General features: G+C 67.9%; 67 protein-coding genes (1 of these 67 only partly in view). 14 read left to right on the forward strand and 53 right to left on the reverse strand.

What is annotated here, in order from left to right; translation table 11 throughout:
• Positions 1-1,089: 1,089 nt before the first annotated feature.
• The 10 genes from P0W64_RS15325 to P0W64_RS15370 form a co-directional block, all read right to left on the reverse strand.
• A complete protein-coding gene (locus P0W64_RS15325) occupies positions 1,090-1,938 on the reverse strand; it encodes a phage major capsid protein (RefSeq protein WP_275481020.1) in 849 nt (282 codons plus the stop codon).
• Positions 1,939-2,932: 994 nt separating this feature from the next.
• Complete coding sequence (locus P0W64_RS15330; protein WP_275481021.1) at positions 2,933-3,160, reverse strand: hypothetical protein; 228 nt, start codon at positions 3,158-3,160, stop codon at positions 2,933-2,935.
• A gap of 1,813 nt (positions 3,161-4,973) precedes the next feature.
• A complete protein-coding gene (locus P0W64_RS15335) occupies positions 4,974-5,846 on the reverse strand; it encodes a hypothetical protein (protein ID WP_275481022.1) in 873 nt (290 codons plus the stop codon).
• Positions 5,827-6,000, reverse strand: a complete 174-nt coding sequence (locus tag P0W64_RS15340) for a hypothetical protein (RefSeq protein ID WP_275481023.1) — start codon at positions 5,998-6,000, stop codon at positions 5,827-5,829. The genes P0W64_RS15335 and P0W64_RS15340 overlap by 20 nt, the downstream gene beginning before the upstream one ends.
• A gap of 460 nt (positions 6,001-6,460) precedes the next feature.
• The gene (locus P0W64_RS15345; RefSeq protein WP_343232867.1) at positions 6,461-8,149 is read right to left on the reverse strand and encodes a recombinase family protein; all 1,689 of its coding nucleotides are present in this window, start codon (positions 8,147-8,149) and stop codon (positions 6,461-6,463) included.
• On the reverse strand, positions 8,059-8,340 hold the full coding sequence (locus P0W64_RS15350; RefSeq protein WP_275481025.1) for a hypothetical protein: 282 nt from the start codon (positions 8,338-8,340) through the stop codon (positions 8,059-8,061). The genes P0W64_RS15345 and P0W64_RS15350 overlap by 91 nt, the downstream gene beginning before the upstream one ends.
• 17 nt (positions 8,341-8,357) lie before the next feature.
• Positions 8,358-8,711 (reverse strand): hypothetical protein, encoded by a 354-nt coding sequence (locus tag P0W64_RS15355; protein WP_275481026.1) that lies wholly within the window; start codon positions 8,709-8,711, stop codon positions 8,358-8,360.
• A 4-nt stretch (positions 8,712-8,715) separates the two neighbouring features.
• Complete coding sequence (locus P0W64_RS15360) at positions 8,716-9,024, reverse strand: hypothetical protein (protein ID WP_275481027.1); 309 nt, start codon at positions 9,022-9,024, stop codon at positions 8,716-8,718.
• A gap of 150 nt (positions 9,025-9,174) precedes the next feature.
• Positions 9,175-9,474, reverse strand: a complete 300-nt coding sequence (locus tag P0W64_RS15365; protein WP_275481028.1) for a YbaB/EbfC family nucleoid-associated protein — start codon at positions 9,472-9,474, stop codon at positions 9,175-9,177.
• Positions 9,475-9,478: 4 nt separating this feature from the next.
• Positions 9,479-9,778: a hypothetical protein gene (locus P0W64_RS15370; protein WP_275481029.1), complete on the reverse strand. Its 300-nt coding sequence runs from the start codon at positions 9,776-9,778 to the stop codon at positions 9,479-9,481.
• Between the two features lie 151 nt (positions 9,779-9,929).
• On the opposite strand from P0W64_RS15370, the gene P0W64_RS15375 reads away from it, so the two are divergent.
• Complete coding sequence (locus P0W64_RS15375; protein WP_275481030.1) at positions 9,930-11,495, forward strand: MinD/ParA family protein; 1,566 nt, start codon at positions 9,930-9,932, stop codon at positions 11,493-11,495.
• A 7-nt stretch (positions 11,496-11,502) separates the two neighbouring features.
• On the opposite strand, the gene P0W64_RS15380 is transcribed toward P0W64_RS15375, so the two are convergent.
• Genes P0W64_RS15380 through P0W64_RS15395 form a run of 4 tightly spaced genes read right to left on the reverse strand, consistent with a single transcriptional unit; the run spans position 11,503 to position 15,116 of the window.
• Complete coding sequence (locus P0W64_RS15380) at positions 11,503-12,735, reverse strand: type VII secretion-associated protein (protein ID WP_275481031.1); 1,233 nt, start codon at positions 12,733-12,735, stop codon at positions 11,503-11,505.
• A 10-nt stretch (positions 12,736-12,745) separates the two neighbouring features.
• Positions 12,746-13,351, reverse strand: coding sequence for a DedA family protein (locus P0W64_RS15385; protein ID WP_275481032.1), 606 nt, complete (start codon positions 13,349-13,351; stop codon positions 12,746-12,748).
• A 53-nt stretch (positions 13,352-13,404) separates the two neighbouring features.
• Positions 13,405-14,238, reverse strand: coding sequence for a tRNA pseudouridine(38-40) synthase TruA (gene truA, locus P0W64_RS15390; RefSeq protein ID WP_275481033.1), 834 nt, complete (start codon positions 14,236-14,238; stop codon positions 13,405-13,407).
• Positions 14,235-15,116, reverse strand: a complete 882-nt coding sequence (locus tag P0W64_RS15395) for a GntR family transcriptional regulator (RefSeq protein WP_275481034.1) — start codon at positions 15,114-15,116, stop codon at positions 14,235-14,237. The genes truA and P0W64_RS15395 overlap by 4 nt, the downstream gene beginning before the upstream one ends.
• An 87-nt stretch (positions 15,117-15,203) precedes the next feature.
• Between P0W64_RS15395 and P0W64_RS15400 the strand changes: the two genes are divergently transcribed.
• Positions 15,204-16,400 (forward strand): FAD-dependent monooxygenase, encoded by a 1,197-nt coding sequence (locus P0W64_RS15400; RefSeq protein WP_275481035.1) that lies wholly within the window; start codon positions 15,204-15,206, stop codon positions 16,398-16,400.
• A 110-nt stretch (positions 16,401-16,510) separates the two neighbouring features.
• Here P0W64_RS15400 and rplQ read toward each other — a convergent pair whose 3' ends face one another.
• The 6 genes from rplQ to rpmJ form a co-directional block, all read right to left on the reverse strand.
• Positions 16,511-17,242, reverse strand: coding sequence for a 50S ribosomal protein L17 (rplQ, locus tag P0W64_RS15405; protein WP_275481036.1), 732 nt, complete (start codon positions 17,240-17,242; stop codon positions 16,511-16,513).
• A gap of 29 nt (positions 17,243-17,271) precedes the next feature.
• A complete protein-coding gene (locus P0W64_RS15410) occupies positions 17,272-18,330 on the reverse strand; it encodes a DNA-directed RNA polymerase subunit alpha (protein ID WP_275481037.1) in 1,059 nt (352 codons plus the stop codon).
• 137 nt (positions 18,331-18,467) lie between these two features.
• Positions 18,468-19,073 carry a 30S ribosomal protein S4 gene (rpsD, locus tag P0W64_RS15415; protein ID WP_275481038.1) on the reverse strand — a complete coding sequence of 202 codons (606 nt, stop codon included), beginning with the start codon at positions 19,071-19,073 and terminating at the stop codon, positions 18,468-18,470.
• 21 nt (positions 19,074-19,094) lie between these two features.
• Positions 19,095-19,508: a 30S ribosomal protein S11 gene (gene rpsK, locus P0W64_RS15420; protein ID WP_275481039.1), complete on the reverse strand. Its 414-nt coding sequence runs from the start codon at positions 19,506-19,508 to the stop codon at positions 19,095-19,097.
• Positions 19,508-19,879: a 30S ribosomal protein S13 gene (gene rpsM, locus P0W64_RS15425; protein WP_275481040.1), complete on the reverse strand. Its 372-nt coding sequence runs from the start codon at positions 19,877-19,879 to the stop codon at positions 19,508-19,510. The genes rpsK and rpsM overlap by 1 nt, the downstream gene beginning before the upstream one ends.
• Positions 19,880-20,057: 178 nt before the next feature.
• On the reverse strand, positions 20,058-20,171 hold the full coding sequence (gene rpmJ, locus P0W64_RS15430; protein ID WP_275481041.1) for a 50S ribosomal protein L36: 114 nt from the start codon (positions 20,169-20,171) through the stop codon (positions 20,058-20,060).
• Between the two features lie 264 nt (positions 20,172-20,435).
• Here rpmJ and P0W64_RS15435 point away from each other — a divergent pair, with 264 nt between their 5' ends.
• The gene (locus P0W64_RS15435) at positions 20,436-21,188 is read left to right on the forward strand and encodes a S1 family peptidase (RefSeq protein WP_275481042.1); all 753 of its coding nucleotides are present in this window, start codon (positions 20,436-20,438) and stop codon (positions 21,186-21,188) included.
• Between the two features lie 109 nt (positions 21,189-21,297).
• Here the strand turns inward: P0W64_RS15435 and infA are convergent, their stop codons facing one another.
• On the reverse strand, positions 21,298-21,519 hold the full coding sequence (gene infA, locus P0W64_RS15440; protein WP_005140011.1) for a translation initiation factor IF-1: 222 nt from the start codon (positions 21,517-21,519) through the stop codon (positions 21,298-21,300).
• 97 nt (positions 21,520-21,616) lie between these two features.
• On the reverse strand, positions 21,617-22,150 hold the full coding sequence (locus tag P0W64_RS15445) for an NUDIX domain-containing protein (protein WP_275481043.1): 534 nt from the start codon (positions 22,148-22,150) through the stop codon (positions 21,617-21,619).
• Between the two features lie 105 nt (positions 22,151-22,255).
• On the opposite strand from P0W64_RS15445, the gene P0W64_RS15450 reads away from it, so the two are divergent.
• Positions 22,256-23,578 (forward strand): bifunctional o-acetylhomoserine/o-acetylserine sulfhydrylase, encoded by a 1,323-nt coding sequence (locus P0W64_RS15450; protein WP_275481044.1) that lies wholly within the window; start codon positions 22,256-22,258, stop codon positions 23,576-23,578.
• A gap of 178 nt (positions 23,579-23,756) precedes the next feature.
• On the opposite strand, the gene P0W64_RS15455 is transcribed toward P0W64_RS15450, so the two are convergent.
• From P0W64_RS15455 to P0W64_RS15515, 13 genes are all read right to left on the reverse strand, one after another.
• Positions 23,757-24,965 carry a DUF6596 domain-containing protein gene (locus P0W64_RS15455; RefSeq protein WP_343232871.1) on the reverse strand — a complete coding sequence of 403 codons (1,209 nt, stop codon included), beginning with the start codon at positions 24,963-24,965 and terminating at the stop codon, positions 23,757-23,759.
• On the reverse strand, positions 24,962-25,303 hold the full coding sequence (locus tag P0W64_RS15460; RefSeq protein WP_275481045.1) for a YciI family protein: 342 nt from the start codon (positions 25,301-25,303) through the stop codon (positions 24,962-24,964). Before P0W64_RS15460 ends, P0W64_RS15455 begins: the two co-directional genes overlap by 4 nt.
• A gap of 103 nt (positions 25,304-25,406) precedes the next feature.
• Positions 25,407-26,105, reverse strand: a complete 699-nt coding sequence (locus P0W64_RS15465; RefSeq protein ID WP_275481046.1) for a hypothetical protein — start codon at positions 26,103-26,105, stop codon at positions 25,407-25,409.
• 78 nt (positions 26,106-26,183) lie between these two features.
• Entirely contained in the window at positions 26,184-26,978 is a 795-nt protein-coding gene (map, locus tag P0W64_RS15470) for a type I methionyl aminopeptidase (protein ID WP_275481047.1), read from the reverse strand.
• A gap of 2 nt (positions 26,979-26,980) precedes the next feature.
• Positions 26,981-27,526 (reverse strand): adenylate kinase, encoded by a 546-nt coding sequence (locus P0W64_RS15475; protein ID WP_275481048.1) that lies wholly within the window; start codon positions 27,524-27,526, stop codon positions 26,981-26,983.
• A complete protein-coding gene (gene secY, locus P0W64_RS15480) occupies positions 27,523-28,836 on the reverse strand; it encodes a preprotein translocase subunit SecY (RefSeq protein ID WP_275481049.1) in 1,314 nt (437 codons plus the stop codon). Before secY ends, P0W64_RS15475 begins: the two co-directional genes overlap by 4 nt.
• A gap of 244 nt (positions 28,837-29,080) precedes the next feature.
• Positions 29,081-29,533 (reverse strand): 50S ribosomal protein L15, encoded by a 453-nt coding sequence (rplO, locus tag P0W64_RS15485; protein ID WP_275481050.1) that lies wholly within the window; start codon positions 29,531-29,533, stop codon positions 29,081-29,083.
• Between the two features lie 3 nt (positions 29,534-29,536).
• Entirely contained in the window at positions 29,537-29,716 is a 180-nt protein-coding gene (gene rpmD, locus P0W64_RS15490) for a 50S ribosomal protein L30 (RefSeq protein ID WP_275481051.1), read from the reverse strand.
• A gap of 3 nt (positions 29,717-29,719) precedes the next feature.
• Positions 29,720-30,364: a 30S ribosomal protein S5 gene (rpsE, locus tag P0W64_RS15495; protein WP_275481052.1), complete on the reverse strand. Its 645-nt coding sequence runs from the start codon at positions 30,362-30,364 to the stop codon at positions 29,720-29,722.
• A gap of 31 nt (positions 30,365-30,395) precedes the next feature.
• Positions 30,396-30,803: a 50S ribosomal protein L18 gene (gene rplR / locus P0W64_RS15500; RefSeq protein WP_275481053.1), complete on the reverse strand. Its 408-nt coding sequence runs from the start codon at positions 30,801-30,803 to the stop codon at positions 30,396-30,398.
• 3 nt (positions 30,804-30,806) lie between these two features.
• On the reverse strand, positions 30,807-31,346 hold the full coding sequence (rplF, locus tag P0W64_RS15505; RefSeq protein ID WP_275481054.1) for a 50S ribosomal protein L6: 540 nt from the start codon (positions 31,344-31,346) through the stop codon (positions 30,807-30,809).
• 11 nt (positions 31,347-31,357) lie between these two features.
• On the reverse strand, positions 31,358-31,756 hold the full coding sequence (gene rpsH / locus P0W64_RS15510) for a 30S ribosomal protein S8 (protein ID WP_275481055.1): 399 nt from the start codon (positions 31,754-31,756) through the stop codon (positions 31,358-31,360).
• A 277-nt stretch (positions 31,757-32,033) separates the two neighbouring features.
• Complete coding sequence (locus P0W64_RS15515) at positions 32,034-32,843, reverse strand: SDR family NAD(P)-dependent oxidoreductase (protein ID WP_275481056.1); 810 nt, start codon at positions 32,841-32,843, stop codon at positions 32,034-32,036.
• A 67-nt stretch (positions 32,844-32,910) separates the two neighbouring features.
• Here P0W64_RS15515 and P0W64_RS15520 point away from each other — a divergent pair, with 67 nt between their 5' ends.
• The 3 genes from P0W64_RS15520 (at position 32,911) to P0W64_RS15530 (ending at position 35,846) form a co-directional block, all read left to right on the forward strand.
• Positions 32,911-33,441 carry a MarR family transcriptional regulator gene (locus P0W64_RS15520; protein WP_275481057.1) on the forward strand — a complete coding sequence of 177 codons (531 nt, stop codon included), beginning with the start codon at positions 32,911-32,913 and terminating at the stop codon, positions 33,439-33,441.
• A gap of 75 nt (positions 33,442-33,516) precedes the next feature.
• Positions 33,517-34,956: an amino acid permease gene (locus P0W64_RS15525; RefSeq protein WP_275481058.1), complete on the forward strand. Its 1,440-nt coding sequence runs from the start codon at positions 33,517-33,519 to the stop codon at positions 34,954-34,956.
• Positions 34,957-34,958: 2 nt separating this feature from the next.
• Positions 34,959-35,846 carry a universal stress protein gene (locus P0W64_RS15530; protein WP_275481059.1) on the forward strand — a complete coding sequence of 296 codons (888 nt, stop codon included), beginning with the start codon at positions 34,959-34,961 and terminating at the stop codon, positions 35,844-35,846.
• 10 nt (positions 35,847-35,856) lie between these two features.
• Here P0W64_RS15530 and P0W64_RS15535 read toward each other — a convergent pair whose 3' ends face one another.
• Positions 35,857-36,390, reverse strand: coding sequence for an OsmC family protein (locus P0W64_RS15535; RefSeq protein WP_275481060.1), 534 nt, complete (start codon positions 36,388-36,390; stop codon positions 35,857-35,859).
• 205 nt (positions 36,391-36,595) lie between these two features.
• Here P0W64_RS15535 and argG point away from each other — a divergent pair, with 205 nt between their 5' ends.
• Positions 36,596-38,017 (forward strand): argininosuccinate synthase, encoded by a 1,422-nt coding sequence (gene argG, locus P0W64_RS15540; protein WP_275481061.1) that lies wholly within the window; start codon positions 36,596-36,598, stop codon positions 38,015-38,017.
• Here argG and P0W64_RS15545 read toward each other — a convergent pair.
• The 6 genes from P0W64_RS15545 to P0W64_RS15570 form a co-directional block, all read right to left on the reverse strand.
• Positions 38,014-38,427: an OsmC family protein gene (locus P0W64_RS15545; RefSeq protein ID WP_275481062.1), complete on the reverse strand. Its 414-nt coding sequence runs from the start codon at positions 38,425-38,427 to the stop codon at positions 38,014-38,016. The genes argG and P0W64_RS15545 overlap by 4 nt on opposite strands.
• A 52-nt stretch (positions 38,428-38,479) precedes the next feature.
• Positions 38,480-38,665, reverse strand: a complete 186-nt coding sequence (locus tag P0W64_RS15550) for a type Z 30S ribosomal protein S14 (protein ID WP_275481063.1) — start codon at positions 38,663-38,665, stop codon at positions 38,480-38,482.
• A gap of 2 nt (positions 38,666-38,667) precedes the next feature.
• Positions 38,668-39,264, reverse strand: a complete 597-nt coding sequence (rplE, locus tag P0W64_RS15555; RefSeq protein WP_275481064.1) for a 50S ribosomal protein L5 — start codon at positions 39,262-39,264, stop codon at positions 38,668-38,670.
• Between the two features lies 1 nt (position 39,265).
• On the reverse strand, positions 39,266-39,583 hold the full coding sequence (rplX, locus tag P0W64_RS15560) for a 50S ribosomal protein L24 (RefSeq protein ID WP_275481065.1): 318 nt from the start codon (positions 39,581-39,583) through the stop codon (positions 39,266-39,268).
• The gene (rplN, locus tag P0W64_RS15565; protein ID WP_275481066.1) at positions 39,584-39,952 is read right to left on the reverse strand and encodes a 50S ribosomal protein L14; all 369 of its coding nucleotides are present in this window, start codon (positions 39,950-39,952) and stop codon (positions 39,584-39,586) included.
• 282 nt (positions 39,953-40,234) lie between these two features.
• The gene (locus tag P0W64_RS15570; protein ID WP_275481067.1) at positions 40,235-43,657 is read right to left on the reverse strand and encodes a bifunctional proline dehydrogenase/L-glutamate gamma-semialdehyde dehydrogenase; all 3,423 of its coding nucleotides are present in this window, start codon (positions 43,655-43,657) and stop codon (positions 40,235-40,237) included.
• Between the two features lie 97 nt (positions 43,658-43,754).
• Here P0W64_RS15570 and P0W64_RS15575 point away from each other — a divergent pair, with 97 nt between their 5' ends.
• The 3 genes from P0W64_RS15575 (at position 43,755) to P0W64_RS15585 (ending at position 45,848) form a co-directional block, all read left to right on the forward strand.
• On the forward strand, positions 43,755-44,660 hold the full coding sequence (locus tag P0W64_RS15575) for a LysR family transcriptional regulator (protein ID WP_275481068.1): 906 nt from the start codon (positions 43,755-43,757) through the stop codon (positions 44,658-44,660).
• 67 nt (positions 44,661-44,727) lie between these two features.
• Positions 44,728-45,264, forward strand: a complete 537-nt coding sequence (locus tag P0W64_RS15580; RefSeq protein WP_275481069.1) for a hypothetical protein — start codon at positions 44,728-44,730, stop codon at positions 45,262-45,264.
• Between the two features lie 95 nt (positions 45,265-45,359).
• Positions 45,360-45,848 (forward strand): hypothetical protein, encoded by a 489-nt coding sequence (locus P0W64_RS15585; RefSeq protein ID WP_275481070.1) that lies wholly within the window; start codon positions 45,360-45,362, stop codon positions 45,846-45,848.
• Between the two features lie 237 nt (positions 45,849-46,085).
• Here the strand turns inward: P0W64_RS15585 and rpsQ are convergent, their stop codons facing one another.
• Genes rpsQ through rpsJ form a run of 11 tightly spaced genes read right to left on the reverse strand, consistent with a single transcriptional unit; the run spans position 46,086 to position 51,358 of the window.
• Positions 46,086-46,379, reverse strand: a complete 294-nt coding sequence (gene rpsQ / locus P0W64_RS15590) for a 30S ribosomal protein S17 (protein WP_275481071.1) — start codon at positions 46,377-46,379, stop codon at positions 46,086-46,088.
• Positions 46,376-46,606: a 50S ribosomal protein L29 gene (gene rpmC / locus P0W64_RS15595; RefSeq protein ID WP_275481072.1), complete on the reverse strand. Its 231-nt coding sequence runs from the start codon at positions 46,604-46,606 to the stop codon at positions 46,376-46,378. Before rpmC ends, rpsQ begins: the two co-directional genes overlap by 4 nt.
• On the reverse strand, positions 46,606-47,022 hold the full coding sequence (gene rplP, locus P0W64_RS15600) for a 50S ribosomal protein L16 (RefSeq protein WP_275481073.1): 417 nt from the start codon (positions 47,020-47,022) through the stop codon (positions 46,606-46,608). The genes rpmC and rplP overlap by 1 nt, the downstream gene beginning before the upstream one ends.
• 4 nt (positions 47,023-47,026) lie before the next feature.
• Positions 47,027-47,827, reverse strand: coding sequence for a 30S ribosomal protein S3 (rpsC, locus tag P0W64_RS15605; protein WP_275481074.1), 801 nt, complete (start codon positions 47,825-47,827; stop codon positions 47,027-47,029).
• A 2-nt stretch (positions 47,828-47,829) separates the two neighbouring features.
• Positions 47,830-48,237, reverse strand: coding sequence for a 50S ribosomal protein L22 (gene rplV / locus P0W64_RS15610; RefSeq protein ID WP_275481075.1), 408 nt, complete (start codon positions 48,235-48,237; stop codon positions 47,830-47,832).
• Complete coding sequence (rpsS, locus tag P0W64_RS15615; RefSeq protein WP_019202328.1) at positions 48,237-48,518, reverse strand: 30S ribosomal protein S19; 282 nt, start codon at positions 48,516-48,518, stop codon at positions 48,237-48,239. The genes rplV and rpsS overlap by 1 nt, the downstream gene beginning before the upstream one ends.
• Positions 48,519-48,532: 14 nt before the next feature.
• Complete coding sequence (gene rplB / locus P0W64_RS15620; RefSeq protein WP_275481076.1) at positions 48,533-49,369, reverse strand: 50S ribosomal protein L2; 837 nt, start codon at positions 49,367-49,369, stop codon at positions 48,533-48,535.
• Positions 49,370-49,681: a 50S ribosomal protein L23 gene (gene rplW / locus P0W64_RS15625; RefSeq protein WP_275481077.1), complete on the reverse strand. Its 312-nt coding sequence runs from the start codon at positions 49,679-49,681 to the stop codon at positions 49,370-49,372.
• Positions 49,681-50,361: a 50S ribosomal protein L4 gene (rplD, locus tag P0W64_RS15630; RefSeq protein WP_275481078.1), complete on the reverse strand. Its 681-nt coding sequence runs from the start codon at positions 50,359-50,361 to the stop codon at positions 49,681-49,683. The genes rplW and rplD overlap by 1 nt, the downstream gene beginning before the upstream one ends.
• Positions 50,358-51,020 (reverse strand): 50S ribosomal protein L3, encoded by a 663-nt coding sequence (rplC, locus tag P0W64_RS15635; RefSeq protein WP_275481079.1) that lies wholly within the window; start codon positions 51,018-51,020, stop codon positions 50,358-50,360. The genes rplD and rplC overlap by 4 nt, the downstream gene beginning before the upstream one ends.
• A 32-nt stretch (positions 51,021-51,052) precedes the next feature.
• Positions 51,053-51,358 (reverse strand): 30S ribosomal protein S10, encoded by a 306-nt coding sequence (gene rpsJ, locus P0W64_RS15640; RefSeq protein WP_003938093.1) that lies wholly within the window; start codon positions 51,356-51,358, stop codon positions 51,053-51,055.
• A 565-nt stretch (positions 51,359-51,923) separates the two neighbouring features.
• On the opposite strand from rpsJ, the gene P0W64_RS15645 reads away from it, so the two are divergent.
• The 3 genes from P0W64_RS15645 to P0W64_RS15655 all read left to right on the forward strand — a co-directional run.
• Positions 51,924-52,997: an alpha/beta hydrolase gene (locus P0W64_RS15645; RefSeq protein ID WP_275481080.1), complete on the forward strand. Its 1,074-nt coding sequence runs from the start codon at positions 51,924-51,926 to the stop codon at positions 52,995-52,997.
• A gap of 24 nt (positions 52,998-53,021) precedes the next feature.
• Entirely contained in the window at positions 53,022-53,495 is a 474-nt protein-coding gene (locus P0W64_RS15650; RefSeq protein WP_275481081.1) for a hotdog fold domain-containing protein, read from the forward strand.
• 108 nt (positions 53,496-53,603) lie between these two features.
• Positions 53,604-54,162, forward strand: the 5' portion of a protein-coding gene (locus P0W64_RS15655; RefSeq protein WP_275481082.1) for a peptidase S1. Its footprint extends 152 nt past the window's final position; only the first 559 of its 711 coding nucleotides appear in the window; its start codon is at positions 53,604-53,606; its stop codon lies off the right edge, out of view.

Raw genomic sequence — 54,162 nt, forward strand, 5'->3', positions numbered from 1 at the left:
CTCTCCCCTAAGCCCTAAGCACCTAGCGCTACCCCCGCCTCCCCCTGCGTCTCGGCGCTCGCTCTTGTTCAGCGACACACCTTCTCAGCAAGTGCAGTTCGTACGCGGCTTCATACAGCGCGCTCAACGCGTCTCCCGCTTCCACAACAGCGTCCGCTAACCGACGCGCTTCAACCGGGTGTGAACCGAATCCGTCTTTGGCGATGCTGAGGTAGTAGTCGGCTTGGTGATCCATATGACAGCACGAAGCAGAGCAGTACCTATACGACACACCTTCGTTGGCGACTCTGCGAGTCATAGGTCGCGGACACCCTTCCCGAAAACACTTCGTATGTTCGGTCATGCCGCCTTACTTCCCTTCCGGTTATTGTCCGACGCACACGAGGGTCGAACGTTCTCCAACGAATGCTCCCCGCCTTTAGCCAGAGGCACGTAATGGTCTAGCTCTTGGAACTCTCCCCCGCAATACACGCATCTATCGCCGTACTCGGCTACTACATCCTCACGGGTGAACGGCTCACCTAGTACCGGAGTCACACCTTGCTCGTTGCATCGACGGATGTAGTTGGACCGCCAACGCACATGCGGCCTACCCGCGTAGTTCTCTTGGTAGTACCTCTGTGTACGGTCTAAGACACTCTGCCGGTTCTCCTGGTAATACGCGTGGTTGTACTCACTCCGGTGCTCCCGGTTGTCAGCGCGATAGCTTGCCGCACACGGTTTGCATCGTGGGGCTAGACCGTCACGAGCAGCTCGTTTCTGGCTGTACTCGCCTACAGGCTTCATCTCCCCACAAGCTCCACACGACTTCAACCCGAGTGCGAGCAGTCTGTCTTTCTCTGCTCGTTCTTCTTTGGTGATACTCGGCATTCCTCTTACCCTCTCCCTCTTAAACAGAAAAGGCCGGGAGACCTCTTACAGTCTCCCGGCTCTAATCACTGGTCTTTGCTGCCCCTACCCGAAGGCGACACCGGGAAGGGAGAGAGTTCTCCGAACTTCTCCCGAGGTGTCACCGACCCTTCGGAGCTAAGCTCCTCCGGGGTATAGCTCTCCGGGGTAGAAAGCGCCCGGATAGGGCAGGGCGTCTACCTAAGCAGCGTCGTACAGACGGACGTTAGCCGCTTCGTTCAGGTAACCGAGGCCGTAGCGGAACGTAGCCTTCAGGGCCACGCCATCCGACTGGAAGTGCGAGTCCTTGGACACCTCGACACGCGCACCCTCGCGGACGACGAAGACGTTGGACGCTCGCGAGATACCCCACGCCTTGGTGTTCGTGTCGACCTGATTCGACAGCAGCACCGGGATGCCGGCCAGGAGCATCTGGTTATCCACGAAGTCGACTAGCGCACGGTTCGAGCCGCTGGCCTCCTTGAGCTTGGCGACGGCCTTAGCGGTCGCGGTGGACATGATCCAGTTCGTCAGCTCAGCACCCGCGTCGATAGCGGCGTACTTCGCATCGACGAAGGTGTCGAGGTTGGTGAGCGATGCGCCGGTATCGACCTCCGAGTAGTCGGTCGACAGCAGGCCGTTCGGACCCTTGGCCGTGGTGTTCGCCAGGTAGGCACCATCGACAGCCCGGATAATCTGACGCTTCAGACCCTCAGCGACCATGTTCGCCGTGTCAGGGCTCGAGTCCGCCACCAGCTCGCGAGACTGAAGGTTGAAACCCGCGGTCTTGTAGATGGTGACCGGGACCTCATCGGTGGTCGGGTCGGCGGCTGCGATGGTGTCCAGCTCGAGGTAGTGGGCGGTGCTGGGGTCGGCCAGCAGACGCGGGTACAGAACCTTGTCCCGGTCGGTAGACGCGTGAGTCATCGACTGCGCGGCGATAGAGTCCGCCTTGACAGCGTTGACCACAAGCTCGCCGTACGCCTCCGGGGTGATTGCGGCGGTGGCCTGGGTGAAACCGGCACCGCTCTGGGTATTGACGAAGCTCATTCAAGCTCCCTTCCTGCCTTGGTGGAGGCATGAGAAAGGGACCCTCATCGGAGGGTCCCCAGTTTGTTATTCCTTCGTGTCGTCACGGACGACAACGGGGCGGGTGAGCCACAGACTCACCTACCCCCAGACGTTTCAGATAGAGCCAAGTAGGTCCCCGAACGTCGGGAGCTTATGACCTCCGGACCCTCCGCCTGTCCCTTGCGTCGGGTCGAACGCCGGCGACAGCTTCCCTAGCCGGGGTCGTTCGGAGAGCAAAAGCTCTGCATCCGCCTGGACCTTGGCGGGGTCTACGTTCCCGGAGTCATCGAGATAGTCAGCCGGGGTGTTCTCGGACAGCCAGAGGTCCGAACCATCAGCGAGCCGCGACCCTGCCAGTCGCTCTATCTCCCGACGTTGCATCTGCTCTATCCGTGCGGTAGCGGCCTCGAGTGCGGTACGCGCTTCGTTCCTCTCGGTTCGATATCGAGCCTCTCTACGGCTCGGATTCTCCGTACCCTTATCGTCACCCTCGGAGGTGTCTGTTCGTCCCTCTACGGGGCTCTCAGACCCCTTTACGGGGGTCTCCTGTGAAGTGTCTTCCATTCCTCTGTCTCTCCTAGTGTCCGAGGGGACTCTCGTCCCCGAGGGTCGGTGTCATCTCGGGAGAAGTTCGGAGAACTCTCTCCCTTCCCGATGACGCCTCCGGCTATCGCCGGTATGCGTCATTCCCGTAGCAGTTGCCGTAGCTATCCGCTACAAGCTCGCGGTAGCTGAATGCCGACTGGGGTCGAGGTGTGCGACCTCGGTCCCAGAGCCCGCGACGTTCGTCCTCCGACGACCACCACTCCACTACGGGGTTCTTCCCATGCGGGTTGTTCTCCAAGAAAGCGAGGTAGTCCTCGAACGTCTTAGCGTCTCGGCTAGCCACTAAGCCGCGTCTCCATCCATCTTTCGATGACGTAGCCGGTGAACCAACCGACCGCTACCGCTAGTGGCGCTACAACCACCACGGTCAGTAGCCCATCTGGGAGTCGTCTAGCCAGTCGGTGAACGTCCACGTACCGTCGTAGTCGCGGTACATCCGGGAGCTTCCGACGTTCCACACGGCGTCTGTACCGTGCCGTCTATCCGAGGGAACGGAGTTCCCGAGGGTCGGTGACACCTCCGGTGTCGCCTCCGGGTGAGCCAGCTTGTCATCAGCGACGTTTACCGCGTCTAGATCCATGTCGTTTACGATCATCGTTCCTTCTCTCTCCGGCGTGGCACCGGAGGTGACACACCTTGTGTACGCATGAGTAACCCCCGGCCAGTCGGGACCAGCCGGGGGTTCGCTACTTACATCTTGTGCAGAGCCGCTAACTACACAGTTAGCCCAACAACGAGACTGTCTCGTTGCCAACCGGCAGACGGGGAACTCGTATCCGATTCCACTGCCGGAAGTCTGTTCGGCCAGGCGGCGAGCCGACTGACCTTGTGATCCATTCCCACTTCGGTGGTTCACCCCCCGACCCGCCAGGGAAGACGTGTCGTCTCCGACGCCACGCCGTGCGGGGGGATCACCTCGGCCGGACACCTCCGGCCTGATTCTCGCGGGCACCGGGTAACCAGTCCGGTGCTCCGTCACGAGCACGACGAAAGAACGTGCCCGAGTGTGTCGCCAACCGAAGGTCGGTTGGCACGTCAAGAGGCGGCTAGGCGAGGAATGGGGAACCTAGCCGCCCGGCGTGGGCCGAGAGAGTCGCCCACGCCTACGAGGTCGCACACGACCCGTGGCATGAAGGTCCAGTCGGTGCGGTACCCCGTAGGTACTTGTTCGCCGGGGGCTACCCGGCTAGTAGAGCCTCGAGGGCTTGCAGCTTGCGGTTCGCGTCTCGTAGACGCTGGCGGTACTCTCGTTGGTTCTGTCGTGAGCAGTAGATGCACTTACCGTCGTACGGTCGTACGTCGTCCGGACCGTTAAGGGTGTGACCGCCGGAGCGGCATCGGCGCGGGTAGTTCATGGCGGTAACCTTTCGGGTCGGGGTAGCGTAGAGCTACCGTCTTCGATCAAATAAGAGAAGCCCTCGACCTAGGTGGGTCGAAGGCGTAGCTGGGGAGTTGGTGCTCCCTCTGTGAATAAATAAGATCAACTATTCCGAACACAGCACTGTAGTGTGCCGTAGTTCACAGGGTTGAGGTCTGCCACCTGGGGGTTTTGATCTTCCCCCCTCATACGTAAGTAGGTTAGTAGTTCGGCTGGACACCGGGAGTGTGACGCGTCTCCCTTACCCTCTACGTAGATCAGTACCTCCTACACCGTTGATACCTTCTCATGTAGTGACCTACTTCACGCGTATCGGCAGGCCTACCTTTACCCCCTCATACGTAAGTAGGTGTAATAATCCACCCCCCCCTACCTGATAATGGGACCGACTGCACTGGACCGGGTAGGAGACCGGACTCCGATACAGCGGAGTCGGAAGCGTCATCGGGAAAAGGGAGGTGCTTCCGGGTGCCTAGCGGCCACGTCGTCAAACCAGAGAGGCCCGTAAAGGCCTCTAGCTGCCACGCTGACGGACCGTTGAACGGCACCGGGTGCCCATTCCTGGTATCGCATACGGCCATAGAGCGACTTTTAGACACACCCGAGGGTGAGGGGGCCGGGAGGCCCCTTCGACGCCTTAGAATCCTCGACCTCTACGCGGCCCTGCGGGACGAACGGCTTCCGCCGCACACCAGAGCGTGAGGTCTACGTGTCCCCGGCCGGCTTCCACCGTTACCCGGACCTCCGCTATCCACTCGCCCCCGACCAGGCGAGCCCACCGTAGGACCACTCCGTCCAGCTCCCCGCCGAACCGGAGTCCGTGGCTTCTCAGCCACATCGGCCGCTCCCCCGCTCGGAGTCCCGCTCTGTGGAGACCGGGGAACACCCGGTCCGTACGCACCACGCACGGCGTGGGAGGTACCGGAACCTTCCACACCCTGGCCGCGTAGTCCTCCACCTACGAGATCGTACCTCCGTTCGATGTATAGGCACCTATCCGAACGGATGATGGCGTCGAGGGGCAACGCCCCTAGCCGTCGCGGTACCCACGCCACCACGTGTTCCTGGTCTTCTTCAACCGGTCGTACGGCGTGAAGCCGTTTATCGGCACGTCGTCCCCTTCCAGCGTCCCCGCTAGCGCGTTGTCCAGTAGCTCGCGGGCCGCGCCGGGTGAGCACCCGACTGCCTCCGCTGTGTCGGTGACGGTGACAGGTGTGTTCGGCGGGAGCAACCACACCCACGCCCTGAACAACTCCTCGCGGTCCCACCTGTTAAGGGGGACATACATAATACCGGTACTATGTAAGTCCCCCTTATTAGGGGACTTCCCCACACCGTGCTCCGGTCGCCAGAGCAGGTCCAGCTCGTAGAGGTTGGACTTCCCGTATTCGGTAGAGACCTTCACGGCTAGAGCCGCCGGATGCTTCCACAGTCGGTGGGTAGCTTCGTTCATCTTCTTGAAGCTCATGCTGCCGTCTATCTCTGCCAGCTCGCGGCACGACGCTGTAAACGGATTCTTCCCCACCCTCTGGGCCAGCTTGGCTAGCGCCAGCAGGCACCGCTTGTTCATCCCGCGTCGGTCCTCTGCCGCTTCTAGAGCGGCGATGAACTCTGCGACCTCACGTTGGAACTCCTGGTCAGCTCCCCCGCCCCCGGCTAGGGCCGGGTCGTACGTCTCATCCGCGAACGTGAACGCTCTGCGAGCTTGGTACTCGGTTCGGTCCCTGCCCTTGTCCAGGCTCGGATATGAGTCCCAGAGCGGTGTATCCCGAATCGAATCTACGAACTCATCATCGTCTAGACCGGCCCCGACCGCTTTCAGCGCCAGCTTGCAAGCTGTCCGCCACCACTCGTCGCGGTCGGCGGGGTACTCGTCGGTTAGCTCACTCGGTAGACGATGCACGGTCGGCCCCTGTGGCTCGATTGATCTGGTCCCGGAGAGCTATCAGCTCCTCCCGGTTCAGGTAGAGGACTCCCCGCGTCCCCGTCTTACCTATCCGGTAGACGACCTCGGTTCGGTCCAAGTTCCACTGTTGCTGGATCGCGGTCGAGGTCATCGCTCCCACTCGGTGGGATCGTCGGTCTTGTTGCTCATATTCCTTCTCTCTGTTGAAACGACGGCACAGGAACAGCGTTCCCGGTGCCTAGCGTCGCCGTACAGCGACTTTCTCCCGTCTACCCACCACGGGTAGCCGGTTCATACACCAAGCCCGTAGGAGGCTTGGTTCTCCATTCAGTTGTCGAAGTTCGCGACCCCCGCCGTGGCGGTAAGCCCCTCCGCAGCGGCTAGAACTCCCGTGCGATGACGCTGAACGTACACGAACGTAAGCGGGTGTCAAGTCCGATAGTTGACAACTAACGACGGCACTGCTAAGCGAACCTAGAGGCATCCGAAGGGTGCAGTCTGACCTGCTGCGTTGATCTTAGGTGTCGTTACCTATGCTCTAGGAATCGGTAGAGCCTCACTGTGACATCGACTGTTAGCCAGAGCCGACAGACCAGCCCTTGCAAGAGCGACTAAGGCTGTAGCTCCCAACCGCTGGTCCCGTACGTAGCACCAGAGACGCCTAGCGCCTTCATCTGCTCTAGCGCATCCGACCATGCCGCAGCAGCACCTTTAGGGGTCAACTGCTCGGTCAACTGGTAGATGTCTCCTAGGTCCAGCTCGAACGACGGCGGCCGGCGCCCTCCGCGCCCTGGCCGGTTCTCCCGCGTGTAGGTCATGGTCACGTTGTTCTCGCGGAGCCAGACGTTCCGCTGTTCCACCGTCTGGCGACCCCACCAATCGGAGAACCGCTCCCCGGTACCCCGATAAGTCCATCCGGACGGGGCTACGCCTTCCGCCGCTAGTTGTTCGTGCCGTTCTGCCAGCCCGGCTATCCGCTGGTCTAGTTGAGCCCGCAGAGGCGTACCGGCTTTGTACGGTCCTGTTCCGATGATCCCGGTTAGGTCCGCTAGTTGAGCCTCTATCTCGGACAACTCCTCCGAGTTGTCTACGCCTTCGTCCCACACCCGCTCTAGCCGCTCCGAGTCACCCAACAGAGCCAGCACAGCGGCCTCTACCGTGTCGTCTGCCGACTCTTTGATAAGCGATGAGTTGCCGCACGGGTCGTTCTCCTGCGCCGAATAGCAGAGGTACCGGTCCTTACGGGTGCTACCCGACGCCCGTTTCTGATAGACCGGCCTACCGCAGCGACCGCACTTGATAACCCCGAGCAGTAGGGACTCGTTCGGCTTACGGTACTTCTCACGCCGCTTGCTACGCGCTTCCAGCTCCCGGACTACGCGGTCGTACACCTCCCGGGAGAGCACCGGTTCCGTACGCATCATCGGTGAGCCGTCGGGGTTTCTGATAACCCCGTCGCCGGCGGTCGCGTACCCGAGCATCGCTTCCGACTTGAGACACCGCGATAGCTGTATGTGATTCCACTTCGTACCTTTGACAGGCTTCCCCTGTAGCTCCCGGTACCGGTCCATCGGAGTACGCACACCGCGTTGGTCCAAGTCTCTGACGATAGTCCTAAGGGGTTCGCCGTCTAAGACGCGTTGTGCGACCTCTCGGATAACCCTCCGGTGCTCATGGTCCGGGACGTACACGTACCCGTCGTCTACCCGGTCGGTGGTGTACCCCCACGGCGGTGTGCCGCCGATGTACTTACCGGCTTTGCGGTTGTGGTCGTAAGCGGACTTGACCCGCTCTCGCGTAGCGTCGCTCTCCATCTCTGCGATAGACGCGACCAGCATCGCTACGACCTTGCCCATCTTAGAGCTGAGGTCGAAATGCGATTCCGTCGCTGAGACGATGGCTATGTTCCGTTCCTGTGACCAGTCGATCATCTCAGCTAGGTGAGAGACCGACCGGACCAACCTGTCGATCCGGTACACGACGATTACGTCGAACTCCGGGAACCTGTTGGTGAGCCAATCCCCTAGTTCGGGTCTCTCAAACGGGCGCGTCTTGCTGGCCGATACGTCTCCGTCGTAGACGTTCCCCACCTCGGTCCATCCTCGGCTGGCGATCAGGTCACGGCACGCTTGAAGCTGACGCTCCGGTGAGGTGGTCGTATCGGTCACACGGGACAGACGGGTGACGATCAGGGCTCGCAGAGGCTCGCTCACAGGTCGCCCGTCTCGATGATGTCGGGGTGAGGCGCAGCCTCCCAGGTGCAATCGCACAGCATCACGTGCTGCCTCAACCACCGACACATGATGTCGCAGCTATCCGACTGCGGGTGTTCACGGCAGACCATCTGCCAGCATCGAGGGTCTACGTCGCACTCGATCAGCAGCCCGTCGCAGACCATCTGCGACATCAGCTCCGGGAGGGTGATCCCCAGCTCTAGGCAGGCGTCGTACAGAGACATGTCATCGGGCATATCGGTATCGTAGCTGGTCACGAACGAATCTCCTGTGTCTAGTCGGTGATTCTCGGTGGATCGACGCCGCCTGCTCCGAGATCGCCGCTGCCGAACGTCGACAGCAGGTCGGTCATCGGTTTCACCAGCGCGCCCACGTCGAGGCCCGGAACGACCGGCGCATCGGATACACCGCGCGGGACGGACGGCAGGCGCTGGTCGGGTGCGACCGCGGGCGCGACCGGAACCGGCGGCAGGCCGAGATCCTTCAAGACCTGGTCTACGGGCCGCGCGAGCAACTCGGCGATCGACGGATCGAGCCCGTCCGCCCCAGCGCCTACGCGGGACCCCGCACCGTCGCTCGCACCCCCGTCGCCGGCCCGGCCGAGACGATCCCCACCTCCGCCCGGCACAGCGTCAGACCGCGGCGGAGAGCAGCCCGGCCACGCCCGCGGACTCGGACGCGGAATAGGCCACGACGGTACCTGCGGCCGATGCCGCCATCGCGCCGTGCAGCACACCGAGTTCCGCAACCGACGAGAGGTAGCTCGCCTGCGCGCCGGTGAACGCGGCTATGAAATCCTGCCCGATCAGACCTAGTGCCGGGTTGAGTGCGGCGGTGTTCGCCGCGGCGTCTATCGAACCCGCTGCCGTGACCGCCGCGCCGATGGCCGCATTCGCTGCGCCGAACGCCCCGATCGCCGAATTGATCGCCAGGAATGTCATGGTAGTGCTCCCCTTTTCTCGACCCTTGTCTCGACCCTTGTCTCGACGGAGCGCCGCGGATGCGCGACCTCTCCCATGAATTGGACGCACCGGCCCGGCATTCGGATCCCTTGCCCGGTGCCACCTGCCGGAACGGGCGCCGGGCATGGTTCAGGCGGAGAACTCTTCGTGGAAGTCCGTCAGAATCGCTGCTCGGCGAGCCATGACCTCCCGAGCGGCCACCCCGCAGGTCGCGACGATCAGCCGTCCCAGCGCGGCCGGGTCCGAGCGCATGGCTGCGGGCGCTACGACCAGGCCCGTGAGGGCGCAGACGCCGTCGAGCCGCACCCGTACACGGCGGTCCGGGCTGCTCACCGCCACGTCGATCGCCTCCAGCCGCGAACGCACCGCGCGCAGCGTCTCCAGCTGCGCCGCGGCGCGCCCCTGGATCCGGTCCATCTCGGCACTCACGGCCCTACCCCCGCAGCCAGGTGTCGACGACCGGCGCCTCGGCGCCTGCACCCGGATCGGCACCGTCGGGATCGGGCAATCCCATGTAGGCGAGCACCCGCGCGCCGACGCCCTCGCGCTCCAGCTCGGCCCTCCGGGCGAGCCCGGCACTGCGCGACGCCTCCCTGCACAGCCGCAGGATGTCAGCGGCGAGGGCGTCGGCGCCGCGGCGCAGCTCCCCCGGTTCGATCCCGATCCGCAGCGGCGTACCCTGCTCGTTCGCCTCCACGCGCAGCCCTCCACTGCGCGACGATGCCATAGCCATACGAACCCCCCGTTGGTCTTTCGCTTCCGTCGTGTCCCCCACGCCCGACGCGCCCCAGGGCAATACCGAGAGCCCGACAGAGCGCGCTTGTAGGCTACGACCACGGACCGGAGTTTGATACGCAGAACGAGTGAATCCGCGGGGAGAAGAAGTGACGGACGAGAAGAACTCGACCACGGAAGATCAGGACGACCAGCCCGAGCCCTCGTTCGAGCAGACATCGTCGTTCACGCCGGTACCGCGCCGCTCCGAGGGCTGGGATCCCGATGCCAAGTCCGATCAGCCCGTCGCCGCTCCGTGGGAGCGAGCCGCGGGTGCCGACACACCGCACGTCGCCGGCGACGACGGCTCCGTTCCCGCCGAGACGAGCACGCCGTCTCCGAGCACGCCGCCGCCGACCACACCCGCGGCCGAGGCGCCGCCCGGTGGTGCCCAGTCCGGCGGGGCCCACGCACGCAAGGAGCCGGAGTCACCGAACGCGGCCAGCACATCGACCCCGAGCGGGCCGTCGTCGGGCGGCCCCTCGCCGACGGGCCCGAACCTGGACCAGCCGACCGAGAACATCGTGCTACCCCCCGGCGGGCTTCCGGGCCCGGCTGCCGGCGAGCACCCCGATTTCCTCGCCACCTCGCAGTTCGCTCCCGTCCAGCGCCCACAAGCACCGCAAGCGCAGTACGGCTACCCGCCACAGACCGGCGACGCGGTTCCGCCCTGGCACCAGGCCGGATACGACTACCAGCAGCCCGATGGACTCGCCGCCGCGCCGCCGCAGCCGCCGGCCGCGCCACCCACCATCGACGAGGTGGGGCTCGCGCGCGACACCCGTAAGCCCCCGACGAAGGGCTGGCGCAAGCTCGTCTACCGGATGACGGGTGGCTCGATCACGCCCACCGAGTCGGCCGACGAGATCGCACTCAAGGCGCTCACCGAACGAGTGCAGCACCCGGTCAACGGCGACTACCGCGTCGCCGTCCTGTCCCTGAAGGGCGGTGTGGGGAAGACGACGACCACCGTCGGGCTCGGGGCGACGTTCGCATCCCTGCGCGGTGATCGCGTGATCGCCGTCGACGCCAACCCCGACTTCGGCACCCTGGCGCAGCGCGGACCCCAACAGACGCGGTCGACCGTGCGCGATCTTCTCCACGACGAGGCGATCCACCGCTACAGCGACGTCCGCGCCTACACGTCGCAGGCCCCGAGCCGGCTCGAGATCATCGCGTCCGAGCGCGATCCGGCAGTGTCCGAGGCGTTCTCCGCCGATGACTACACCGGCGTCATGAAGGTGCTGCAGCGCTTCTACAACATCATCCTCACAGACTGCGGCACGGGCCTGATGCACTCGGCCATGAAGTCGGTCCTCGACGAGGCCAACGCGATCGTCCTGGTCAGCTCGCCTGCCATCGACGCCGCCCGCTCGGCGTCGGCGACGCTGGACTGGCTGGACCTGCACGGCTACGGCCGGCTCGTGCAGCGCGCCGTGGTCGTGCTCTCCAGCTCACGCCCCGGTGCCCCGACCGTCGACGTCGACCAGCTCACCCAGCACTTCCTCGGCCGCACCCGCGCTGTGCATCGCATCCCGTTCGACGATCACCTCGCCGAGGGCGCCGAGGTCGACCTCGACCTCCTCTCACCGAAGACGCGGCGTGCGTTCGTAGAGCTCGCGGCTACTGTCGCCGACGACTTCGGTGTCCCACACGTCCTGCACGAGACGCCGTAGCAGGATCTCAGCCCGCCCGGACCGACCCGACTGCGCGCATGCAGTGCGGCTCGACCGACTCCGCTCCCCTGCCCGGCTCGCAGCCCACGCTGACCTGGTGCGTGCCGTCGACGACGACGTACCAGAGCACGAACCTGTCCGGTGCGAGCTGCTCGCGATACCCGACGACGTCCCGGCCCGCGTAGTTCGTCCGGGGCTCCAGCCCGACGATGCGCGCGTCCACCCTGCCGGGCAGCGCGGCCAGCAGGTCGGCGGCGACGGCGTCGCGCGTCGCCGGCCTCGCCAACCGGTGGTGCACGACGCTGACCCGCCGGCCGTCGTCGGCACGTGCAACCCGTCGTCCTTCCGCCTCGGCGACGGCCCAGCCCGCGGGCAGCGCGACCGTGACGCCGTCGAGCGCGACGTCCACCGTCGTGGCCGGCCGGCCGGACGAAGACGGTGCCGCCCCGGCCGCGCCCACCGCCGGCGAACCCGGGCCCCGGACGGCGAGCACCGCAGCCGAGGAGACCACGACCAGGCACAGCAATGCGGCAGCCGCCAGCGCCGGTCCCGATCTCCGGCGCCGCGGGACGTCCGCCGATTGGGGCTCCTCCGGTTCCGGCTGCGGCACGAGCGCCGCCACCAGGGCTTCGCGGTCGATCCGCACGACCCGCCATTGCCGCGGCTCGGCAGCGGCGAGCGCGTCCCGCACGCGTCGGTACGCGGTCTCGTCCGCATCGACCAGAACCTGGTCCACCCCCTCGTCGATCAGCCCGCGCGCCAGCTCGACGAGATCCGTCCCGGTGCCGCCGCGCACCGCGGCCCAGTCGTCGTCGGCGAAGTCGAGGACGTGACCCACGGCGCCGTCCGCGACCGTCTCGAGGACGAGCGCGCGCCGGCAGTACAGCAGGCCCTGAGAGCGGACGATGGCCTCCGCACGCGGCACCACCACCGGGTCGTACCCGCACGCGGTGGCGGCGGCTGCGACCAGCGAGCGCCGCGGCCCACCGAACAGACTCGGTACCGCGAGTACGGCGCGCACGGGCCGCGGGCCCAGGGCGCCCGCGAGCGCCGCGCGCCACCCGGCGACGATGTCCGCGGGCGGCGCCATCGATGTCGGCCCCTCGGGCCCCACGCGCACACAGCCGTCCCCGTCCGGCCGCGCCCCGGAGCAACCCGTCGATATCGTCCAGTGATCGTCCGCGCAGTCGACCGCGGCCCAGGCCGCGCCCCCACCGGACCGGTCCCCCACCCCGTCCATGGGTCGGACTCTATATGCGCGCCCTGCGCCGGCAGGCCAGGATGGACGCCGCGATCGGGACCACTATCGTCAGCGCCGACCCGACGAAAAGCAGCTCGAGGTGATCGCGCAGCAGGGGGATGCCGCCGAGGTAGTAGCCGAGCACCACGATCCCGTCGCACCACACGATCGAACCGGCCAACGAGAACGCCGTGAACCGGCGGTGCGACATGCCGGTGAAACCCGCGAGCACGGGCACCAACGTCCGCACGATGCCGATGAACCTGGCGAACAGCACGGTGGCCGCGCCGTACCGGCCGAAGAACCGGTACGTGCGCTCCACGGGCTCGTCACCAATCCAGCGCATCACGCGACCACGCAGCGCACGCGGGCCGAGTACCCGGCCGATGGCGTAACCGGACTGGTCGCCGAGGGCAGCTGCGATCGGCAGGAACACCAGCAGTTGCCAGGGTTCCGCGAAGGGGTGCGGCTGCGCCGCGAAGACCCCCGCGGTGAACAGCAGGGAGTCGCCCGGGAAGATGAAGCCGACCAGCAGGCCCGTCTCGACGAAGATCAGCACCAGGATGCCGACGAAGCCCGCCGTCGACAGGAACTGGGACACATCGAACGGGTTCACACCCCATTGATACGCACATCGCCTGACCGCCGTGTGAACTGGCGGCGAACACCTCAGCCTCCACAGCACCCCGCGCCGGGGAGACCCCGCCGCTCGCGCGTGACGAGGTTGCGCGCGGCGAACTCGCCGTCGGCCGGATAGTCGACGCGCACGAGCGTGAGCCCGCACGCGGGTGCGACGTTGATCGCGCTCGACCGCTCCCGCTCGGCCAGCAGGCCTGCGCACCATTCGGCGGTCCGACGCCCCTCCCCGACGGCGGCGACCGCTCCCACCAGGGAACGGACCATCGACCAGCAGAAGGCGTCGGCGGACACCTCGGCGACGAGCACGCGCCCCCCGACGCCGTCGGGCTCGGCCGACCAAGCGAAACGCTGCAGCTCACGCACAGTGGTCGCGCCGTCGCGGCGCCGGCAGAACGCGGCGAAATCGTGCAGGCCGAGCAGTGCGTCCGCGGCCTCGCGCATCCCACCGAGGTCGATCGGCCGCCGCCACGCCGCGGTGTCGCGTGCGCGCACGGGCGGGGCACCGTATTCGGCGTCGGCGAGGCGGTAGACGTAGTGGCGGCGCAGGGCGGAGAACCGGGCGTCGAAGGCCTGTGGCGCGGGCGTCATCGCGGTGACGCGCACGTCGCCTGGCAGCAGCCGCGCGAGGCGGCGCACGATCCCGTCCGGCACTACGACATCGTCCGGGACGTCGACGTGCGCGACCTGCCCGCTCGCGTGCACGCCCGCGTCGGTGCGCCCGGCGACGGTGAGCGTCGCCTCGGTCCGCAGGATCGTCCCGAGGTCCCGCTCGAGTACGCCGCACACGGTGCGGCGCCCGGGCTGGCGCGCCCAGCCCGAGAAGTCGGTGCCGTCGTAGGCGATGTCGAGGCGGTAGCGAGTCATGGCCGCAGCGATGATACCGACGCCGCCAGCCCGTCCAGGTACCGAGTGACCGCGTTCTCGTAGAGCACGCCGACGTCGTACGGATACGGAGTGCGCATGATCGCAGCCATCGCCGGGAACCTCTCCGGCGGTGCCGCCGCCTTCAGCTCCTCGAGGCGGGTATCCATCCACTCGTCCTCCGTGACACCGGTCTCGGCGCGATCCGCCAGCTCGGGTTCGATGGTTGCGCCCAGCCCCCGGACCATCGTGATCAGGCACAGGTACTCGGTGAACGCCGCACCCTCCGCAAGGCCTGCGCCCATCAGTGCGCCGACCAGGCGCTCCGACATCGGCATGGCGTTCGGCAGCACGTCGGGCCGAGTCATCGACAGCGCGCCGGCCAACCACGGGTGCGTGAGCATCGCCGTCCACAGAGCGCGCAGCGCGAGCTCGATATCGGTGCGCCAGTGCCCGGATCGTGCGGGCAGGTCTAGCTCACCGTATACGGCGTCGAGCATCGCGCTCTGCAGCTCCCCGGTGCTGCGGACGTAGCGGTACACCGCCATCGTGGGGATCTCGAGGGCGGTGGCCAGCCGGCGCACGGACACCGCCTGCAGCGATTCGGCGTCGGCGATGGCGATCGCCCTGGCCACGACGTCGCCGGCCGTGAGGTCGGCCGGCCGTGGCCGGTCCGGCGCCGACACGATGCTGCAGCGTCCGGGGGCGGACTCGATGAGCCCGTCCGCCTGGAGGAGCGCGAGCACCCGGGTGGCGGTGCCCATCGCGACACCGTGGTCCCGCACGATCGCCCGCGTCGACGGCGCCCGATCGCCCGGACGGAGCCGCCCCGACGCGATGCGGTCACGCAGTACTGCCGCGATCTCCTCCGCGCGATTCACGACGCACCCGGTGCACTAGTGCACTTCTTGGTTCTATCCACGTGAACACTGTAGCCTGATGCACTCGATACGTTGTACGTTCGCACCATGACTCAGCTACGAATCCTCATCAGCGGCGCATCGATCGCCGGCCCCGCCGCCGCACTCCTACTCGCGCGGCAGGGGCACGACGTCACGATCGTCGAGCGCGCGTCGTCGCTCCGCGGCGGCGGGCAGACCGTGGACCTGCGCGGTGCGGGGCGCACCGTCGTCGAGCGCATGGGACTGACCGCCGCGACCGACGCGAGGCTCCTGGATCAGCGCGGCATCGCCAAGGTGGATGCACGCGGTAGGCGCGGCGCCGCGATCCCCGTCGAAGCGTTCGGCGGGAACGGCATCGTCTCGACGCACGAGATCCTGCGCGGCGATCTGGCGGAGGTACTCGTCGACGCCCTGCACGACGAGGCACCCGACGTCCGGTACCTGTGGGACGACACGGTGACCGCGATCCGCCAGCGCGACGGCGGCGCCGACGTCGAGTTCTTCAGCGCCGCGGACGACACGTTCGACCTGGTGATCGGCGCCGACGGCCTCACCTCGGCGGTGCGGCGGGCGGCGTTCGGCCCGGACTCGGAGACGCTCCGACCGATCGGCCTGCGATACGCGTGGTTCACGGCCGACGTCGACGAGGACCTGGACGGCTGGTACCTGATGCACAACGCGCTCGGCGGCCGGGTGGTCTCGGCCCGTCCGTCACGCACCGGCGCCGGAGTGAAGGCCGGGCTGTCGATACGCGGGAGCGACGCCACCCGCCGCAGCCGCGAGGAGCAGTACCGGCTGTTCGAGGAGACGTTCGGCGACCTCGGGTGGATCACGCCCCAGCTGCTGACCGCGATGCGTAAAGCCGACGACTGGGCTTACAACGACCTCGCGCAGGTCAGGCTGGACGGCTGGACGCGTGGCAGGGTGGCACTCGTGGGCGACGCAGGCTACTGTCCCACGCCGCTCACCGGGCTCGGGACCACACTGGCGCTGGTGGGTGCGTACGTCCTCGCCGGCGAGCTCGGCGGGGCCGCCGGCGACGTCGCGACCGCGCTACAGCGTTACGACGCGGTGATGCGGCCGTTCGTCGCGAGGACTCAGGCGCTGCCGCCCTCCGGGGTATCCGGCTACGCACCCAAGAGCCGAATCGGTCTCGCGCTGGGCGAGCTGAGCTACCGCACCATGAACCACTTCCCCGCCAAGCAGATCTTCGCCTCGCAGTTCGAGAAGGCCGACGGGATCGACCTACCGTCGTACGCCTGAACTCCGGCGACCGCGATTCGGGCGGGAGCGGACACGCCGAAGGCCCGTCACCCCGGCGGGTGACGGGCCTTCGCTGCGTGCTCCTGCGCTGCGGGCCGGGCCCGGTCGTGCTACTCGGCCTCGTCGGCCTTAGGCTGCTGCGACTTCGGCAGCGAGTAGCCGGCCGCCTCGGCGTCGGCGTCGGTCGCGAACCAGATCTCGGCCACCGTCGAATCGAAGAACCGGGTACCCGGCTTGTGGTACAGCTTCGAATCGGCGTTGCCCTTGATCGGGAAGCCCTCGGGCGCCTCGTTCGGGTCCTCGAGCGGCGCGTGCGCACCGGCGGGGAGATCCGAAGCGACCTCGTCGGTCTTCGCGTCGGCCGGAGCCGCGGCGTCCGCGACGGCGTCCTCGGCCTCGACGGCCGCGGACTTGGCGGCCGCGGACTTGGCGGCCTGCTGCGACGCGGCGACGCGAGCGGCGCGAGCGCCCTCGGTCGACGCGAGCTGCTCGGTCACCAGCTCGATGACCGCCATGGGCGCGTTGTCGCCCTTGCGGTTCTCGGTCTTGATGATCCGGGTGTAGCCGCCGCTGCGATCGGCCATCTTGGGCGCGATCTCCTCGAACAGGACGTGCACGACGTCCTTGTCGCGGATGTCCTTGAGGACCTCGCGACGGTTGGCCAGCTTGCCGTGCTTGGCGTGGCTGATCAGCTTCTCCGCGTAGGGGCGGAGTCGCTTGGCGCGAGACTCGGTGGTCTGGATGCGGCCGTGCTCGAAAAGCGCAGTGGCGAGGTTCGCCAGGATGTGCTTCTGGTGCGAGGCCGAGCCGCCCATACGGGCGCCCTTGACGGGCCTAGGCATTGTTTACTCCCTGTGGTGAAAAGTTGGCTTTAGAGCTGCTCGGTCTCGGCATAGTCCTGGTCGCCGCCGTCCTCGTTCGAGAACGAAGGCTCATCGCTCCAGGTGCCCGTGGCCGGGTCGTACCCGTCGACCTGCGACGGATCGAACGACGCCGGGCTGTCCTTGAGCGCCAGGCCGAGCGAGTGCAGCTTGACCTTGACCTCGTCGATGGACTTCTGCCCGAAGTTGCGGATGTCGAGCAGATCCGACTCGGTGCGGGCCACCAGCTCGCCCACGGTGTGCACACCCTCGCGCTTGAGGCAGTTGTACGAACGCACCGTCAGATCGAGGTCCTCGATCGGCAGCGAGAACGACGCGATGTGGTCGGCCTCGGCCGGCGACGGCCCGATCTCGATTCCCTCGGCCTCGACGTTGAGCTCCCGGGCGAGCCCGAACAGCTCGACCAGCGTCTTGCCCGCCGATGCCAGCGCGTCGCGCGCAGTCATCGAGTTCTTGGTCTCGACGTCCAGGACCAGGCGGTCGAAGTCGGTGCGCTGCTCGACGCGGGTGGCCTCGACCTTGTAGGTCACCTTGAGCACCGGCGAGTAGATCGAGTCGACGGGGATGCGGCCGATCTCGGCCCCCGTCGCCTTGTTCTGCACGGCCGGCACGTAGCCGCGGCCACGCTCGACGACCAGCTCGATCTCGAGCTTGCCCTTGTCGTTCAGCGTCGCGATGTGCATGTCGGGGTTGTGCACGGTGACCGACGCCGGCGGGACGATGTCCCCCGCGGTGACGGTGCCCGGGCCCTGCTTCCGCACGTACATCGTGACCGGCTCGTCGTCCTCCGACGACACGACCAGGCCCTTGAGGTTCAGGATGATGTCGGTGACATCCTCCTTCACACCGGGAACGGTGGTGAACTCGTGCAGCACACCGTCGATGCGGATGCTGGTGACGGCCGCGCCGGGGATCGACGACAGCAGCGTGCGCCGGAGCGAGTTGCCGAGGGTGTACCCGAAACCGGGCTCCAGTGGCTCGATGACGAACTTCGAACGCGCCTCGGAGATGACCTCTTCGCTCAGGGTGGGTCGCTGCGAGATGAGCATTTGTGAACTTCCTTCGTGTCGGGGCGTCCGCTATATGACGCCCAACGAGGCCGTCGACGGTGCTGTCGGCGGGCTGGAGGTCGCGCCCGCGCGCTGGTAGGGCTGGGCCCTGCCGTCCGCGCGGACGCTCCGCTCCCTTACTTCGAGTAGTACTCGACGATGAGCTGCTCCTGGAATGGGACGTCGATCTGTTCCCGCTCCGGGACGCGGTGCACCAGGATCCGCAGGGTCGAGGGCACGACCTGGAGCCAGCCCGGGACCGGACGATCGCCGACGAGCTCCTTGGCGATCTGGAACGGTGTGGTGCCCAGCGACTTCGGGCGGACGTCGATGATGTCGTACTGCGAGACGCGGTACGACGGCACGTCGACGCGCACGCCGTTGACCAGGAAGTGACCGTGCGTCACCAGCTGGCGAGCCTGACGGCGCGTGCGCGCCAGGCCGGCGCGGTACACGACGTTGTCGAGCCGGGTCTCAAGGATCTGCAGCAGCGCGTCGCCGGTCTTACCGGTGGCACGGTTGGCCTCCTGGTAGTAGCGGGAGAACTGCTTCTCCATGACGCCGTACAGGAAGCGCGCCTTCTGCTTCTCCTGCAGCTGGAGCAGGTACTCGCTCTCCTTGATCCGCGCGCGGCCGTGCTGGCCGGGCGGGTAGGGGCGACGCTCGAACGCCTGATCTCCGCCGACGAGGTCGACGCGCAGACGACGGGACTTACGGGTTACAGGGCCGGTATAACGAGCCATTGTTCTTCTCTCCTACCTTCCCTAGACCCGACGCCGCTTGGGCGGACGGCAGCCGTTGTGCGGCTGCGGCGTGACGTCGGAGATCGTGCCGACCTCCAGGCCGGCGGCCTGCAGCGAGCGGATCGCGGTCTCGCGGCCCGAGCCCGGGCCCTTGACGAAGACGTCGACCTTCTTGACGCCGTGCTCCTGCGCCTTGCGGGCGGCACTCTCGGCGGCCAGCTGGGCGGCGAACGGGGTCGACTTGCGCGAGCCCTTGAAACCGACGTGCCCCGAGGAGGCCCAGGAGATCACGTTGCCGTTGGGATCGGTGATGGACACGATCGTGTTGTTGAACGTGCTCTTGATGTGTGCGTTGCCGTGCGGGACGTTCTTCTTCTCGCGACGCCGCGAGGCGCCCTTCTTCGCACCGGTCGCGGCGCGGGACTTCGGAGGCATTACTTCTTCTTTCCGGCGATGGTCTTCTTCGGACCCTTACGGGTGCGAGCGTTGGTCTTGGTGCGCTGGCCACGCACGGGCAGGCCACGGCGGTGGCGGATGCCCTGGTAGCACTGGATCTCGATCTTGCGACGGATGTCGGCCTGCACCTCACGGCGCAGGTCGCCCTCGACCTTGAACTCGGTCGACTCGATGTAGTCGCGGAGCTTGGTCAGATCCTCGTCACTCAGGTCCTTGCTGCGCAGGTCCGGGCTGACGCCGGTTGCGTCCAGAATCTCGTGTGAGCGGGTACGGCCGATGCCGTAGATGTAGGTCAGCGCGATCTCCATACGCTTCTCACGCGGGAGATCGACACCCATGAGGCGTGCCATATCAGGCGGTTTCCTTCTTCTATGCGGAGGTGTTCTCCCCGTCCGTCCTCGGTGGGCCCGGTGCTTTCACACCGGCCGAGGCCCCGGCCTCCGTGCCGAGGGTGGGCGAGGGCCGTATGCCCTCGCTGAGGCGGAGAGGTCTTCTGTCAGTCCAAGCGGAGTCCGCTCGAAGTGGTTGCTACCCCTGACGCTGCTTGTGGCGCAGGTTGGAGCAGATCACCATGACCCGGCCGTTGCGGCGGATCACCTTGCACTTCTCGCAGATCGGCTTGACGCTGGGGTTGACCTTCACGTCAGTCCAATCGATCTGTTCGGTTTTCCCGTCGACCCGGGCGGGCCTACGGGGCTACGATGCGGACACGGGAGAACCCGCGCACGCACGCGACGATCCAGTCTACGCGCGCGCCGTCGTATACCCAAATCCACGCCCGTCGACCAGTCGCGCACGACTTCCGGGGATGCTAGGTTCCTCAGTCGAGACACACAGTATTCTCGTTCGTGTTAACAACGAGACGCCGCACCGGCGCCGGAGCCACCACGACAGACAGGGTCGTTCATGCCTTCTCATCTGAAGAACACGACGCGACGCGCCGCGGTTCTCGGCGCGGTCACCATCGGCGTCACGGCGGCGGCCGTGAGCACCGTCGCCGCCCCGGCCTCGGCCGCCAAGGTCTCCGTCGGCCCCGGGGCCGAGATCGCCGTCGTCGCCCAGAAGCTCGGCCCGCACAGCGCCAACGTCAACCAGTGCACGCTGGGCTTCGTAGCGACGAAGCCGGGCGGCCAGAAGGTCGGCGTCACCGCGGGGCACTGCGGTAAGGCCGGCCAGCAGGTGGCCGTGAAGGACCTCTCCGGGCAGGCGCAGCTGGTCGTCGTCGGCAAGGTCTCGCGCTCTACCAACCCGCCCACGAAGAAGGGCGCCGACGGCCGTCTCATGGCCGGCAACCCCAACATCCCCGACTGGGCGACCATCGACTTCGTCAAGGGTGTTCCGCTGAGCAGTTCCCTCGGACCCGTGCATCCGACGAAGGTGGCCAAGGCCGCCGTCGGCGACCAGGTCTGCCATCAGGGCATCACCACCGGATGGCGCTGCGGGAAGGTCGTGGCCGTGTCCGGCCACCGCGTCCTGACCGACGTCATCCTGCGCCCGGGCGACAGCGGCGGACCGTTCGTCCGCAAGTCCGACGGTGCGGCGGTCGGCATCGCGAGCACCGCGGATAAGCCGGACACCAGCCGCGGCAAGGAGTACTCCGAGTTCATCGACCTCGGCTTCGTGTTCGGCCAGGCCGGAGGCCTCACGCTGGCGAGCTGATCCCGGCCTGGGCGGCTACCCGGTCCACGGGTGCGCCGCACAGGCCCAGACACCACGAATAGGGCCACCCCGTGCGGGGTGGCCCTCGGTGCTCTTGCGAGCGGTCCGCCTACTTGTAGCGGTAGACGATCCGGCCGCGGGTCAGATCGTAGGGCGAGAGTTCGACCACGACGCGATCCTCCGGCAGGATTCGGATGTAGTGCTGGCGCATCTTTCCACTGATGTGCGCGAGCACCTTGTGACCGTTCTCCAGCTCGATGCGGAACATGGCGTTCGGCAACGGCTCGACGACCCGGCCCTCGACCTCGATGGCTCCGTCCTTCTTGGCCATACCCTCCACGATTCTTCTCGTCGGCCCCGCCCGGCGCGGGACCACATTCCCTGCTGCGCAGGGGCGGCATCAACTGCTGCCGTACCGTTGGCCGATCTTACGCGTCGGGAGGGTCCTCGCCAAAAGCAGCACGAGCCGTGACCAGGCCCAGCGCCATCTCCACCGAATCGGGTACGAAGTCGGACGGGTCGGCACGGATCGCCTCCACCAGGCCGTCGACGGTCATCCACCCACCCGACTCGACCTCCTCCGGCTGCCACACGATGTCGCCGCCATAGACACACTCGTACTGGAAGCACACGAACCTGGTCGTGGGGTCCTCGTACTGCCGGACGCCGAGGCGACGCAACGGTACCCCGTGCACGCCCAGCTCCTCGAACGCCTCGCGCGCGGCACCGTCGTCGGGCTCCTCGCCCGCGAGCAGCACTCCCCCGCAACAGAAGTCGCGCAGCCCCGGGTAGACGTCCTTGGTCGCGGTACGGCGGTGCACGTAGACCCGGCCGGAAGGGTGGTACACGAGGACACCCGTCGCCCCGTGCCGCAGGTTCTCCGCGCGCACTCGCACCCGCCGGGCCGAGCCGCACACCGCGCCGCCGGAGTCGAACAGCGCCACCACCTCGTCGTCCGCCACCCCTCGATGACACCACAGACGGCGTCACGACACGGCACGCCCGGCCGGGAGTCGTATTGACGCAAACCCTTCCCAACGCCCGCTACTCGAGGTTTCATGTCGGCCATGACGAATCCGGACGGTCCCACCTGGCACTTCGAGACGACGCAGGTCCACGCGGGCCAAGCGCCCGACGCTGCGACCAACGCGCGCGCACTGCCGATATACCAGACCACCTCGTACACCTTCGACAGCACCGACCACGCGGCGGCCCTGTTCGGCCTCGCCGAGCCGGGCAACATCTACACCCGCATCATGAACCCCACGCAGGACGCGGTCGAGCAGCGGATCGCAGCGCTCGAGGGCGGTGTAGCCGCGCTGCTCCTCGCATCCGGCCAGTCGGCGACCACGCTCGCACTGCTGAACGTCGCGGAGGCTGGAGACCACGTCGTCTCCAGCCCCTACCTGTACGGCGGCACGTACAACCTGCTGCACTACACGTTCGCCAAGCTCGGCGTGGAGATCACGTTCGTCGACGACCCCGACGACCTCGAGCAGTGGCGCGCCGCGATCCGCCCCAACACCCGCGCATTCTTCGGTGAGACCATCGCCAACCCACGCGGCCACATCCTCGACCTCGAAGGGATCTCCGGCGTCGCGCACGAGGCCGGCATCCCGCTCATCGTCGACAACACCGTGGCGACGCCGTACCTGCTGCGGCCGCTCGAACACGGTGCGGACATCGTGGTCCACTCCGCGACCAAGTACCTCGGCGGGCACGGCTCGGCGATCGCGGGCGTCATCGTCGACGGCGGCACCTTCGACTGGACCCAGGGGCGCCACGCGAACTTCACGACCCCCGATCCCTCGTACCACGGCGTCGTGTTCGCCGAGCTGGGCCCGCCCGCATACGCGCTCAAGGCACGCGTGCAGTTGCTGCGCGACCTCGGGCCCGCGGTCGCGCCGTTCAACGCGTTCCTCATCGCCCAGGGCCTCGAGACCCTGAGCCTTCGGGTCGAGCGGCATGTCGAGAACGCCGCCAAGGTCGCCGAATTCGTGCAGGCCACCGACGGCGTCACCGAGGTCTACTACCCCGGTCTGGCGTCGTCGCCGTTCAACGGCCGCGCGCAGCAGTTGCTACCGAAGGGCACGGGCGCGATCGTCAGCTTCGAGCTCGCTGGAGGCGTCCCCGCAGGCAAGGCCTTTGTCGACGCCCTCCAGCTGCACAGCCACGTCGCCAATATCGGGGACGTGCGCTCGCTGGTCATCCACCCGGCGTCGACCACGCATCAGCAGCTGTCCGAGCAGGAGCAGCTCGAATCGGGCGTCACGCCCGGCCTGGTGCGCCTCGCGGTAGGCATCGAGCACATCGACGACATCATCGCCGACCTGAGGCTCGGCTTCGAGGCCGCCGCCAAGGCGGGCGCGACCGCGGGCGCCGCGAGCTGACATGAGCGCACGCTCGCGCCGAGTGGCGCCGCCCGCACCGGCGGCGCCACTCCGCCCGGCGACTCCGCGGTCGCCGGCACCTGATCGCCGGCCCGCACCCGACGGCGCCTCACGCGCGTTCTGGGCGGTCATCCTCCAGCGCGTGGTGCTGTAGGTACTGTCACCGCTCCAGGTACTGTCACCGCTCCCGCGCCGCCCGGCGCGCCAGGTAAGCGCGCTCGGCGGGGTTGCGGGCCAGCGCGGCCGCGCGCGCGAACTCGTCGGCGGCCGCGCTGTCGCCGAGGCGGAAGAGCAACTCGCCGCGCACCGCGTGGTACACCTCGTAGCCGGTCAGTTCGATCCCGTCGACGATCGCCAGCGCTGCCTCCGGGCCGCGCAGCTCCGCGACCGCGACCGCACGATTCAACGCGACAACCGGAGTCGGGTGCACCAGCCACAGCTGGTCGTACAGCTCCAGCACCTGGTCCCAGCCGGTGTCCTCGGCGCACGCAGCGTCGGTATGCACCGCGCCTATCGCCGCCTCGATCTGGTAACGGCCCGGCCGATTCTCGGCGAGCAGCACCCGGACCAGCGCATGCCCCTCCGCGATCTGCCCCGCGTCCCACAGCGTCCGGTCCTGCTGCGGTAGCGGCACCACCTCACCGCTCGACACCCGCGCCGCCCGCCTTGCATGCGTCAGCAGCATGAGTGCCAGCAGCCCGCGCAGCTCGGGCTCGTCCGGCAACAACGCGACCAACAGGCGCCCCAACCGGATCGCCTGCTCGCACAGGTCGACGCGCACCGCCCGGTCGCCCGCGGCCAGGTACCCGGCGTTGAAAACCAGGTAGACCACGCCTGCGACATCCGCGACCCTGTCCGGGAGCTCGTCCACGTCCGGCACGCGATACGGGATGCGAGCCTGCGTGATCTTCCGCTTGGCCCGCGTGATCCGCTGTGCCATGGTGCGCTCCGGTACCAGGTACGCGGACGCGATCTCCGCGACCGTGAGACCGCCCAGGAGCCGCAGGCTCAGCGCTACCCGCGCGTCCGGCGCGAGTGCCGGATGGCAGCAGGTGAAGACGAGCCTGAGCTGGTCGTCCGCCACGACGGGGGGCGGCTCACCGTCGGGCTCGGAACACGCCGCGGCCGCCTCGGCGTGTAGCTCGGCGCCCCGCTTCGCCCGTCGCCGTCGGTCGATCGCGCCTCGGTGCGCGGTCGTGGTGAGCCATCCCGCAGGGTTCGGCGGCGTGCCGGTCTCCGGCCAGACCGCGAGCGCCTTCACGAGCGCCTCCGCGGCGGCCTCCTCTGCGACGTCGAGACTGCCGAACCGGCGGGCGAGCGCCGCGACGATGCGGTGATACTCCTCGCGGAACACGGCCTCGACCGCCTCCGCCGGTGCTGCGATCACTCCGCCTGGAAGGGCCGCACCTCGACCGGGCCCTCGCACGCCGTCGACGCCTCGCGAGCCAGCGCAAGCGCCTCGTCGAGATCGGCCGCCGTGAGAACCCAGAAGCCTCCGATGTGCTCCTTGCCTTCGAGGTACGGGCCGTCGGTGGTCGAGTTCTTCGCCGCGTCCACCACTGCCGCCGTGTCCGCAGGAAGCAGGCCACCGCCGAACACCCAGCGCCCCTGCTCGGTGACCTTCTTGTTGAACGCGTCCACCTGGGCGAACATGCGCTCCATGATCTCGGGTGAGGGCACCTCGTCGTCGGTGCTGCCGTGGACGGTGAACAGGTACTGGGTCATGATGACTCCTTCGTCGAAGAACGGCGGTGTGTTCCGCCGTCACAGTTACCACGCACGGGCCACACCCTTCTGCGACATCACCTACGAGATAATCCCCAGCGCTTCACTCGGCCCGATTCAGTGCGGCCTGCACCTGGCGTTCGAGCGCTATGGTGGCGGGCCTCGGCAGATCGATCAGACCGTCGAGTTCCTTCCGCGCGCGCCCGTACGCCTGCTGGCGTTCGGCGGGCGTGGCCCCCGAGTCCATCGCGACAGCGAGCAGGCGCTGCGCCCGCGAAAGCCGCTCCTGCTCCATCGGATCGAAGTCGCCTCGTCGACGGCGGCGCGCCTCCTGCTCGGCGACATCGAACGCCGCGGCGTAGGCGTGCACGGCGTCGCGGTACTCCTCGACGGTCGGCGCCGCCGACGTCTCTACGTCCGCCGAGTCGGGGCGGAGCAGGTCCGCGCGCCGCTTCGCCTTATGGAAGTCGACGGTGAGCGGCTCCCGCATATCGATCATCATCGGGTAGTCGAGGATCGTCGACAGGTCGGTCTCGTAGCCGAACCAGCGCTCGTCGACGGAGTCGTGCTGCGCGGATGCGCGGTGCAACTCCCGGTTCAGCGCTGCGCGATCCACCCGGCCCAGTCCCTCGGCTCGGGCGAGCGCGGCCTTGGTCTCCTGCTTGATCCGGAACCGCTCCAGCCGCCGGTTCGCTCGCCGTTCGTTCCACGCGGTGACACCGCGCACCGCGCCGCCGATCGACCCGCCGAAGACGAAGATCAACCACCAGTAGGAGCCGATGTGTTGGAGGAGTTGGTCCACACACTCCAGAATGCCACCTAATCCGCAGCGAGCCCGCCGGCCTCGAAGAAAGGCGGGCGGGCTCCGAAGCGCAGGCCCCTAGGGGCGCGGGGTGAGGATGCGTGGGCCGTCGGCGGTCACCGCGACGGTGTGTTCCCAGTGCGCGGCGCGCGAACCGTCGTCGGTCACGACGGTCCAGTCGTCGTCGAGCACCGTCGTGTCGGCCGTACCGAGCGTCAGCATCGGCTCGATCGCCAGGGTCGAGCCGACGACGAGGGACGGCCCGCGCCCGGGCTTGCCCTCGTTCGGCAGGAACGGGTCCAGGTGCATCTCGCGCCCGATGCCGTGCCCGCCGTAACCGTCGACGATGGCGAACTCGCGGCCCATGCGCGCAGACGCGGCCCGGGTCTCGGTCTCGATGGCATGCGAGACGTCCGTGAGGTGGCCGCCGTCGAGCATCGCCGCGATGCCGGCATCCATCGCGAGGCGCGTGGCCTCGGACAGGTCCGAGTCGGCCGCCGACAGCTCGCCGACACCGAACGACCAGGCCGAGTCGCCGTGCCAGCCGTCCAGGATGGCTCCGCAGTCGATCGAGACCAGGTCGCCCTCTCGCAGCACGGTCTGCCGATCCGGGATGCCGTGCACGACGACCTCGTTGACGGACGCACAGATCGATCCGGGGAAGCCGTGGTAACCCTTGAACGACGGCACTGCCCCCGCGTCCCGGATGACGGCCTCCGCCACCTCGTCGAGTTCGAGCGTGGTGACCCCCACCCGAGCCGCGTCGCGCACGGCGACCAGCGCCGAGCCGACCACCGCGCCCGCGGCGGTCATGGCGTCGAGTTCACCCGCGCTGCGGAACGGAACCGTCTTCTTCGGGCGAAACCGGACCAAGGTCAGTCGCCGAGTTCGTCGACGACGCGCTTGAACACCACGTCGACGTCGCCGACGGCGTCCACGTGGATCACGGATTCGCCGTAGTAGTCGAGCAGTGGCGCCGTCTCGCGCTCGTAGACGTGCATCCGGTTCCGGATGACGTCCTCGGTGTCGTCGGCCCGGCCGCGGGCCAGCATGCGCTCCACGACGGCGTCCTCGGGCACGTCGAACGACACGACCGCGTCCAGCTTCTCCGAGCGGTCGTCGAGGATCTGCGCGAGCGCGTCGCCCTGCTCCGTCGACCGCGGGAAGCCGTCGAGGATGAAGCCGTTCACCGCGTCGGGTTCCTTCAGCCGTGAGCGCACCATGTCGACGGTGACCGACGAGGGCACCAGGTCGCCCGCGTCCATGTACTTCTTGGCCTCGACGCCTAGCGGCGTGCCGGCGCTGATGTTGGCCCGGAAGAGGTCACCCGTGGAGATGTGGGGGATGCCGTACTTCTCGGACAGGCGCTCCGCCTGCGTACCCTTCCCCGCTCCGGGTGGGCCAAGAATCACCAGTCTCACTTCAGGAACCCTTCGTAGTTGCGTTGCATCAGTTGGCTCTCGATCTGCTTAACGGTATCGAGGCCGACGCCGACGAGGATGAGAATCGACGTACCGCCGAACGTGGCGGCGATGCCGCTGAAGTTGGCGCCCGATAGGAAGATGTTCGGGAGGATCGCGATGATGCCCAGGTACAGGGAGCCCGGGAAGGTGATCCGCTGCAGAACGTAGTTCAGGTAGTCGGCGGTCGGCTGACCCGGCCGGATCCCCGGGATGAATCCGCCGAACTTCTTCATCTCGTCGGCGCGCTCCTCCGGTTTGAAGGTGATCGCCACGTAGAAGTACGTGAAGAACACGATCAGGCCGAAGTACACCACGATGTGCACCCAGTTCTTCGGGTCCACGAGGCGGGTCTGGATCCACTGCTGCCAACCGGACAGTTCGCCGCCACCGGACATCAGCTGAATGACCAGCTGCGGGAGGTACAGCAACGAGGACGCGAAGATCACCGGGATGACGCCGGCGGTGTTGACCTTGATCGGCAGGTAGGTCGAGGATCCGCCATACATGCGGCGGCCGACCATGCGCTTGGCGTACTGCACCGGGATACGGCGCTGGCCCTGCTCGATGAACACGACCGCGGCGATCAGCACGAGCACGGCGATGATGACCGCTGTGAACACGAGGCTGCCGCTGCTGTCGAGGATGTTCTTACCCTCGGCCGGGAGACGCGCGGCGATACCGGAGAAGATGAGCAGCGACATGCCGTTGCCGACGCCGCGCTCGGTGATCAGCTCGCCCATCCACATGACCAGGATGGCGCCCGCCGTCATGACCAGCACGATGACCACCAGCTGGAAGATCGACTTGCTCGCGAGGATCTCCTGCTGGCAACCCTGCAGCAGCTGGCCGCGTGCGGCCAGGGCCACGATGGCGGTGGCCTGCAGCAGCGCGAGGGCCACCGTCAGGTAGCGCGTGTACTGCGTGATCTTGGCCTGCCCGGCCTGCCCCTCCTTGCTGAGGGTCTCGAACCGCGGGATCACGACGTTCAGCAACTGGATGATGATCGATGCCGTGATGTAGGGCATGATCCCGATCGCGAACACCGACAGCTGCAGCAACGCGCCGCCGGAGAACATGTTGATCAGCGAGTAGATGTCGGCGTTGGAGCCCTTACTCAACTGATCCAGGCACTGACTGACGGCTTTGTAGTCGACCCCGGGAGACGGGATCGTGGCGCCGAGCCGATACAGCACGAGGAGGCCCAGAACTACGAGGATCTTCCGCCTCAGATCGGGCGTTCGGAAGATCGGGACTAGGGCGGAAAGCACACATCCTCCTGCGACGGGTCCAGTGGTCTGTAGCTACAGGCCTACGCGACCCGAAGTTGCTTGGTCTCTTGCAAACGTCTGAACTCTAACAGCCGACGACGAAGCGGCTGCTCACGGAGCGTCGTCGCCCAGCCAACCGGCAGGTGACGCGCGCCGCCCGAGGCGAGGCCGCTACGAGCGACCCCACATGCGGCGAAGCCGCGGCGGGCGCGGGGCCCGCCGCGGCTCACGCTGCGACGCGATATCAGGCCTTGACGGACTGCTCGGTGACCGAGCCGCCGGCCGCGGAGATCTTCTCCTTGGCGGAGCCGGACACCTTGTCGGCCGTCACGGTGACCGCGACGCTGATGTCGCCGTCGCCGAGGACCTTCACGAGACGGTTCTTGCGGACCGCGCCGGCCTTGACGAGATCGTCGACGCCGATCGTGCCCCCCTCGGGGAACAGCCGGGCGATGTCGCCCACGTTGACGACCTGGTACTCGACACGGTTGCGGTTCTTGAAGCCCTTGAGCTTCGGCAGCCGCATGTGCAGGGGCATCTGTCCGCCCTCGAACGTCACGGGGACGTTCTTGCGCGCCTTGGTGCCCTTGGTACCGCGGCCCGCGGTCTTGCCCTTCGAGCCCTCACCGCGACCGACTCGGGTCTTCTCGGTCTTAGCGCCCTTCGCGGGGCGCAGATCGTGCAGCTTGATAGCCATTGGTTACACCTCCTCCACTTCCACGAGGTGCGAGACGACCTTGATGAGGCCCCGGTTGACGGGGTTGTCCTCGCGGACCACCGTCTTCCGGATGCCCCGCAGACCCAGGGTCCGCAGGCTCTCACGCTGATTCTTCTTGGTGCCGATGGTTCCGCGCACCTGGGTGACCTTGAGCTGTGCCATGTCCTACGCTCCCTGTCCCGCGCGGGCGCGGAGCATGCCGGCCGGGGCCACGTCCTCGATGGGCAGGCCGCGGCGGGCCGCGACCTCCTCCGGACGCTGCAGGCCCTTGAGGGCGGCGACGGTCGCGTGCACCACGTTGATCGCGTTGTCGCTGCCGAGGCTCTTGGCGATGACGTCGTGGACGCCCGCAGCCTCGAGCACGGGGCGCACCGCACCGCCGGCGATCACACCGGTACCGGGGCTGGCCGGGCGCAGCAGGACGACGCCTGCGGCGGCCTCACCCTGGATGGGGTGCGTGATGGTGCTGCCGATGAGCGGCACGCGGAAGAAGTTCTTCCGGGCCTCCTCGACACCCTTCTGGATGGCCGCGGGAACTTCCTTGGCCTTGCCGTAGCCGACGCCGACCATGCCCTGGCCGTCGCCCACGATCACCAGGGCGGTGAAGCTGAAGCGACGACCGCCCTTCACGACCTTGGAGACGCGGTTGATGGTGACGACGCGCTCGATGTAGTTGCTCTTCTCGGCCTCGCGGCCACCGCGCTGGTCGCGGTCGCGGCCACCGCGGCCGCCGCCGCGGCGCTCGTTGTTCTCGGGACCGTTGTTACCGGCGGGGCCGTTGCCGCCGTCACGACGCTGACGTCCGGGCATCAGGCTGCCTTTCCTTGAGTGGACTTGATCATCAGAACTTCAGCCCGCCTTCGCGAGCCGCGTCCGCGAGGGCCGCGATCCGGCCGTGGTACTTGTTGCCACCACGGTCGAAGACGACGGCCTCGATGCCCGCTGCCTTGGCGCGGGCAGCGATGAGCTCGCCGACCTTCTTGCTCTGTGCGGTCTTGTCGCCACCGGCGGCCTTGACGTCCGCCTCGATGGTCGACGCGGAGGCCAGCGTGTGGCCCTTCGAATCGTCCACGAGCTGGACGTGGATGTGCCGGCTGCTGCGCTTCACCACGAGGCGCGGACGGACGGGCGTACCCTCCACCTTCTTGCGAAGGCGGAAGTGGCGGCGCGCCTTGGAGATGCGCCGACGCGTCGAGACGTCCTTGCCGACGGGAACGCGCTTGCTGTTCTCGGTCTGTGCAGTTGCCATGGTTTACTTACCCGTCTTTCCGACCTTGCGACGGATCTGCTCACCCTCGTAGCGGATGCCCTTGCCCTTATAGGGGTCGGGACGACGGAGCTTGCGGATCACGGCCGACACCTGGCCGACTTGCTGCTTGTCGATGCCGGACACCGAGAATTTGGTGGGGCTCTCGACGGCGAACGTGATGCCCTCCGGGGCCTCGATCGGGACCGGGTGGCTGAAGCCCAGGGAGAACTCGAGGTCCCTACCCTTGAGAGCCACGCGGTAGCCGACGCCGTAGATCTCCATCTTCTTGGTGTAGCCCTCGGTCACACCCGTGACGAGGTTCTGCACCAGGGTGCGGGAGAGGCCGTGCAGGGCCTTGCTCTTGCGCTCGTCGTCGGGGCGGGCCACCACGACGGCGCCCTCCTCGTTCTTCGTGATGGTGATCGGCTCGGCGATCGTCAGCGCCAGCTGGCCCTTGGGCCCCTTGACGGTGACGTCCTGGCCGGCGATCTGCACGTCGACGCCCGATGGGACGACGACGGGGTGCTTGCCAATACGCGACATGTCTTTCCCCCTTACCAGACGTAGGCGAGGACTTCGCCGCCCACGCCCTGCTTGGCTGCCTGGCGGTCGGTGAGGAGGCCCGAGGACGTGGAGATGATCGCCACGCCCAGGCCGCCCAGGACCTTCGGCAGGTTGGTGGACTTCGCGTACACCCGCAGACCCGGCTTCGAGACGCGGCGGAGGCCCGCGATGGAACGCTCCCGGCTCGGGCCGTACTTCAGCGACACGACGAGGCTCTTGCCCACGGTCGCGTCCTCGGTGCGGTAATCGGTGATGTAGCCCTCCGACTTGAGGATCTCGGCGATGTTCGCCTTGATCTTCGAGTGCGGCAGCTTCACCTCGTCGTGGTACGCCGAGTTGGCGTTGCGCAGACGGGTCAAGAAGTCTGCGATCGGATCGGTCATGGTCATGACAGCGTCCGTCTACCTTTCTCGCAGCGGTTCCCATACAGCCCGCACACACCGGTACCCACGCTCACCATGCAAGGTTCACGCTTGGGCCTGGCGCATCACGAAGTGGGCCTACCACGAAGCGATTTCGTGTCCTGACCGGCTGTTGCCGACCAGGTCCCGGACCGTCTGGGGGACACCGCCAGGCGTCCCCTGGGGTTCGGGGAGGTGCGCCGGAAGTGCTCGCGCACTCCAGGCAACCGTTCTAGTGTAGGGAAACTGCTGGCCGGAGGCAAAATCACGCGTAGCGCGTATCCATGGCGAGCGCCTCCCACGCGTCGATCTCGTCGAGCTGTGTCCGCAGCTTCGCCCGGATCCGGTCCACCGATTCGGGTCCGAGCGGCAGCCGGAGCGGCGGGTCCGGGTGGTCGACGACGGCGAGGATCGCGGCCGCCGCGCGGACCGGATCGTTCGGCTGCCTACCGTGCTGTAGCGGGAACCGACGGCGCAGCTCGCCCGCGGGGCTGTCGGCGTAGGCGGCGAGCGGCTCCGCGGCCGCGATCGAACGCCCGGCGAAGTCGGTGCGGAACGGCCCCGGTTCGACGACGGTGACCCGCACACCCCATCCCGCGACCTCGCCGGCGAGTGCCTCGGACATGCCCTCGAGCGCGAACTTGGTCGTGGCATACGCCGCGTGGCCCGGGTTGCCGACGACGCCGCCGACCGACGAGAGCTGCACGATGTGGCCGGTCCCCTGCCTACGCAGGTGCGGCAGCACCGCTCGCGTGACACGCCAGGCACCCAGCAGGTTCACATCCAGCAGGCCGCGGAGATCGGCGTCCGACACCTCCTCGACCGCGCCGAGCAGCCCGTGTCCGGCATTGTTCACGACGACGTCGATGCGACCGAACTCGGTCATCGCCGCGTCGACCGCCTGCCGCACCTGCTCGGGATCGGTGACGTCGAGGCGACAGCCGTGGGTGAACGCGGCGACCGACGCCCCGTCACGTGCCGTCGCGAAGACAGCGTCCCCGCGCGCCGCAGCGGCCTCCGCGATCTCCCGGCCGAATCCGGAGCCGGCGCCGGTGACGAACCAGACCTTGGACATGGAACCTCCCAGAAGTCTTGAGTATCAAGACAAATGATACCTTGATACTCAAGACGAAGGAGGCGGGATGGATTCGGTGGGACGCGGGCTCGCGGGCTGGCTGGCGACGATGTCCGCAGAGGACACCGATCCGCTGGTCGAGGCGGTACGTCAACGGATCGGCCGGCTGGCCCGGCAGTTCGACCGGATCCTCGACGACGTCGCAAACGACCAGGACATCAGCCGGGGCGACTGGACCGCCCTCTCGGTGCTGGTCCGCGCGGGCCGGCCGTGCACGCCGTCCGACCTGGGACGAGAACTCGGCCTCACGTCGGGCACGGTCAGCACGCGGATTCGCCGCCTCGCCGCGGCCGGCTTCGCAGCGCCCGCGCCGGGCGGCGGGGACGCGCGTAGCCGCCCCATCACCGTGACACGGAGGGGACGACAGCGGTGGCGCGCGGCCACGGCCGAACGCACGCGCCGCGAGCGCGAACTGCTGCGGAGCGCTTTGGACCCGCAACAACTCGCGGCCGTCGACGACGGGCTGGCGGCTCTGCTCGGGGCGCTCGAACAACGGCTCGGAGCGGGCGGCACACACGACCTGCCCCGCCACGGCTGAGCGCACTGCGCCTGTCGGTGCGCTGTGATTGGATACCCCGAAACCCGTCTCGGATCCGCTCCAGGAGGACAGGCCTTGGCCCAGTCGAACGGCGCGCTACGCGCGCAGCTGCTGCGGCGCAAGCCGATCGCGCCCGAGGGCGCCGTGACCACGTCGGGCCCGGCCCTCAAGCGCTCCATCGGGGGTGTTCAGCTCGCCTGTTTCGGCATCGGTTCGACCATCGGCACCGGCATCTTCTTCGTCATGAGTGAGGCCGTACCCGAGGCCGGTCCCTCCGTCGTCGTCTCGTTCGTACTCGCCGGAATCGCAGCCGGTCTCGCGGTGATCTGCTACGCGGAACTCGCCTCGGCGGTACCGGTATCCGGGTCGACCTACTCGTACGCATACGCGACGCTCGGCGAATTGCCGGCGATGGCCGTCGCCGCGTGCCTGCTGCTCGAGTACGGCGTGGCGACCGCGGCCGTCGCGGTCGGCTGGAGCGAATACCTCAACCAACTGCTGTCGAACCTGCACCTGCCGGAGATACCCCAGGTCCTCGCCGCCGGCCCGCTCGACTCGACGCCAGGCGTGATCAACCTGCCGTCCGTGATCCTGGTGGCGCTGTGCGCGGTGTTGCTCATCCGCGGCGCGAGCGAGTCGGCGGTGGCCAATGCCATCATGGTCGGCATCAAACTGCTGGTGCTGGCGTTCTTCGTGGTACTCGCGTTCACTGCTTTCGATGCGCACAACCTGGCGCCGTTCGCGCCCCTGGGGATCGACGGTGTGCGCGTCGCGTCGGCCACCATCTTCTTCTCGTTCATCGGCCTGGATCTCATCTCCACGGCCGGCGAGGAGGTGAAGAACCCGCAGCGAACCCTGCCGCTCGCACTGATGGGCGCACTGGTCACAGTCATCGTCATGTACGTGCTCGTCGCGTTCGCGGCGGTCGGCGCGCAGCCCGCGGGTGAGTTCGAGCACCAGAAGGCGGGCCTCGCGGCGATCCTCACGCGGGCCACGGGCTCGGACTGGCCGTCGCTCGTCCTGTCCGCGGGCGCGGTCATCTCGATCTTCTCGGTCACCCTGGTCACGCTGTACGGCCAGACCCGAATCCTGTTCACCATGTCCCGAGACGGCATGATCCCATCGCTGTTCGCGCGAGTGAACCCACGCACGCTCACGCCAGTGCGGGGCACGATCGTCGCGGCGGTCGCCGTCGCGCTCATGGCGGGCTTCGTGCCGCTGGACAAGCTCGCGGACATGGTCTCGATCGGCACGCTCGTCGCGTTCATCGTCGTGTCCGCAGGTGTGATCATCCTGCGCGTGCGCCAGCCCGAGTTGAGGCGCGGATTCCGCGTGCCCGGCTATCCGGTCACACCGCTCCTCGCGATCGGCGCCTGCCTGTACATCCTGTACGGCCTGCACTGGTTCACCTGGATCTTCTTCGGCGCGTGGGTGGCCGTGGTCCTCGTCTTCTACCTGGTCTGGGGCCGCCACAACTCGGCCCTGGAGAAGCGACCGAGACTCGCGAAGGAGTAGCCATGTCGATCCTCGTCGGATACAAGGGCGGTGCCCCGGGCGCGGACGCATTGCTGCTCGGCGCGCGCCTCGCCGCTGCGGCCGCGCTGCCCCTGCACGTCATGGCGGTCGCGGTCCGACCCCGCAACCTGGTACCGGGTCGCGCATCGGACGCGTTCGGCGACTACACCCGGCGGATGTTCTCGGGCGTCGAGGACGAGGTCCGCACGACCCTCGACGGTTTCGGCGCGCCGGGCCTGGATGTGCGTTTCGCACACCGCATCTCGCGGTCGACGGGGCTCGCCCTCGTCGACGGGGTGGCTGAGGTCGACGCGTCCGCGGTGGTCATGGCAAGCGCGCCCGGGCGGGAGGGGCGGATCACCGTCGGCCCCGTGGCGAACCGGCTGATCCACTCGAGCACCGTGCCCGTCGCGATCGCGCCGTTGGGCTGGTCCGCCGTCGCCGCGGCTGCTCCGGACGCGCCTACCGCACTCGTGGCCGCGTTCGACGGCAGCACCGAGAACGAGCACGTGCTCGGTGAGACGCTGACTTTCGGCGAGCGGCTCGGCGCGCCCGTGCGCGTCGCGACGTTCGGCGTGCGTGGGGCCACCATGTATCCGCCCGAGGGTGGCGTCGGCGCCGAGGACGAGATCCTCGCGGAATGGTCGGATCAGGCCCAGCGCGCCATCGATTCCCTGCGCGCACCCGGCGGCATGCTCGCGGGCGTCACCAACGAGATCGTCACCGGCGACGATTGGGACACCGCGCTATCGGCTCTCGACTGGCGGCCCGGCGACCTCCTGTGCGTGGGCACCACGCCGCACGGCGGCCTGGCGCGCGTCTTCATGGGAACACGCGGCACGCGGATCCTCACCCACTCCCCCGTACCGGTTGTCGCCCTGCCCGCATGAGCGCTCGGTCTCAGGCGACCTGCAGCGTCGTGGTGACCGGCGTGGGATTGGCGGTCAGGTCGAGGACCGGGCAGTGGGCGTCGACGGTGGTCGTAAGCTCCTGGTAGCGCTCAGCCGAGTCGGGCCCGACGATGCGCACGTTCACCCGGACCGCGGAGAAACCGGGGCGTACCACCTCGTCGCCGGTGAGATCGTCGGCGAGCCCGAAGAACCCGCGGACGTCGAGGTCGCCCTCGGCCGAGAGGTCGAGCTCGTCGATGGTGACGCCGAGGCGCTCGGCGTAGAAGCGGTAGGTGACCACCTGACACGACAGCAACGCGGCCAGGTACGTCTCGACGGGGTTGATCGCGGTGTCCTCGCCGCCGAGTGTCGGGGGCTCGTCGACCGCGACGGTGTGCTGCCGCGCTCGGACCGTGCTGCCGACTGCGCCTTGCGGCAGCGCGTCCGCACGGAAGGTCACGTGCGCTGCGGCGGTGGAGCGTTCGACCGCCTGCCTCGTGACGTCGACGATGGCGTTCAGCGCCCCTGTGGTGGATGCGGTCATGAGGACTCCTCGAGTCGGTGCGTGGTCGGGTATGCGGTGCCTGGTATGTGTCCAGCCCGCCACGGACGTTAGGCGGGGCCACGACCCGAGCCCACGATTGCGCTCACCATGATCGCGGCAGCGGCCGCCCGAGGATCCCGGTGACAGTCCCTCGACATCGGATGCGTTTTCGGGGCGCATCCGCGAGCCGATAGGCTGTTGTCCCATGTCCAAGGTCCTCTCCACGCTCCCTGTCGGCGAACGCGTCGGCATCGCCTTCTCCGGTGGCCTCGACACCTCGGTCGCCGTCGCCTGGATGCGCGACAAGGGCGCCATCCCCTGCACCTACACGGCCGATATCGGCCAGCCGGACGAGCCGGACATCGATGCCGTACCCGGCCGCGCCAAGGACTACGGCGCCGAGATCGCGCGCCTCATCGACGTGCAGCAGCTGCTGGTGCAGGAGGGCATCGCGGCGCTCCAGACCGGCGCGTTCCACATCCGCTCCGGCGGGAAGACGTACTTCAACACCACCCCCATCGGCCGCGCCGTCACCGGCACGATGCTGGTGCGCGCCATGAAGGAGGACGGTGTCGAGATCTGGGGAGACGGCTCCACCTACAAGGGCAACGACATCGAGCGGTTCTACCGCTACGGCCTGATGGCGAACCCGAACCTGCGGATCTACAAGCCCTGGCTGGACGCACAGTTCGTCACCGAGTTGGGCGGTCGCAAGGAGATGAGCGAATGGCTCGTCGCGCACGGCTTCCCGTACCGTGACTCCACCGAGAAGGCGTACTCGACCGATGCCAACATCTGGGGCGCGACGCACGAGGCCAAGGATCTCGAATTCCTGTCCAACGGTGTGACGATCGTCGAACCCATCATGGGCGTGGCTCCCTGGGACGAGTCGGTCGACATCACCTCCGAGGACGTGACGGTGACCTTCGACGCCGGCGTTCCCGTCGCGATCAACGGCACCGAGTACTCCGACCAGGTCGAGCTGGTGCGCGAGGCCAATCGCATAGGCGGGCGACACGGCTTGGGCATCTCCGATCAGATCGAGAACCGGATCATCGAGGCCAAATCGCGCGGCATCTACGAGGCGCCGGGCATGGCGCTGCTGCACGCGGCGTACGAGCGGCTGGTCAACGCGATCCACAACGAGGACACGATCGCGACGTACCACAATGAGGGCCGGCGCCTGGGTCGTCTCATGTACGAGGGCCGCTGGCTGGACCCGCAGTCGCTCATGCAGCGCGAAGCCATCGTGCGCTGGGTGGCGTCCGCGGTCACCGGTTCGGTGACGCTGCGGCTACGCCGTGGCGACGACTACTCGATCATCGACACCACCGGTCCCAACCTCTCCTACCACCCGGAGAAGCTGTCGATGGAGCGCGTCGGCGATGCCGCGTTCGGCCCCGACGAGCGCATCGGCCAGCTGACGATGCGCAACCTCGACATCGCCGACTCGCGTTCACGGCTCGAGCAGTACGCGACCGCGGGCATCGTCACCGGCGAGACCGCGGCTCTGGTCGGCGACCTCGAGGAGGGCGGCGCCAAGGCGATCGTCTCCGGCGGCGAGCGGGCACCCGAGAACTTCGACCAGGTCGGCAACCACGCCGCGTTCGATCTGGGCGTCGACTAGCGGTACTCGAGCCTGATCGCCACGTCGTGGTGGATAGGCGTGTTGATCGACCGCGCGATGAAGCAGTAGTCCGCGACGCGGTGATGCAGTTCCTCCGCAAGACGCACGTCACCGTCGGCGGCGATGGTCACGACCGGATGCAGAGTGACGGACTCGAACTGGCCGGCGCCGGTCCTGTCCTCGACCATCACCGCTGTGGGCACGTCCGTGTAGGCGGTCACGCGGATGCCGTTTCCAGCCGCGAGGCCGAGATACCAGAGCATGTGGCACTGTGCGATCGAGGCCACGTAGAGCTGCTCGGGGTTCCAGCGCGTCGGATCTCCCCGGAAGGCCGGATCGGAGGACGCGGCGATCGGCGGCAGCCCCTGCGCGGAGACCTCGCAGACGGCGAACGGCCCCGGCCGGTACACGAGAGGTACCGGCCGGGGCCGTTCTACTGCTGCGCGCCCTAGGGCGCGGGAGTCACCAGCTGCTCTTGTGCACGCCGGGGAGCTCGCCGCGGTGCGCCATCTCGCGGAGGCACACGCGGCACAGGCCGAACTTGCGGAACACGGAGTGCGGACGACCGCACCGGTTGCAGCGCGTGTACGCGCGGACCGCGAACTTCGGCTTCTTGGCGGCCTTGTTGACCAGCGCCTTCTTTGCCATTCTCAGTTCTCCTTGAAGGGGAAGCCGAGGTGCTTGAGCAGTGCGCGGCCTTCCTCGTTGTTGGTGGCGGACGTGACGACCGTGATGTCCATACCGCGCGGGCGGTCGATCTTGTCCACATCGATCTCGTGGAACATCGACTGCTCGTTCAGGCCGAACGTGTAGTTGCCGTTGCCGTCGAACTGATTGCCGTTGAGGCCGCGGAAGTCGCGGATACGCGGCAGGGCGATGGAGGTCAGGCGATCCAGGAACTCCCACATGCGGTCGCCGCGCAGCGTGACGCGCGCGCCGATGGGCATACCCTCACGCAGCTTGAACTGCGCGATGGACTTGCGAGCGGTGCGGATCTCAGGCTTCTGGCCCGTGATCAGCGCGAGGTCACTGACGGCGCCGTTGATCAGCTTCGCGTCGCGAGCGGCGTCGCCGACGCCCATGTTGACGACGACCTTGACGACACCCGGGATCTGCATGACGTTCTCGTACTTGAACTCGGTGTTGAGCGCGTCACGGATCTCGCTGCGGTACTTGGTCTTCAGACGGGGCGCGGGAGCGGAGCCTGCGGAGCGACCCGACTGATCAGTCTGCTCGGTCGATGTCATCTCAGATGTCCTTCCCGTTCTTGCGGGAGATGCGCACGCGCTTGCCCGTCTCCTCGTCGGTGCGGTAACCCACGCGAGTGGGGTTGCCGTCCGAGTCGAGCACCATCACGTTGGACACGTGGATGGGGGCCTCCTGGACGACGATGCCGCCCTGGTTCGCGCCGCGCTCGGTGGTGTTGGCGCTGGTGTGCTTCTTGATCCGGTTGACGCCCTCGACCAGGACCTTCTCGGTCTTCGGGAAGGCCTGCACGACCTTGCCCTTGGCACCCTTGTCCGGGCCCGAGATCACGAGGACGGTGTCACCCTTGTGCACCTTCATCTAGAGCACCTCCGGCGCCAGCGAAACGATCTTCATGAACTTCTTCTCGCGCAACTCGCGGCCGACCGGGCCGAAGATGCGGGTACCGCGGGGATCGTTGTCGTTCTTGATGATCACTGCCGCGTTCTCGTCGAACCGGATGTACGACCCGTCCGGGCGGCGACGCTCCTTGGCGGTGCGCACGATGACGGCCTTGACGACCTCGCCGCGCTTGATGTTGCCGCCGGGGATCGCGTCCTTGACGGTGGCGACGATGACGTCGCCGATCCCGGCGTAGCGGCGCGAGCTACCACCGAGAACGCGGATGCAAAGGATCTCCTTCGCGCCCGTGTTGTCGGCGACGCGCAGCCGCGACTCCTGCTGAATCACTGCATTCTCCTCATAGACCTGGAGTTGTATGCGCGCCGGATTTCCGACCCGGGCGCGCGCGGTCTGCCACCTGGCGGGCACGCGCGAGCACGCCACCCGTCGGGCAACCGGACCATCGTACGTGAACCCGCAGATCGGAACCAAATCGCGATCGGCGGGTACCACGACCAGGCGGCCTCAGCCCCACGAAGCCGGCACGCCCACGTCCCCACCTGCGCCCGCGCCTCGAGACCCCGCGCCCGCGCCTCGAGTACGCCGTCGTCGAGTACGCACAGATCCGGGTCACACGGCAGGTGGGATGTGGTGCCGGTGGACCGTGCCGAAGCGATGAGCCGTGAGGGATACCGCCTGCTCGCGGAGGAACGGCAGGAGCTCCACGCGTCCGGCGGCGACGACGGGACCGTCGTACACGGCCACGGCGGGCGAGCCGCCCGTGGCCTCGGCGACGACCCCGCGCGCCGCGCCGACGAGCCGGATCCGGCCGCCGCCCCGCGCGAGCGCGGCCGCCCGCGTACGCCAGGCGCCTTCGTCCTCGTATGCGACCGGGACCCCGGCGGCGGACAGCCAGCGCGCGACCTCGCCGGGCAGCGCGGACGGTACGGACAGCGTGACCGCCGAGCCCGCGCGGATGCCCGCTGCGCACACGCGCACGAGCTCCGGCACCGTTCCCTCGCAGCGCACCGTGACCGGGATGCTGTGGTAACGCAGGACGTTCTGCTCGCAGGTGAGCCCTGTCCGGTCGTGGACCACACCGAATTCATCTGCCCACGCAGCCTGGTCCGATGCCAGGGCGCCGCCGAGCCAGGCATCGCCCGGAACACATGCGGCGGCGGCTGCACGCAGCGGATCCGGTTCGGCCGCAACGGTTCCGGCAGCAACTCCAGCGTCCGACCAGGTTCCGAAGCCGTACAGGTAACTCGGGCCGCCCGCTTTCGTGCCCGCCCCGACCGCCGAACGGCGCCACCCGCCGAACGGCTGACGCTGCACGATCGCACCCGTGATGCCGCGGTTGACGTAGAGGTTCCCGGCTTCGACTCCGGCGAGCCATTCGTCGATCTCGGCGGGGTCCAGCGCGTGTAGGCCGGACGTGAGCCCGTAGTCGATGCTGTTGACCAGACCGATGGCCTCGTCGAGGGTTTCGGCGGTCATGATCCCCAGCACCGGCCCGAAATACTCGGTGCGGTGGAATTCGCTGCCTGGAGCGACGCCCTCGCGGATGCCGGGCCGCCACAGGTCGTCGGCGAGCCGCTCCGGCTCGAGCACCCACGTCTGCCCGTCCTCCAGAGTCGTCAACGCGCGCAACAGCTTCCCGGAGGGGGGCTCGATGAGCGGCCCCACCTGCGTCGCAGCTTCCCATGGGCGCCCGACCCGGTACGAGCGCACGGCGTCGAGCAGCTGTCGCCGGAAGCGCGGCGACCGCGCCACCGATCCGACGAGGATGACCAACGAAGCGGCGGAACACTTCTGGCCCGCGTGGCCGAACGCAGAGTAGGCGACGTCCTTCGCGGCCAGGTCCAGGTCGGCGCTGGGTGTCACGATGATGGCGTTCTTACCGGAGGTCTCCGCGAGCAGCGGCAGATCGGGCCGGAACGAGCGGAACAGCTCGGCAGTCTCATAGGCACCGGTGAGCACGACGCGATCCACGCGCCCGTCGGAGATCAGCTCCGACCCCAGGGTGCGGTCGTCCAGCTGCACGTAATGCAGTGCCTCGCGCGGAATGCCGGCCTCCCAAAGCGCCTCGACCATCACCGCAGCACAGCGGCGCGCCTGCTTCGCCGGCTTGATGACCACGGACGAGCCGGCCGCCAACGCGGCCAACGTGGACCCCGCCGGGATCGCGACGGGGAAGTTCCAGGGCGGGGTGACGACGGTGACCCGCACGGGCGAGAACTCGGCACCGTCGACGGCGGCCAGCGCTCTGGCGGATTCGCCATAGAAGTGCGCGAAGTCGATGGCCTCGCTCACCTCCGGGTCGGACTGGTCGAGCGTCTTCCCACACTCGGAACCCATGACCTCGCACAGCAGGGCACGCCGGGACTCGAGCAGATCCCCTGCTCGGTGCAGGATCTCGGCGCGCTCGTCGGCCCCACGGTCAGCCCACGCCACCGCCGCCGACGAGGCCGCGGCGAGCACCGCGTCGAGCGCGGCAGGATCCTCGATCAGGCCACCGTCGACAGTGTCCACGCCGAGTACGGACTCCTGCATGCGCGCGCGGATCCCGTCGGCCCACTTCTGATTCGCGGCGACCGACGGATCGGTGTCCGGGGTGTTGACGAATTCGGTACGCGGCCCCGGCACCGCCGGACGGGTGCGGTCGCCCGCACGATGAGGCGCAGGAACCGTCGTCGGGACGGCTGCTACGGACGCCAGGAAGCGGTCCCGCTCACGCTCGAAAAGCGCACGGTGACTGGATATGTCGAATACCGCCGACATGAAGTTCTCCTGGGAGGCGCCCTCCTCGAGGCGGCGGATCAAGTACGCGATCGCGACGTCGAAGTGCTGCGGGTGCACCACAGGCGTGTAGAGCAGCAAGCCGCCCACGTCCCGCTTCACAACCGCAGCCTGTGCAGCGGCCATGCCGAGCAGCATCTCGAAGTCGACGGCGTCCGCGACGCCACGCTGCCGCGCAAGGAGCCATGCGAGAGCGATGTCGAAGAGGTTGTGGCCGGCGACGCCGATGCGCACGTTGCCGGTGTGCTCAGGCCGAAGGGCGTAGTCGAGCACCGCCTTGTACGACGCATCCGACTCCTGCTTGGTGTGCCACGTGGCGAGCGGCCATCCGTGCACCTCGGCGTCGACGTGCTCCATGGGAAGGTTGGCCCCCTTGACGACTCGCACCTTGATGGGCGCTCCGCCCGCGGCCACGCGCTCGGTCGCGAACGCCTGCAGATCCATCATCGCAGCGAGCGCGTCGGGCAGGTACGCCTGCAGCACGATGCCTGCCTCGAGGCCACGGAACTCCTCCTCCGACAGCAGTGTCGTGAACACCGCGATCGTGAGTTCGAGGTCCTTGTACTCCTCCATATCCAGATTGATGAACTTCCCACGCGCAGAAGCGATCCGGTACAGGGGTCGAAGCGCGTCGACGGCGTGGCCGACGGCCGCGTCGAAGCCGAACGGATTGTGCGGTGCGACCGTGGACGACACCTTGATCGACACGTAGTCGACGTCGTCGCGCAGGAGCAGCGTCCGCGTCCCTGCGATGCGCGCGGCGGCCTCCTCGTCGCCGAGGATCGCCTCGCCGAGCAGGTTGATGTTGAGGCGTACACCGTCGGTGCGCAGGCGGGCGATCGACTTGCCCAGGCGGTGATCGGTGGCGTCGACTACGAGGTGACGAACCATGCGCCGCAATACCTTCCGGGCCGTCGGCACCACGAGTCCGGGTGCCATGCGACCGGCCCCCGCCCCGACCCGGACGGCCGCGCGCAGCGGCGCGGGCAGGAACTCCGGCGTGAGCGGCACGATATCGGCGAGTTTGCGCGCCGCGACGTGGACGTCTTCGGGACGCACGACTCCGTCGACGAACCCCACCGTGAAGTCCAGCCCGTGTGGGTCGTTCAGGACGCCTGCGAGGCGCTGGGCGGCCGCGTCTACCGGCTCGCCGCGACTCGCTTCGAGCCAGCGCTCCACCTGCGCCACGGCTCGCTCCGCGAGCTCCGTCGTGATCCCCTGTTCCACCGCCGTCACCTCGATCGTCCTTTCCACATCAAACGCCTGGTGAATCCAGTGTGAGCCCGACGTATGATGAGGAAAAGCGAAAAGAATCGCACCATACCCTTCATATTTTTCGAAAGGTCACTCGATGTGGGACCTGCACCGTCTCCACCTGCTACGCGAGCTCCAGCTGCGCGGGACCGTGTCGGCCGTGGCGGCACACCTCAACTACAGCCCGTCGACGGTGTCGCACCAACTCGCGCAGCTCGAACGGGAAGTCGGCTGCGCACTGCTCGAGCCGGACGGCCGCCGTGTCCGGCTGACCCCGCACGGGGTCGCGGTCGCGGAACACGCCGCGCGCGTGATGGATCTGGAGGAGCGCGTTCGAGGTGAACTTGGCGATCTTGCAACAGATTTCGAGGTGGTCCGCGTCGCGGCTCTGCAGAGCGCTGCCCGCGAGCTCGTGCCTCGCGCCCTCACGACGCTCGCCACGACGCACCCCGGGCTGCGCATGCTGGTCACCGTCGTCCCGCCGGAGCAGGGCCTCTTCGAACTCGAGGCGCGCGGCTTCGACCTCGCGATCGCGGAGCAGTACCCCGGCCACACGCGCCGCCGCACCGCCGGGCTCGAGCGGGAGTTGCTCGCAGACGACCCCATCCATCTCGCGGTGCCCGAAGACGACGATGCTGTGTCGCTGGCCGACGTCGCCGGGCGACCGTGGGTACTGGAGCCCGCCGGAACCGCCGCGCGCACCTGGGCGGAACAGCAATGCCGCGCAGCCGGTTTCGAACCCGACGTGCGCTACGAGGCCTCGGACCTGCACGTGCACGTCAATCTCGTGGGTGCGGGGCACGCCGTCGGGATGCTTCCCGCCCTGGTCCGCGCCGAACGGTATGCGAGCGTGCGCCTGCTGGCCCTGCCGGGATCCCCGCACCGCGAGGTGTTCACGGTGGCCAGGGCAGCGTCGGGCGGGAGCGCACCGGTACGAGCGGTGCGGGACGCCTTGGTGGCGGCTGCCGTATGGCAGGCCACGGAACGCCCGGGCGGCGAGTGAGTGACAAGCCCTGCGCAAGCGGGCAGGGCTAGGCTCGACTCGGACGATACGAACAAGGGGGTCCGAGATGGTCGAAAAGGGTCGGGGTGCGAGGCGTCTGTCGACGAGCGCAGCGCTCGCCGTCGGTCTCCTAGGCCTCGCGGGGTGCGCGACCGCGGTGCCCGGCACCGGCGGCGCCGACGTCAGCCAGGTGGCCTCCTACAAGTCGGCGGTCGCGGCGAAGGCTGCGGCTCAGGTCAAGGCCGCGTGCGCCGACTGGGATGCAGGCGTCACCACTCGGAGGACAGCGAGCAAGGCGACCGCCGCTTACACCAAGAACCCGACGTGGACGTGGCCCGGGATCATGCCGCTCGTCCGCTCGGAGCTCACCGCGGTCGAGAACGAGTCCCGGACGGTGCCGTCACTGATCACGCGCGCGACCTCGGATCCCGAGGTGGTCTCCTCCTTGCGCGATTACCAGACGAAACTCGACGCATACTCGTCCGCGCTCCGTGCCGACAGCAACGCAAAGGGCTCGGGCGCCTCGACATGGCCGACCGCTAATACGGCGCGAGACAAGCTGTTGCTGTCGCAGATCGCGGTGGAGGCCGCCTGCAAGTCGTGACCCGTGCGCCGGAGTGACCCGGCGCATACCTGCCGCGCGCTTGACCTAGCATCAGCGGGGAAGAGCTTCACCCCGTCCAGTAGAAGGATCCCGCTGTGAAGATGCCCCGGCCGAGCCGTCGCGCCGTTGCCACCGTTCTCGCCGCCGCCGCCGTGCTGACGGTCTCCCCCGCCGTCGCGACGGCCGCGCCCGCAGGCTCGTCCGGTGGTTCGCCGCAGGACCGACAGGCGATCTGCTGGAACTGGAGCGCGAATCGCGGCGCCGCCTATACGTCCGGGGACAAGCTGTCGAAGTACCTCAAGGGCAAGAAGCCCACGTGGGACGGCGCGGCGCCGCTGGCCGACGCGGCGGCGCGCGCCCTGCGCTCCGAGTCCTCGCAGACGTCGGCGCTCATCGACCGCGCCGCGGGAACGCCGGATCTGCAGGGCGCCCTGCGGGATTACAAGACGCGGCTCGACACGTATGCGTCGGCGCTCACCGCGGACGTGCACGCCCAGCCGCCGCGCAGCTGGAAGCGGACCAACCCGGCGGGTAAGGCGTACAACGCGGCGTACCAGCGTGTGGTCGCGGCCTGTAAGGCCTGAGTACAGCTGACTGCAAGCCCTGAGGACGGCTCGAACGCCGCTCGCCGATCATGCCGGCCGTGCTCGGCGTCGCGGTGTGCGGGTTGATGCCGGAAGCGCGCGCTCGCGTTCTCGCGCACTGATCCGGCGCCGCATACCGGGCAATCCCCGAGGACACCGCCCCCGGCGAACACGCCACACACGCGAGAACCCCCGAATCCGCATCGGATTCGGGGGTTCTCGCGCTGGAGAGGAGGCCTACTTGGCCGCCTCCAGGACCTCGACCAGGCGCCAGCGCTTGGTAGCGCTGAGCGGGCGGGTCTCCATGATGCGGACACGGTCGCCGACTCCGGCGGTGCCCTTCTCGTCATGCGCCTTCACCTTGGAGGTGGTGCGGATGATCTTGCCGTAGAGGGGGTGCTTCACGCGGTCCTCGAGCTCGACGACGATGGTCTTGTCCATCTTGTCGGACACGACGTAGCCCACGCGAACCTTGCGGCTGGCGCGCTCTTCGGTCACAGGGGAATCCTTCACTGCATCTTTCTCGGTCATGCGGCGTCACCCTCCGGGCCCGAGGCCAGGCCGAGCTCGCGCTCGCGCAGGATCGTGTAGATCCGCGCGATCTCCTGGCGGACGGTGCGCAGGCGCCGGTTGTTGTCCATCTGGCCGGTGGCCATCTGGAAACGGAGGTTGAACAGCTCCTCCTTGGACTCGCGCAGCTTCTCGACGAGATCGTCCTGAGTCAGGCCGCGCAGGTCAGCGGCAGCGGTGTTCGCCATCAGAACTGCTCCTCTCGGGTCACGATGCGGGTCTTGCAGGGGAGCTTGTGCTGCGCGCGGCGCAGGGCCTCGCGAGCGATCTGCTCGTTGGGGTAGGTCATCTCGAACATCACGCGGCCGGGCTTGACGTTCGCGACCCACCACTCGGGCGAACCCTTGCCGGAACCCATGCGGGTCTCGGCAGGCTTCTTGGTCAGCGGGCGGTCCGGGAAGATGTTGATCCAGACCTTGCCGCCACGCTTGATGTGGCGGTTGATCGCGATACGAGCCGACTCGATCTGCCGGTTGGTGATGTAGGCGGGCTCGAGGGCCTGGATACCGTAGTCACCGAACGCGACCTTGGTGCCACCGGAGGCGGCGCCGGAGCGCTTGGGATGGTGCTGCTTGCGGTGCCTCACCCGACGGGGGATCAACATGGCGTCAGCCCTCCTGATTCTGCGTAGCGGGGACCGCCTCCGCCGGAGCGGTTGCGGCCCGACCGGCCTCGGTGCTGGTGGCGGTCGTGCCCGACGAGCCGCTACGGCGCGGACGCGAGGGACGCTCGCGACGCTGACGGCGGTCGTCGGCGGCCGGAGCGGCGAGCTCGCGCTTGCCACCCACGATGTCGCCCTTGTAGATCCACACCTTCACGCCGATGCGGCCGAACGTGGTCTTGGCCTCGTACAGGCCGTAATCGATGTCGGCGCGCAGCGTGTGCAGGGGCACGCGGCCCTCGCGGTAGAACTCGCTGCGGCTCATCTCCGCGCCACCGAGGCGACCGGAGCACTGCACGCGGATGCCCTTGACGTTGGGCTGCCGCATGGCCGACTGGATCGCCTTGCGCATCGCGCGGCGGAACGCCACGCGGTTGCTGAGCTGCTCGGCGACACCCTGGGCGACGAGCTGCGCATCGGCCTCGGAGTTCTTCACCTCGAGGATGTTCAGCTGCACCTGCTTGCCCGTGAGCTTCTCGAGCTCCGAGCGGATGCGGTCGGCCTCGGCGCCGCGGCGGCCGATGACGATGCCGGGACGCGCCGTGTGGATGTCCACGCGAACACGGTCACGGGTGCGCTCGATCTCGATCTTGCTGATGCCGGCGCGCTCGAGGCCGCTGGTCAGCTTGCGCCGGATCGCGACGTCTTCCTTGACGTACTCGGCGTAGTTCTTGTCGGCGTACCAGCGGGACTTCCAGTCCGTGGTGATGCCGAGGCGGAAGCCGTGCGGGTTGATCTTCTGCCCCATGCTTACGCTCCCTTCCGGCGGTTACGGCTGGCGGCGGGCTTCTTCGACTCCAGCGACTCCACGACGATCGTGATGTGGCTGGTGCGCTTGCGGATCCGGTACGCGCGGCCCTGGGCGCGCGGCTGGATGCGCTTCATGGTCGGGCCCTCGTCGGCGAAGGCCTCCGAGACGACCAGGGTGCGCGGGTCGAGACCCAGATTGTTCTCCGCGTTGGCGATCGCCGACGCGAGGACCTTGGCGACCGGCTCGCTCGCGTACTGCGGGGCGAACCGCAGGATGGCGAGAGCCTCCTGTGCGTCCTTGCCACGGACCAGGTCGATAACGCGACGCGCCTTCATCGGCGTGACACGCACGAACCGGGCGGTGGCGCGGGCGGTGGTCGGGGTGACGGTATCGGTGTTCTCGCTCATTACCGGCGCTTACCCTTCCGGTCGTCCTTGATGTGACCCTTGAAGGTCCTCGTGGGCGCGAACTCGCCCAGCTTGTGACCGACCATGTTCTCCGAGACGAACACCGGGACATGCTTGCGACCGTCGTGGACGGCGAAGGTGTGACCGATGAAGTCGGGGATGATGGTCGAACGGCGCGACCAGGTCTTGATGACCTGCTTGGTGCCCTTCTCGTTCTGGACGTCGACCTTCGCGAGGAGGTGGTCGTCGACGAACGGGCCCTTCTTGAGGCTGCGTGGCATTCTCTAACTCCCTCCTAGCGCTTGTTCTTGCCAGTACGACGCCGGCGAACGATCAGCTTGTCGCTCGGCTTGTTCTTGCGGGTACGGCCCTCGGGCTTGCCCCACGGGCTGACGGGGTGGCGGCCACCCGACGTCTTGCCCTCGCCGCCACCGTGCGGGTGGTCGACCGGGTTCATGACGACACCGCGGACGGTCGGGCGCTTGCCCTTCCAGCGCATACGGCCGGCCTTACCCCAGTTGATGTTGCTCTGCTCGGCGTTGCCGACCTCGCCGACGGTGGCGCGGCAGCGCACGTCGACGCGGCGGATCTCGCCGGAGGGCATGCGCAGGGTCGCGTACGGCCCCTCCTTGCCCAGCAGCTGGATCGACGCACCGGCCGAGCGGGCCATCTTGGCTCCGCCGCCCGGACGCAGCTCCACAGCGTGGATGACCGTACCGGCGGGGATGTTCCGCAGCGGCAGGTTGTTACCGGGCTTGATGTCGGCGTTGGGGCCGGACTCGACGACGTCGCCCTGTCCGAGACCCTTCGGCGCGATGATGTAGCGCTTCTCGCCGTCCAGGTAGTGGAGCAACGCGATCCGCGAGGTGCGGTTCGGGTCGTACTCGATGTGCGCGACCTTGGCGTTGACCCCGTCCTTGTCGTTGCGACGGAAGTCGATCACCCGGTAGGCACGCTTGTGCCCGCCGCCCTTGTGACGGGTGGTGATACGGCCGTGCGCGTTACGGCCGCCACGGCCGTGCAACGGGCGGACCAGCGACTTCTCGGGCGTGGTGCGCGTGATCTCGTCGAAGGTCGACCCCGACGAACCGCGCCGGCCCGGCGTGGTCGGCTTGTGCTTACGGATAGCCATTTAGCTTGCCCCTCCGAAGATCTCGATGGGCTTGCTGTCGGCGCTCAGGGTCACGATGGCGCGCTTGGTGCTCTTGCGCTGGCCGTAACCGAAGCGGGTGCGCTTGCGCTTGCCCGGGCGGTTCAGGGTGTTCACGGAGACGACCTTCACGCCGAAGACCTTCTCCACGGCGATCTTGATCTGCGTCTTGTTCGCGCTCGGGTGCACCAGGAAGGTGTACGTGTTGTCCTCGATGAGGCCGTACGACTTCTCCGAGATCACCGGCGCGAGCAGGATGTCCCGCGGGTCGGCGGGGATGGTTGCAGTAGCCATCAGGCACTGACCTCCTCGGTCTTGTTGGTCACCGCGTCGTCGTGCGACTTCGTCGCAGCAGCGATGAACGCACCCAGGGCCTCGCGGCTGAACACCACGTCATCGCTATCGAGGACGTCGTAGGTGTTGAGCTGGTCCGGGAAGATGTACTTCGCGTTCTGCAGATTGTTGACGCTGCGCTGCGCAGTCAGGTCCTCGCGGCCGACGACCACCAGGAACTTCTTGCGGTCGGAGAGGCGCTCGAGGAACTGGCGCGCGGACTTCGTCGACGCCTCCTGACCGGCGACGAGCTCGGTCACGACGTGGATCCGGTCCTCACGCACCCGATCGGTGAGAGCACCGCGCAGGGCGGCGGCCTTCATCTTCTTGGGGGTGCGCTGGCTGTAGTCACGCGGCTGCGGGCCGTGGACGGTGCCACCGCCGGCGAACTGCGGCGCGCGGGTCGAGCCCTGGCGGGCGCGGCCGGTGCCCTTCTGCCGGTAGGGCTTGCGGCCACCGCCGCGGACCTCGCCGCGGGTCTTGGTGGCGTGCGTGCCCTCGCGGGCGGCCGCCAGCTGGGCGACGACCACCTGGTGCATCAGGGAGATGTTGGGTTCGACGTCGAAGATCTCCGCGGGGAGGTCGACGGTGCCGTCGACCTTGCCCTCGGCGTTCTGGACGTTCAGAGTCAGCTTGCTCACGCGTGAGCACCACCCTTCACAGCGCTACGCACCACAACGAGGCCGCCCTTGCGGCCCGGGATGGCGCCCTTGATCAGCAGCACGCCGGCCTCGGCGTCCACCTTGAAGACGCTGAGGTTCTGCGTGGTCACCTTGTCGGAGCCCATGCGGCCCGCCATGCGGACGCCCTTGAAGACGCGGCCCGGCGTGGCGCAGCCACCGATGGACCCGGGGGCACGGTGTACAGCCTGCGCACCGTGGCTGGCGCCGAGGCCGGCGAAGCCGTGGCGCTTCATGACACCCGCGTAGCCCTTGCCCTTGCTGATGCCCGTGACGTCGACGAACTCGCCGCCGGCGAACACGTCGGCCGCGATCTCCTGGCCGACCGTGTACTCGGCCGCGGCGTCGGCGTCGAGGCGCAGTTCGGCGATCGTCCGGCGCGGCGTGACGCCCGCCTTGGCGAACTGCCCGGCGACGGGCTTGGTCACCTTGCGGGGGTCGATCGCGCCGTAGGCGACCTGGACGGCGGAGTAGCCGTCGACGGCCTCGGTGCGGATCTGGGTCACGACGTTCGGCCCGGCCTTTACGACGGTGACCGGGACGACCCGGTTGTTCTCGTCGAAGACCTGGGTCATGCCGAGCTTGGTGCCCAGGATTCCCTTGATCTTGTTCTCACTCATTGGTCAGTTATCTCCGTAGCTACCCGGGCCGCCTACTGGATGTTCACATCGACGCTGGCAGGCAGGTCGATGCGCATCAGCGCGTCCACCGTCTTCGGCGTCGGGTCCAGGATGTCGATGAGCCGCTTGTGGGTCCGCATCTCGAAGTGCTCGCGAGAGTCCTTGTACTTGTGCGGCGAACGGATGACGCAGTACACGTTCTTCTCCGTCGGCAGCGGCACGGGACCGACGACGCGAGCGCCGGTGCGGGTCACGGTCTCGACGATCTTGCGCGCGGACGCGTCGATCGCCTCATGGTCGTAGGCCTTGAGCCTGATGCGGATCTTCTGTCCCGCCACGGTCGTGTCCTCTTCCGTCAGTGTTCCAAGTGTTCGACACACGCCACAGCGCAGGGCGACTGCTCCCGCGGCCAGGGCCGCCAGGGCCCGGGACCGAGGTCCTCAACCGAGTCGATCGACGCTGTTCATGTGTCAATTTGCTCCGGCCCACGCGGTCGGGCGTGTCGCCCTTCCGCTCAGCATTGTGCGGTTCGAGAATCCCCTTGCCGCGGCCTGCCGGGCCGAACGCACCCGTGCGCCCCGAGGGGCTGGGTGCTACGTATGGTTGGCGGCCTTCCGCGGCATCCCCGGCCAGTTCGGTGTCCCGCTTGGCCGAGGCCCGGTTCGGGCCTCTTCACCCGACGGCGGCCGCAGGGGACCACGTCGCCTGGTGAAGGCAACCCGACCAGTATGCACTGTCGGCACGCGAGGTTCAAATCCTGATGGCGTCCAAGTCCACGAGCGACTCCGTCGCCGCCCTGTCGAGCGGCCGCCGTCACAGTGCGGTTCGGACGACTCCATCGCCACTCCGGTCGAGCGACTCCATCACAGTGCAGATTAAGGAGCCTCTGGAACAATCGTCGCCGTGGATCGACCGACGCGCCGCGCACGGACGGGACTGCGCGCGACCGCCGCCGCAGCCGTGGTCGCGACATGCCTTGCGGCGTGCACGACGCAGCCGACCAAGGACGACCTGGAGCTCCCCTCCCCCACGCGCTCCGGCGCCCGGCCGGGGCAGTCGGGCGAGGACGTGCACACCGTCGACTCGTCGACTCCCTATGTCTACCTACCCGCGCCCCAGGGTGACCCGGAGCAGGACTACGGATCGCTCTATCTCCCGCCCGGCCGGTTCGCGAACGGATCGATCCCGGTCGTCGTGATGATCCACGGCGGCGGCTGGAAGAAGAAGGCTGGCCTGTCGTACATGTCCGGCGCCGCACGCAGCCTCCAGGAGGCCGGGGTCGCCGTGTGGAACATCGAGTACCGCCGCGTCGGTTCGGGCGGCGGCTGGCCGACCACCTTCACGGACGTTGCGCGCGGCATCGATTTCGTCAAAACCCTGTCGACGACGGTGGCTCCCCAGCTCGACGTCGACAACGTGACCATCCTCGGGCACTCGGCGGGCGGCGAGCTCGCCGCCTGGGCGGGCGCCAGGCGCACCCTCCCGCCGGGCGCCCCGGGCGCCGGGCCGCTGGTCATGCCACGCACGACCGTCTCCCTGTCGGGGGTCCTCGACATGGCGGCGTCCGCGCACTACAACAACCATGTCCGCAACGTGCTGGGAGGCATGCCCGACCAGGTGCCGGATCGGTACGCCCTGGTCAACCCACTCCAGCGGATCGACCCGTCCGTGCCCGCCGTCGTCGTGCACGGGACCAAGGACAGGGTCGTGCCCTCCTTCGAGTCGGTCGAGTACGCCCGGGCACTGTCCGCGTCCGGCGGCCACTCCTATCTGCTCGAGCTGGCGGGCGCGAACCACGGCCAGACGATCTCGGTGTCGAGTCGGTGGTGGCCGCGCATCCGATCGCTGGTGGTAGCGGTCGCCAAGCTGGGATTCGCGGCAGCCACCACTGCGGCCGAGCCCCCTCGACCGGTGGCACCGTCGCAGGCGGGTTCCGCGGGCCTGGCACGGAACGCCGCCGGCGCTCCTCCGCGGTAACTTACCGCGGAGTAAGATAAGGCCATGGCATCGACCTATGGTCTGTGGAAGACCCTTCAAGACAAGCCGCTCGGCAAACTCGCGTTCTCTGCGGCGGCATCGCTCAAGGCCCCCTACTTCGTCTCCGTCACCCCTTACATCAAGGAACTGGAGTACGGCCACGCGGTCGTCCACGGCCCCAAGTGGTGGTACGTGCAGAACCACATCGGCACGTTCCACGCGATCGCCGCGTGCAACCTCGCCGAGGTGGCGATGGGCATGATGATGGAGGCCTCGACGCCTGCGACACACCGCTGGCTGCCGAAGTCCATGAAGGTGGACTACCTGGCGAAGGCGGAGTCCTCGCTCACCGCGACCGCGCGATTCGCCGAGGACGTCGACTGGGACGCGATCACCAAGGGGCGCGACGTCGTGGTCTCGATCGCCGTGACCGACAACTCGGGTAAGGAGGTCGTGCACGCCGACATCACCACCTGGGTCACGCCGAAGCCCAAGTGACCGACGCGGTGTCACATCTGCAACTCCAATGATCGTGAGTTGCACAATCGATCCTCTTCGTGGGACCGTACCGCGGACCCGATTTCTGCCGTGAGGAGCGTCACGCCCATGCACACGCGCCCCCGGATCGCCGCTGCGGTCCTCGCCACCGCCGCACTGGCGGCCGCGCCGACCGCCGTCGCCTCAGCCGATCCCGTACTGACGGCCGCGACGTCCACGACCGTGTCCCCCGGCGCATCGGTACTGACGGTGTCCTCGATGCACGGCAACACCGCCGACGGTCTCGCGTGCACCGTCGGGTTCATCGGGCAGCGCAGCGACGGAACCAAGGTCGGCGTCTACGCCGGGCACTGCGGCAAGGTCGGTGAGAAGGTCGCATTCGGCAACCGCGTGGTCGGCAAGACCATCGCATCGTCGGCCCCGCAGCTCACTGCACAGGAGACCTTCGTGAACCAGAACGCTGCGGACTGGGCGGCATTCACCGTCGACCCCGGAAGCGCCCAGCTCGTGCCGGGCGGCCGAGCGAAGGCGTCGTCCCTGGGCAAGGCCCGTGTCGGCGACAAGGTCTGCAGCGACGGCGCGACGTCCGGCTGGCGCTGCGGCACCGTCGTACAGGTCGACGGTTCGTACATCGCCACCACGATCGGCGTGCAGACCGGCGACAGCG

This window comes from Tsukamurella sp. 8F (assembly GCF_029167375.1).
GTDB lineage: Bacteria > Actinomycetota > Actinomycetes > Mycobacteriales > Mycobacteriaceae > Tsukamurella.

What these genes read in the sequence shown, in the direction of transcription:
- P0W64_RS15325 (WP_275481020.1), bottom strand. Translation starts at nt 1,938, where the DNA reads ATGAGCTTCGTCAATACCCAGAGCGGTGCCGGTTTCACCCAGGCCACC.
- P0W64_RS15330 (WP_275481021.1), bottom strand. Translation starts at nt 3,160, where the DNA reads ATGATCGTAAACGACATGGATCTAGACGCGGTAAACGTCGCTGATGAC.
- P0W64_RS15340 (WP_275481023.1), bottom strand. Translation starts at nt 6,000, where the DNA reads ATGACCTCGACCGCGATCCAGCAACAGTGGAACTTGGACCGAACCGAG.
- P0W64_RS15360 (WP_275481027.1), bottom strand. Translation starts at nt 9,024, where the DNA reads ATGACATTCCTGGCGATCAATTCGGCGATCGGGGCGTTCGGCGCAGCG.
- P0W64_RS15370 (WP_275481029.1), bottom strand. Translation starts at nt 9,778, where the DNA reads ATGGCTATGGCATCGTCGCGCAGTGGAGGGCTGCGCGTGGAGGCGAAC.
- P0W64_RS15380 (WP_275481031.1), bottom strand. Translation starts at nt 12,735, where the DNA reads ATGGACGGGGTGGGGGACCGGTCCGGTGGGGGCGCGGCCTGGGCCGCG.
- truA (WP_275481033.1), bottom strand. Translation starts at nt 14,238, where the DNA reads ATGACTCGCTACCGCCTCGACATCGCCTACGACGGCACCGACTTCTCG.
- P0W64_RS15400 (WP_275481035.1), top strand. Translation starts at nt 15,204, where the DNA reads ATGACTCAGCTACGAATCCTCATCAGCGGCGCATCGATCGCCGGCCCC.
- rplQ (WP_275481036.1), bottom strand. Translation starts at nt 17,242, where the DNA reads ATGCCTAGGCCCGTCAAGGGCGCCCGTATGGGCGGCTCGGCCTCGCAC.
- P0W64_RS15410 (WP_275481037.1), bottom strand. Translation starts at nt 18,330, where the DNA reads ATGCTCATCTCGCAGCGACCCACCCTGAGCGAAGAGGTCATCTCCGAG.
- rpsD (WP_275481038.1), bottom strand. Translation starts at nt 19,073, where the DNA reads ATGGCTCGTTATACCGGCCCTGTAACCCGTAAGTCCCGTCGTCTGCGC.
- rpsK (WP_275481039.1), bottom strand. Translation starts at nt 19,508, where the DNA reads ATGCCTCCGAAGTCCCGCGCCGCGACCGGTGCGAAGAAGGGCGCCTCG.
- rpsM (WP_275481040.1), bottom strand. Translation starts at nt 19,879, where the DNA reads ATGGCACGCCTCATGGGTGTCGATCTCCCGCGTGAGAAGCGTATGGAG.
- P0W64_RS15435 (WP_275481042.1), top strand. Translation starts at nt 20,436, where the DNA reads ATGCCTTCTCATCTGAAGAACACGACGCGACGCGCCGCGGTTCTCGGC.
- infA (WP_005140011.1), bottom strand. Translation starts at nt 21,519, where the DNA reads ATGGCCAAGAAGGACGGAGCCATCGAGGTCGAGGGCCGGGTCGTCGAG.
- P0W64_RS15450 (WP_275481044.1), top strand. Translation starts at nt 22,256, where the DNA reads ATGACGAATCCGGACGGTCCCACCTGGCACTTCGAGACGACGCAGGTC.
- P0W64_RS15460 (WP_275481045.1), bottom strand. Translation starts at nt 25,303, where the DNA reads ATGACCCAGTACCTGTTCACCGTCCACGGCAGCACCGACGACGAGGTG.
- rplO (WP_275481050.1), bottom strand. Translation starts at nt 29,533, where the DNA reads ATGGCTATCAAGCTGCACGATCTGCGCCCCGCGAAGGGCGCTAAGACC.
- rpmD (WP_275481051.1), bottom strand. Translation starts at nt 29,716, where the DNA reads ATGGCACAGCTCAAGGTCACCCAGGTGCGCGGAACCATCGGCACCAAG.
- rpsE (WP_275481052.1), bottom strand. Translation starts at nt 30,364, where the DNA reads ATGCCCGGACGTCAGCGTCGTGACGGCGGCAACGGCCCCGCCGGTAAC.
- rplR (WP_275481053.1), bottom strand. Translation starts at nt 30,803, where the DNA reads ATGGCAACTGCACAGACCGAGAACAGCAAGCGCGTTCCCGTCGGCAAG.
- rplF (WP_275481054.1), bottom strand. Translation starts at nt 31,346, where the DNA reads ATGTCGCGTATTGGCAAGCACCCCGTCGTCGTCCCATCGGGCGTCGAC.
- rpsH (WP_275481055.1), bottom strand. Translation starts at nt 31,756, where the DNA reads ATGACCATGACCGATCCGATCGCAGACTTCTTGACCCGTCTGCGCAAC.
- P0W64_RS15515 (WP_275481056.1), bottom strand. Translation starts at nt 32,843, where the DNA reads ATGTCCAAGGTCTGGTTCGTCACCGGCGCCGGCTCCGGATTCGGCCGG.
- P0W64_RS15520 (WP_275481057.1), top strand. Translation starts at nt 32,911, where the DNA reads ATGGATTCGGTGGGACGCGGGCTCGCGGGCTGGCTGGCGACGATGTCC.
- P0W64_RS15530 (WP_275481059.1), top strand. Translation starts at nt 34,959, where the DNA reads ATGTCGATCCTCGTCGGATACAAGGGCGGTGCCCCGGGCGCGGACGCA.
- P0W64_RS15535 (WP_275481060.1), bottom strand. Translation starts at nt 36,390, where the DNA reads ATGACCGCATCCACCACAGGGGCGCTGAACGCCATCGTCGACGTCACG.
- argG (WP_275481061.1), top strand. Translation starts at nt 36,596, where the DNA reads ATGTCCAAGGTCCTCTCCACGCTCCCTGTCGGCGAACGCGTCGGCATC.
- P0W64_RS15550 (WP_275481063.1), bottom strand. Translation starts at nt 38,665, where the DNA reads ATGGCAAAGAAGGCGCTGGTCAACAAGGCCGCCAAGAAGCCGAAGTTC.
- rplE (WP_275481064.1), bottom strand. Translation starts at nt 39,264, where the DNA reads ATGACATCGACCGAGCAGACTGATCAGTCGGGTCGCTCCGCAGGCTCC.
- rplX (WP_275481065.1), bottom strand. Translation starts at nt 39,583, where the DNA reads ATGAAGGTGCACAAGGGTGACACCGTCCTCGTGATCTCGGGCCCGGAC.
- P0W64_RS15575 (WP_275481068.1), top strand. Translation starts at nt 43,755, where the DNA reads ATGTGGGACCTGCACCGTCTCCACCTGCTACGCGAGCTCCAGCTGCGC.
- P0W64_RS15580 (WP_275481069.1), top strand. Translation starts at nt 44,728, where the DNA reads ATGGTCGAAAAGGGTCGGGGTGCGAGGCGTCTGTCGACGAGCGCAGCG.
- rpsQ (WP_275481071.1), bottom strand. Translation starts at nt 46,379, where the DNA reads ATGACCGAGAAAGATGCAGTGAAGGATTCCCCTGTGACCGAAGAGCGC.
- rpmC (WP_275481072.1), bottom strand. Translation starts at nt 46,606, where the DNA reads ATGGCGAACACCGCTGCCGCTGACCTGCGCGGCCTGACTCAGGACGAT.
- rplP (WP_275481073.1), bottom strand. Translation starts at nt 47,022, where the DNA reads ATGTTGATCCCCCGTCGGGTGAGGCACCGCAAGCAGCACCATCCCAAG.
- rpsC (WP_275481074.1), bottom strand. Translation starts at nt 47,827, where the DNA reads ATGGGGCAGAAGATCAACCCGCACGGCTTCCGCCTCGGCATCACCACG.
- rplV (WP_275481075.1), bottom strand. Translation starts at nt 48,237, where the DNA reads ATGAGCGAGAACACCGATACCGTCACCCCGACCACCGCCCGCGCCACC.
- rpsS (WP_019202328.1), bottom strand. Translation starts at nt 48,518, where the DNA reads ATGCCACGCAGCCTCAAGAAGGGCCCGTTCGTCGACGACCACCTCCTC.
- rplB (WP_275481076.1), bottom strand. Translation starts at nt 49,369, where the DNA reads ATGGCTATCCGTAAGCACAAGCCGACCACGCCGGGCCGGCGCGGTTCG.
- rplW (WP_275481077.1), bottom strand. Translation starts at nt 49,681, where the DNA reads ATGGCTACTGCAACCATCCCCGCCGACCCGCGGGACATCCTGCTCGCG.
- rplC (WP_275481079.1), bottom strand. Translation starts at nt 51,020, where the DNA reads ATGAGTGAGAACAAGATCAAGGGAATCCTGGGCACCAAGCTCGGCATG.
- P0W64_RS15650 (WP_275481081.1), top strand. Translation starts at nt 53,022, where the DNA reads ATGGCATCGACCTATGGTCTGTGGAAGACCCTTCAAGACAAGCCGCTC.